Origin of the sequence: Streptomyces sp. NPDC046939, from assembly GCF_040644575.1 — a bacterium.
GTDB lineage: Bacteria > Actinomycetota > Actinomycetes > Streptomycetales > Streptomycetaceae > Streptomyces.
Genome location: NZ_JBEYWV010000010.1, coordinates 172287 through 227097, shown reverse-complemented (window position 1 = coordinate 227097; position 54811 = coordinate 172287). Strand labels below are relative to the sequence as shown.

The window sequence follows — 54811 nt, the reverse complement described above, 5'->3', positions numbered from 1 at the left end:
CTCTCCCGATCGGGTGGGCGCGCTGTCCCCCGCGCCCCTGAGATGCGCACTCCGTGCGCCATCTCAGGGGCGCGCCGTCGGGGAAGGCGCGGCGCAGCCGCATGCCTTCAGGGGCGCGGGGAACGGCGCGAGCAACCACGACGAAACCGGCACCCGCCGAATCAACCGCCCGCCGCACGGCGCCCCGCCAGGGGCGCGGGGAACGGCGCGCTCAGCCACGACGAGACCCGCACCCGCCGACCCGCCCCCGGCCGGACGGCCTAGCGCACGTCGACCGGCCCGTCGTCACCCCCGCCGGGCGCCCCCAGGTACCGCTCGATCCCGTCCCCGGGCACCGCCGACCCGCCCAGGTTCTTGCGGACCGAGTCCAGGATCGTCAGGCCCTGGCCGACCAGACCCGCCGCGATCTCGCCGAGCCCATCCGCCCCGTTCAGCACATTCACGTTCGCCCCGGCGAGCCCCGCGGACGCCTCCTTCACGATCTGCGGCAACTGGTCGATCAGCATCCTGTCCAGAGCCACCCGGTCGAAGCTGGCCGCGGCCTCCGCCTGGATCTTCATCCGCTCGGCCTCCGCCAGGGCGAGGACCCGGATCCGCTCCGCGTCCGCCTCCGCCGGCTTCACGATCTCGGCGACGAGCTGCTTCTCCCGCAGTTCGGCCTGTTTCAGCGCCAGCTCGGTCTGGGCCGCCAGGACTTCCTGCTGCGCACGCGCGAGCGCCAGCGGCCCCGCCTGGTCGGCGTGGGCCTTGGCCCGGTCGACCTCCGCGCTGTACTCGGCCTGCACGATCGCGGTCTGCCGCGCGTACTCGGCCTGCTTGCGGGCGGCGGCCTGTTCCGCCTCGGCGGCGGCCTGCGTGGCCTGGGCCTGGGCGATCTGCGCGGCTCGCTGGATGTTGGCCTTGTGCGGGCGTGACATCGCCTCGATGTAGCCGGTCTGGCCGTCGTCGATGGACTGGATCTGGAGCGAGTCGACGTGCAGCCCGATCTTCGCCATCTCGGCCTTGGACGTGTCGAGGACCTCCGTCGCCAGTTTCTGCCGTTCGGTGACGATCTCCTCGACGGTCATGGAGCCGATGATGGAGCGGAGGTGTCCGGCGAAGATCCGCCCGGTGAGGACGGACATCTGTTCCTGGTCGGAGAGGAACCGCTGGCCCGCGTTGACGATGGACTCGTGGTCGTTGCCGACCTTGAACGCGATGACGGCGCGCACGGTGAGGGCGATGCCCTGCCGGGTCACGCACTTCTCCACGACCTCCGACTCGCTCATGGCGAGGGAGAGGAAGCGGGTCTTGCGGAAGATGGGGAGGACGAATTTTCCGTGCCCGGTGACGACGCGGAACGGCGCTCCCCCAAGTCCCCGCCTGCCGCCCGAGATCAGCATCGCCTCGTCGGGTGCGGGAACGCGATATCCGAACATCCCTGGTGTCTCCTTAGCGGGCGCCGCCGTCGCCGCCGAGCGGCGGTTCGGAGAGGGGATCGCTCCAGGCCATGACGGTCACCCTGCGGTGGCCGAGGGACTCGACGACCAGCACGGTCGTGTCGCGGATCAGCGGTTCCTCGGAGTACGCGATGAACGTCTCCGTGCCGCCCCTGACCCGTACGAGTACCTCGCCGGGACCGTCGGCCCCTCGGGTGCCGACGAGCAGCTTTCCCGTACAGCCGACCACAGCCTCGTCCGGCGCCATCGGCGGCCGCCCCCCTTGTCGTTCGAGCTCAGGTGAGCCCTTGGAGGCCAGACCCTACGCCTGCGGACCGGCCCTCACCATCCACGCGCGGCAAAGATCCGGAGCTCTTCAGGGGGCCGCCGCGTACGCGACCGGATCGCTTCCCGGGACGGCTTCCGCCCGCCCGAGTTTCACCAGTCGGCGCAAGTGTGCCTCGGCCTCGGAGACGGCGATGTTGCGGGAGGCGTAGGGGATGTCGGCCCAGGGCCGGTTCCATTCCATGCGTGCGGCGAGCTGCCAGGGGGTGAGCGGCGCGGACAGCAGCCCGAGCAGGCCGGTGAGCCGGGCCTCGTGGTGGGCGAGCAGTTCCCGCACCCGTGCGGGCGCGTCGGTGAACGGGTGCTGGTGCGCGGGGAGCACCTCCGCCGGGGCGAGCCGCCCGACGCGTTCGAGGGAGTCGAGGTAGTCGCCGAGCGGGTCGGTCGAGCCTTCCTCGACGGACGGGTCCTCGTAGAGGCCGATGTGGGGGCTGATGCCGGGCAGCAGGTGGTCGCCGGAGAAGAGGCGGCCGTTGCCCGCGAGGCCGCAGGGGTGGGTCTCCTCCAGGTGCAGGCAGACGTGGCCCGGGGTGTGGCCGGGCGTCCAGAGGGCGCGGAGGCGGCGGCCGGGCAGGTCGAGGAGGTCGCCGGGGGTGATGGCGCGGTCGGGCAGGGCGGCGTCGAGGCCGGGCAGGCGGCGCGGCCGGCCCGCCTCGGCGGCGGCGGTCAGCGGTGCCACATGTGACGCGGGCGCTCCCGCGGCGAGCAGCTTCGCGGCCATGTACGCGTACCAGCGGGCGGGCGGGCTCTCGCGGGTGCGGCGCACGACGGCCGCGTCCGCCTCGTGCATGGCGATCCACGCGCCGGACGCCTCGCGGACCTTGGCGGACAGGCCGTGGTGGTCGGGGTGGTGGTGGGTGACGAGGACGCCGGTCAGTTCGGTGACGGTGGTGCCGCACGCGGTGAGGCCCTCCGTCAGCGCGGTCCAGGACGCCGGGTCGTCCCAGCCGGTGTCGATGAGGACGGGGCCCGTGTCGGTGTCGATGAGGTGGACGAGGGTGTGGCCGAGCGGGTTGTCGGGGATCGGCACGCGGATGCTGTGCACGCCTCCGCCGTGGTCGGTCACGCGCGTCGCCCGGGTCGTCCCTGTCGGTTCTGTCATCGCGGGGTGCCTCTCCGCCGTCAGGTGTGCTCGTCGCCGCACCGAACTGCCGCCACTGTAGACGAACTTGTAGAACTTGTTTCATTGGTTGCCCCGGGCGGCCTGCTCGGCAGGGCTCCCCGTCTTCCGCCGCCCAAATAGAACTGGTATCAGTTCTGATGCAGCGTCAGAAAAGCCTGCACCGGGAACCCCTCCGAAGCGGAAGCGGTGGTCGCGATGGCCGAACTCATCGAGCACGGACAGCTCTTCATCGGCGGGGAGTGGACCGACCCCCTCGGCAAGGACGTCATCGAGGTCGTCTCCCCGCACACCGGCGAGGTCTTCGGGCGGGTGCCGCACGCCGCGCCCGCCGACGTGGACCGCGCCGTCGCCGCCGCCCGCCGCGCCTTCGACGAGGGGCCCTGGCCGCGCATGAGCCTGGAGGAGCGGGTCGCCGTCGTGACGCGCATCAAGGACGCCATCGCCGCACGCCACGAGGAGATCGCCAAGGTCATCTCGCAGGAGAACGGGTCTCCCTACGCGTGGTCCGTCCTCGCCCAGGCGCTCGGGGCGATGATGGTCTGGGACTGCGCGATCGGCGTCGCGCGCGCCTTCACCTACGAGGAGACCCGTGACGGCGCCCTCGGCAAGCTGCTCGTGCGGCGGGAGCCGGTCGGGGTCGTCGCCGCCGTCGTGCCGTGGAACGTGCCGCAGTTCGTGGCCGCCGCCAAGCTCGCGCCCGCGCTCCTCGCCGGCTGCACGGTCGTCCTGAAGCCGTCGCCCGAGTCGCCGCTCGACGCCTACATCCTCGGTGAGATCGCGCGCGAGGCCGGGCTGCCGGAAGGCGTGCTGTCGATCCTGCCCGCCGACCGCGAGGTCAGCGAGTACCTCGTCGGGCATCCGGGGATCGACAAGATCTCCTTCACCGGGTCCGTCGCCGCGGGCAAGCGGGTCATGGAGGTCGCCTCGCGTCATCTGACGCGCGTGACCCTGGAGCTGGGGGGCAAGTCCGCCGCCGTCGTGCTGCCCGACGCCGACGTCGAGTCGACCGTCGCCGGGGTCGTGCCCGCCGCCTGGATGAACAACGGGCAGGCGTGCGTCGCCCAGACCCGCATCCTGCTGCCGCGCTCGCGCTACGACGAGTTCGCCGAGGCGTTCACCGCCGCCGCCTCCGCGCTCGTCGTCGGCGATCCGCTCGACCCCGCGACCCAGGTCGGGCCGCTCGTCGCCCGGCGCCAGCAGCGCCGCAACCTCGACTACATCCGCATCGGACAGGAAGAGGGCGCCAAGGTCCTCACCGGTGGGGGAGCGCCCACCGCCGCCGGGCTCGAACGCGGCTGGTACGTCGAGCCGACCCTCTTCGGCGACGTCCACAACGGGATGCGCATCGCCCGCGAGGAGATCTTCGGACCCGTCATCTGCCTCCTGCCGTACGGGGACGAGGCCGAAGCCGTGAAGATCGCCAACGACTCCGACTACGGGCTCAGCGGCAGCGTGTGGACCGCCGACACCGGGCGCGGCCTCGCCGTCGCGCGGCAGGTGCGCACGGGCACGTACAACGTGAACACCTTCAGCCTCGACATGCTCGGACCCTTCGGCGGCTACAAGAACAGCGGCCTGGGGCGGGAGTTCGGGCCCGAGGGCTACGGCGCCTACCTGGAGCACAAGATGATCCACCTGCCCGCCGGATACGCACCCGAGGAGCGCTGAGCATGGGTGACCGCTGGCGCGTGGAGGTCGACCGGGGCGTCTGCATCGGCTCCGGCATGTGTGTGCACCACGCGCCCGGCGCCTTCCGCCTCGACACGGCCCGCCAGTCCCACCCCGAGCGGACCGAGACCGACGCCGACGAGGACGTCCTTGCGGCGGCGGAAGGCTGCCCCGTCGAGGCCATCATGATCACGATGGCGGACGACGGGGAGCCGGTGTTCCCGCCCGAGGAATGAAATACCGGAAATGACCTGGGCACGCGACCGTCGAATATGCGTACGGTAGATATCGAACGGGGCGAACATTACTTGCCCCGTGCGTTCCGCATGGTTATCTGATGACGTCTGTGACTGTCCGCCCTCCTTGGCCGCATGCGAATCTCGTTGCCGTCCGAAGACGAGATGCGGAGGAGGGCGGACCACGCCATGGACAAGCGGTACGAGGTTTACGCCCTGGCCGACCCGCATTTCTACGAGACGCCCGAGCGGCTCGCCGCCGACGGGAAAGCGCGGGCCCTGCCCGAGTTCGGGACGGCGCGCAGGCCGGTGCCCGACGGATGGCGCTCCGACACCAACGGTGAGTGGCTCAACCTCACCCCGCTCGCCGCCGACGGCACCCCCCGCCAGGGACCGAAGCAGGGCTGGAAGATCCACGCGTCCGCCACGCGGGAGAACGCGGAGAAGATCGCCTCGACCGTCTGGGACTATTGCATACCGCGCGGCATTCCGTTCAAATTCGTGCCGGCGCCGCATCTGCTGCACCTGAGGAACGCCAAATACGCGAGCCGCGACACAAGCGGGAAGTTCGTCACCGTCTATCCGGCCGACGACGAACAGTGCCACCGGATATTGGAGGAGCTGGACGAACTCCTTCGCGGCCTCGAAGGGCCCTATATTCTGACCGATCTGCGCTGGGGCGACGGTCCGCTTTATGTACGCTACGGCGCCTTCGCCCGCCGTATGGTCGTCAATGAGCGCGGGACGCTCGTCACGGCCGTCGAGGACGGCGAGGGCCGCCTCGTGCCCGACAACAGAGAGCCCGCGTTCCACGTCCCCGACTGGGTGCCCCTGCCCGCCTTCCTCAAACCTCACGCCGACGCGCGCAACGCGCAGACCGTCGCCGATCTTCCGTACCGCTTCGAGAAGGCCCTGCACTTCTCCAACGGAGGCGGCGTCTACCGGGGCACCGACACCCGCGACGGCCGCAAGGTCGTCCTCAAGGAGGGCCGCCCGCACGCCGGCCTGGCCGCCGACGGGGCCGACGCCATCGCCCGCCTGGAGCGCGAGAAGGCCGCCCTGGAACGCCTCTCCGGGCTCGGTGTCGCCCCCGAGGTGCGGGACTGGTTCCTCATCGGCGACCACCGCTTCCTCGTCATGGACTACGTGGAGGGGCGCGCGCTCAACGCGTTCTTCGCCGAACGGCACCCGCTGCTCTGCTCCGACCCCGACCCGGACGCGATCGCCGCGTACGCGGACTGGGTGCTGCGGATCAACGCCGCCGTCGAGAAGGCCGTCGCCGCCGTCCACGAGCGCGGCATCGTCTTCAACGACCTGCACCTGTTCAACATCATGGTCGACCCCGACGAACAGGGCGTCACCCTCATCGACTTCGAGGCCGCGACCCGCGTCGAGGAGGACGGCGGCCAGATGCTGGCCCACCCCGGCTTCTGGGCGCCCCTGGACCGCAGCGGCACCGACATCGACCGCTACGCCCTCGCCTGTCTGCGGATCGCGCTCTTCCTGCCGGTCACCTCCCTGTTCGTGGTGGACCGGTCCAAGGCCGCGCACCTGGCGGAGATCATCGCGGCGGAGTTCCCCACCGTTCCCCGGGAGTTCCTCGACGAGGCCGTCGCCGAGATCACCCGCGGGAGCGCGGACGCGCCGCCGGTCACGGGGAGGGGAGCGACCGGCGCCGCCCCGCGCGTCGAGCCCGGCGACTGGCCCGCCGCCCGCGACTCCATGGCCGCCGCCATCCTCGCCTCGGCCACCCCCGACCGCGACGACCGGCTCTTCCCCGGCGACGTCGCCCAGTTCGCCACCGGCGGCGGACTCGGACTCGCCCACGGCGCGGCCGGCGTCCTCCTCGCCCTCGACCAGACCGGCGCCGCCCGCCACGAGCAGGGCGAGCAGTGGCTCCTCGACCACACCGACCCGGTGCCGCCCGGCACCGCGCTCGGCCTCTACGACGGCATCGCCGGGATCGCCTACGCCATGGAGCGCATGGGGCACCGGCAGCGCGCCCTCGACCTCGTCGACCGGCTGCTCGGCGAGAAGTGGCAACGCCTGTCCACGGGCCTGAACGGCGGACTGGCCGGCGTCGGCCTGGTCCTCGACCACCTCGCCCGCGCCACCGGCGAGAGCACCCTCGCCGACCGGGCCAGGGAGGCGGCCGGGATCGTCGCCGAGCGGATCGTCCACGTACGCGACACGGACAGGACCCCGGACTCCAAGCGGCAGGCCGGGCTGATGCGCGGCCTGTCCGGGCCCGCCCTGTTCCTGCTGCGGCTGTACGAGCACACCGGCGACCCCGAGCACCTCGCACTCGCGGGCACGGCGCTCGAACTGGACCTCGACCGGTGCCGTACCTCCTCCGACGGCGGGCTCCACGTCGACGAGGGCTGGCGCACCATGCCCTACCTGGCCGACGGCAGCGCCGGGGTCGGGATGGTCCTCGACGACTATCTGCGGGCCGCACCGGACGCGGATCTCGGCGGCCGTGACGCCGAGCAGGTCCGCGCGTCCGTCATCACGGCCGCGACCTCCCGCTTCTACGTCCAGCCCGGCCTGTTCGAGGGCCGCGCCGGAATGATCCTGCACCTCGCCCGCACCACGGCGCCCGGCGCCACGGACGCGCGGATCGCCGCGCAGATCGACGCACTCGGCTGGCTGTCGATGCCGTACAAGGGCGAACTCGCCTTCCCCGGGCACCAGATGATGCGCCTCTCCATGGACCTCGCCAGCGGCACCGCGGGATGCCTGCTCGCCCTCGGCGCGGCCATGGAACCGGAACGCGGCGTCCACCTGCCGTTCCTGCCGCCCCTGCGGCGGCCCCAGAGCCGGCTCCGGCACCGTCCGGAGTCGTGACACAACCGCACAGCACCACCCCGTCCCCACAAGATGAAGACGACGAAAGGGAAGACCATGGCACTTCTCGACCTGCAGAGCCTCGAAGCCGAAGAGACCACCGGTGGCGGTGGCGGCGGCAGCAACGTGAGCCTGCTCGCCTGCGACAAGCACAGCTCCAACAGCACCCTCCTTTGTCTGTGACGGTTCGTCCGCCGCGGTGAAGGTCCGTCAGGACTGATGGGACGCACGTCCCTCGGTCCTGACGACGGCGGGGCCGCCCCTGGTGGACGGCCCCGTCCTCTTCCCTGCCCCCCGCCACCACGGATGCGAGGCTCCATGAAGGCGTCCGGCGACGCGCTCCTGCGCTCCGCGACCCGGTACAGCGCGGGCCGGTGCCTGGCCCTGTGCCTGCTGACCGTCGCCTCCTCGGGCGCGGGCCTGCTCCTCCCGTACGTCCTCGGGCGCACCCTGGACGCCCTGTTCGCCGCCCACACGACGCCAGCGAAGGACGGCGCCGCCCAGCACTGGCTGGTGATCTGCGGTGTCCTGCTCGGCGGCCTCATGCTCATCGGCGCCTGCGAGGACGTCCTCACCGGCACCACCAACGCCCGCACCACCGCCTGGCTGCGCCACCGCCTCCTCGGCCACGTCCTCGCCGTCGGGCCCGGCGCCACCGCCCGCTTCCCGGCCGGTGACCTTCTCGCCCGGCTCGTCGGCTCCACCGCGCAGGCCGGGCCCGTCCCCGCGACCGTGGCCGCGCTCGCCGCCACCGTCCTCACGCCCGTCGGCGCGCTCGTGGCCCTCGGCCTCACCGACCCCTGGCTCGTCGCCGCGTTCCTCGCCGGGGCGCCCGCGCTCGCCCTGCTGCTCCGCTCCTTCGCGCGCGCCTCCTCCGACTGCGTCACCGCCTACCAGAACGCGCAGGGCGACATCGCGACCCGGCTCACCGAGGCGATCGGCGGGGCCCGCACCATCGCCGCCGCGCACACGGCCGACCGCGAGACCGCCCGGGTGCTCTCGCCCTTGCCCCGACTCCGTTCGCAGGGGGAGCGGTTGTGGCAGGTGCAGGGGCGCGCCAACGCCGGCGCGGTCGCGCTCGCGCCGCTGCTCCAGATCGCCGTCGTCGCCACCGCGGGGCTGCTCCTCCTCCACGACCGGCTCTCCGTCGGCGAACTGCTCGCCGCCTCGCGCTACGCCGCTCTCGCCACCGGCGTCGGCATGCTCGTCGGCGACATCGCCGCCCTGGTCCGCACCCGCGCCGCCGGACAGCGGCTCGGGGACGTCCTGGAGCAGCCCGCGCCCCGGTACGGGGACGCCCGCCTCCCACCCGGCGGCGGACGGCTCGAACTGCGCTCCGTCACCGTCCGCCGCGACGGCCGGACCGTCCTCGACCGGCTCGACCTCACCGTCCCGGCGGGGGAGACCCTCGCCGTGGTCGGCGTCTCCGGCGCGGGCAAGTCCACGCTCGCCGCCGTCGCGGGCCGCCTCACCGACCCCGACGAGGGCACCGTCCTGCTCGACGGGGTGCCGCTCACCGAACTGAGCCGCGCCGAACTGCGCGCCGCCGTCGGCTACGCCTTCGAGCGGCCCACCCTCCTCGGCGACACCCTCGCCGACACGATCGCCCTCGGGCCCGGACCCCGTACGGCGGCGGACGAGCGGATCGTCCGCGCCGCCGAGGCCGCCCACGCCGACGCCTTCGTCCGCCGGCTGCCCGACGGGTACGCCACCGCCTGCGCCGACGCGCCCCTCTCCGGCGGCGAGGCCCAACGCCTCGGCCTGGCACGGGCGTTCGCGCACGGCGGGCGGCTGCTCGTCCTCGACGACGCGCTCTCCAGCCTCGACATGATCACCGAACGGGAGATCGCCGCCGCGCTGCTGCGCCACGCGCCCGGCACCACCCGCCTCGTCGTCGCCCACCGCGCGACGACCGCCGCCCGCGCCACCACCGTGGCCTGGCTCGACGGCGGCCGCGTCCGCGCCCTCGGCCCGCACACGCGGCTGTGGCGGGACCCGGCGTACCGGGCCGTCTTCGCCGGGGCCGGGGAGGCGGCGGCGTGACCGGGGCCGCCCCGCGCCCGGGAACGTACCGGCGCGGCCTGCGCTTCCTGCTCCGGCGCCGGGCCACGGTCGCCCGGCTGGCCCTCTGGTCGGTCCTGGAGACCGGGCAGACGTTCCTGCTGGGCTGGGCCCTCGCCCGCGCGCTCGACGAGGGGTTCCTCGCCGGGCGCCAGGACACCGGCCTGCTCTGGCTCGGCGTGGCCGTGCTCGGCGTCGCCGCGGGCGCCCTCGGCACCGCGAAGGTGTACGGGGCGGTGGCCGGGCTCGTCGAGCCGTTGCGGGACCTGCTCGTGCGCCGCGTCGTCGAGCGCGGCGTCCGAGACGGCGACGGGGCGGCCGTCTCACGCCTCACCCAGCAGGTGGAGATCGCCCGCGACACCTTCGCCGGGCTGATCATGATCTCCCGCTCCTTCGTCTTCACCGCCGCGGGCGCGCTCGTCGGCCTGTTCTCGCTCGCGCCGGTGCTGCTGCTCGTGGTCGCGCCGCCGCTGGTGGCGGGCGTCGCCCTGTTCCTCGCCACGCTGCGGCCGCTCGCGCGCGGGCAGGAGACGTTCCTGATCGCCGACGAGAGCGTCTCGGCGCGGCTCGCCGTCGTCTGCGCGGGGCTCAGGGACGTCACCGCGGCGGGCGCCGAGGAACCGACGGCGCGGGCCGCGGGCGCCCTCGTCGACCGCGAGTACCGGGCTGCCCGCACCCTCGCCCGGTGGGCCGTCCCGCGCGCCCTCGCCCTCGGCATCGGCGCCCAGGTGCCGCTGTTCCTGCTCCTGGTCACGGCGCCGTGGACGCTCGACCGTGGCGTCACCCCGGGCGCCCTGGTCGGCGCCCTCGCCTACGTGGGCCAGTCCCTCGCGCCCGCCCTGCAGAGCCTCGTCCACGGCCTCGGCGCGGGCGGCTCACGCCTGGCCGTGGTCCTGCGCAGGCTCACCGCCGAGACACAGCGACAGGAGCCACCCGTGCGGGAGCCGTACCGTCCGGCCTGCGACCCGGCCGCGCCCGCCCTGCGCGTGTCCGCGCTCACCTTCGCCTACGGGCCCGGCGCCGCCCCCGTCGTCGACCGCCTCGACCTGACCGTCCCGCGCGGCGGCCACCTCGCCGTCGTCGGCCCCAGCGGCATCGGCAAGTCCACCCTCGCCGGGCTCGCCGCCGGGCTGCTCGTCCCCGGGGCCGGTGAGATCCACGTGTGCGGACTGCCCGCCCGCTCCCCGCAGGCCGCCGCCGCGCGCGTCCTCATCCCGCAGGAGGCGTACGTCTTCGGCGGCACCCTGCGCGACAACCTCGGCTACCTGCGCCCCGACCCGGTGCCCGACGACGAACTGGCCGCCGCCGCGGCCCTGATCGGCCTCGACGCGCTGCTCGCCCGGCTCGGCGGGCTCGACGCCCCGCTCGACCCGGCCGCGCTGTCCGCGGGGGAGCGCCAGCTCGTCGCGCTCACCCGCGCCTATCTGTCGCCCGCGCCGCTCGCCCTGCTCGACGAGGCGACCTGCCACCTCGACCCGGCGGCGGAGGAGCGCGCCGAGCGGGCGTTCGCGGCGCGGCCCGGCGGGACCCTGGTGGTGGTCGCCCACCGGATCAGCTCCGCCCACCGGGCCGACCGCGTCCTGGTGATGGACGGCCCCCGCACCGTCAGCGGGGACCATGAGGAACTGCTGCTGCGTTCGCCGCTCTACCGCGACCTGGCCGGCGCGTGGGGAGCGCCGGAGCCGTCGTCACAGCCAGCCTTCGCCCTGGGATATCCGTATCGCGTCGATCCTGTTGCGGGCGCCGATCTTGCGGGTGATGGCGGCCATGTAGTTGCGCACCGTGCCGTTGGACAGGTGCAGCCGGCGCGCGATCTCGGAGACCGGAGCGCCCTCGGCCGCGAGGGACAGCACCCCTAACTCTCTTCTGGTTAAGGGGTTCTGAGCGGCTCTCAGAAAGCCGAACCCCAGCGCGTCGTCCACGAACCGCTGTCCCTTGGCGACCTGCCGGATACCGGTCAGAAGCTGTTCCACGGGCCCGTCCTTGTCCACGAAGCCGAGCGCCTGGGCCTCCATGGCCCGGCGCAGAGGTCCAGGTTTGCTCTTGCTCGCCAGCACCACGAGCGCGCACCGCAACTCCGCCAGCGGCGGTGTCCCGTACGACGCGTCGCAGTCCAGGTCCGCCACGCATATCTGCGGCGCCAGCGCGCCCACCCGGACGCCCGCCGTACGCCAAGGTGTGTCATGCACTTCCAAATCTGGTTCCCTGCCGAGCCGTTCGGCCAGTGCCGAACGCATCAGACAGGAATCGTGCACAAGAAGTACCCGGATCACGCTGCCCCCTCTTAAACCGTCCGCGCCCGTCCCCAGCGCTTGAACAATTCAACCGACGGGTTCCCCGTCAGGGGCGGGCGGAACTGTCATCGGCCACAAATAGCTCAGCGGTGGCCGGGATCGGTCAGGTCGATGAGCCGGCACACCGTCTCGATGTCGATCCTGACCTGGGCGATGGAGGCCCGCCCCGACAGCCACGTGATGAGCGCCGAGTGCCAGGTGTGCTCGATGACACGGACGGCGGAGAGTTGCGCGGGCGTCGGATCGTCCAGCTCCATCGCGTCCAGGATGATCGCCGTGGTCTGCCGGGAGACCTGGTCGACCTCCGGGCTGACGCTGCGGTCCGCGAAGGTCAGCGCCCGGACCATCGCGTCCGCCAGGTGCGGCTCGCGCTGCAGGGCACGGAAGGCGCGCATCAGCGTCTCGGCGACGCGCTCGGCGGGGGAGTCCGAGGACGGCGGACGCTTGCGCAGCGTGGTGTGCATGTGCTGCAACTGGTCCTGCATGGTGGCGACCAGCAGATGGACCTTGCTGGGGAAGTAGCGGTACAGCGTGCCGAGGGCGACCTGCGAGACCTCGGCGACCTCGCGCATCTGCACCGCGTCGAAGCCGCCGCGCGCCGCGAGCTGGGCGCTCGCGTGCAGGATGCGGCGGCGCCGCGCCTCCTGCCGCTCGGTGAGCGCGGGGGCGCCCTGCGCGGAGCCTGTGCCGTCCGGAGCTGTCATCAGTTCGCTTCCGTGTCCCGTGGTCCGGCCGTGGCGTGAATCACCCGATCCGCCGGTCACAGCCTCGCTACCTGCCGGTAGATTCGATGCTCATTGAACGATCAAGTCTGAAACTTGTTCTAGATTAGCGTCCCCACGTAGTGTCCAGTGTCCACGGGCAAGCAGGGAGAAGGGTGGCCTGGAGTGACCGCGGAGTCGTTGCGCATCGCTCTGCTCACGTACAAGGGCAACCCGTTCTGCGGGGGCCAGGGCGTGTACGTGCGGCACCTCTCGCGTGAGCTGGCCCGGCTCGGGCACCGCGTGGAGGTGATCGGCGCCCAGCCCTACCCCGTACTGGACGAGGTCCTCGACGGCACGGGCCCCGGCGGGCTCTCCCTCACCGAGCTGCCCAGCCTCGACCTGTACCGCAGCCCCGACCCGTTCCGCACGCCGAAGCGCGAGGAGTACCGGGACTGGATCGACGCCGCCGAGGTCGCCACCATGTGGACCGGCGGCTTCCCCGAACCGCTCACGTTCTCCCTGCGCGCCCGCCGCCACCTGCGGGCCAGGCGCGGCCAGTTCGACGTCGTCCACGACAACCAGACCCTCGGCTACGGGCTCCTCGGCGGCCCCGACGCGCTCGGCGCCCCGCTCGTCACCACCATCCACCACCCCATCACCGTCGACCGGCAGCTCGAACTGGACGCCGCCGAGAACTGGAAGCGGCGGATGTCCGTGCGCCGCTGGTACGCGTTCACCCGCATGCAGAAGCGCGTCGCGCGCCGCCTGCCGTCCGTGCTGACCGTCTCCGGCACCTCGCGCGACGAGATCGTGCAGCACCTGGGCGTCGAGGAGAAACGCATCAGCGTCGTCCACATCGGCGCCGACACCGACCTGTTCTCGCCCGACCCGGCCGTGCCCGAGGTGCCCGGCCGGATCGTGACGACCTCCAGCGCCGACGTCCCGCTCAAGGGCCTCGTCTTCCTCGTCGAGGGGCTCGCCAAGGTCCGCGCCGAACAGCCCGACGCCCACCTCGTCGTCGTCGGCAAGCGCGCCGAGGACGGACCCGTCGCCCAGGCCATCGAGCGGTACGGGCTCGAAGGCGCCGTCCGCTTCGTCAAGGGCATCAGCGACCAGGAGCTCGTCGACCTCGTCCGCTCCGCGCAGGTCGCGTGCGTGCCCTCCCTCTACGAGGGGTTCTCGCTGCCCGCCGCCGAGGCCATGGCCACCGGCACCCCGCTCGTCGCCACCACCGGCGGCGCCATCCCCGAGGTCGCGGGCCCCGACGGCGAGACCTGCCTCGCGGTGCCCACCGGGGACGCCGGCGCGCTCGCCGCCGCCCTCATCCGGCTCCTCGGCGACGAGCCCCTCCGGCTCCGCCTCGGCGCCGCCGGCCGCGCCCGGGTCCTCGCCCGCTTCACCTGGGCGCGGGCCGCGCAAGGCACGGCCGAGCTGTACCGCGCGGCCATCGAAGGGGCGGCACCCGGCACCTCCGTACGCCCCCACCAGCCAACTCCGCAGGAAATCTCTCCGGAAACCTCTCAGGAAAGCAGGGCCACGTGCTGACCGTCGACTTCACCCGTTTCCCGCTCGCCGCGGGTGATCGCGTCCTCGACCTCGGCTGCGGAGCGGGACGGCACGCCTTCGAGTGCTACCGGCGCGGAGCCCAGGTCGTCGCCCTCGACCGGAACGCGGAGGAGATCGCCGAGGTCGCCAAGTGGTTCGCCGCGATGAAGGAGGCCGGTGAGGCCCCCGCGGGCGCGACGGCCACCGCCATGGAGGGCGACGCGCTGCAACTGCCCTTCCCCGACGAGTCGTTCGACGTCGTCATCATCAGCGAGGTCATGGAGCACATCCCCGACGACAAGGGCGTGCTCGCCGAGATGGTCCGCGTCCTCAAGCCCGGCGGCCGCATCGCCGTCACCGTGCCGCGCTACGGCCCCGAGAAGGTCTGCTGGGCGCTGTCCGACGAATACCACGAGGTCGAGGGCGGCCACATCCGCATCTACAAGGCCGACGAACTCCTCGGCAGGATGCGGGAAGCGGGCCTCAAGCCGTACGGCACGCACCACGCCCACGCGCTGCACTCCCCGTACTGGTGGCTGAAGTGCGCCTTCGGCGTCGACAACGACAAGGCGCTGCCCGTCAAGGCGTACCACAAGCTCCTGGTCTGGGACATCATGAAGAAGCCCGCCCTGACCCGGGTCGCCGAGCAGCTCCTCAACCCCGTCGTCGGCAAGAGCTTCGTCGCCTACGCCACCAAGCCGCACCTGCCGAAGGACAGCGGGGCCGCTGCGTGAGCAGTCCGGAACGGACCGAACTCCTCGTCCTCGACGGCGTCCTGACGGCAGATCAGGCGGCCCGGACGGTGCGCGGCATCCTGGACATCCAGCGCCCGGACGGGGCCATACCGTGGTTCCGCCGTCACCACCTCGACCCCTGGGACCACACCGAGGCCGCCATGGCGCTCGACGTCGCCGGGGAGCACGAAGCCGCCGAACGCGCCTACGACTGGCTCGCCCGCCACCAGAACGAGGACGGCTCCTGGTACGCCGCCTACCACGACGGCGACCCCCACGACGTCACCGACCACGGCCGCGAGACCAACTTCGTCGCGTACGTGGCCGTCGGCGTCTGGCACCACTACCTCTCCACCGGCGACGACGGCTTCCTGGACCGCATGTGGCCCACCGTGTACGCGGCGATGGAGTTCGTGCTGCGGCTGCAACAGCCCGGGGGCCAGATCGGCTGGAAGCGGGAGCCGGACGGCACACCGGTCGACGACGCGCTCCTCACCGGCAGCTCCTCCATCCACCACGCCCTGCGCTGCGCCCTCGCCATCGCCGAACAGCGCGAGGAGCCGCAGCCCGACTGGGAGCTGGCCGTCGGCGCCCTGCGCCATGCCATCCGGCGCCACCCCGAGCGGTTCCTCGACAAGGACCGCTACTCCATGGACTGGTACTACCCCGTGCTCGGCGGCGCCCTGCGCGGCGCCGAGGCGAAGGCGCGCATCGAAGCGGGCTGGGACCGTTTCGTGGTCCCCGGCCTCGGGGTGCGCTGCGTCGTCCCGAACCCGTGGGTCACCGGAGGTGAGAGCGCCGAACTGGCCCTCGCGCTGTGGGCGACCGGCGAGTCCGACCGCGCGCTGACGATCCTCCAGGACATCCAGCACCTGCGCGATCCGCACTCCGGCCTCTACTGGACCGGCTACGTCTTCGAGGACCGGGCCGTCTGGCCCGAAGAACTGACGACGTGGACAGCGGGCTCGGTCCTCCTGGCGGTAGCGGCCCTGGGCGGCGACGAGGCAACCTGCCACATCTTCAACCCGGAGTCCCTCCCATCAGGCATGGACCCGAACTGCTGCGCCTAGCCCTCCGGGGGGCGGGTGGGGCCCGGGGCTGCGGCGCGTCCGGGCCCCGGCCCTGCCGTGGCCCGGCGGCGCGCCGGACCCAGCGAACACAGCAGCCCCTTGCGGAGCCGGACCGGACTTCAGCGCCCAGGGCGGAACCGGCTTCGCCACGCACACGTCACCGTCCCCGCCGCTCCTGCGGGGCCCGCTGAAAGAACGCCGGTCAGCGGGCCGTGCCGGCGTCCCTGCCGACGCGGCCGACGCGCGCCGACGCGCGGCCGGGGTGGGGCGTCCCGGGCTGTCGGCGCCCGGGGGCCGCGCCGCACCGTCTCCCGCATGTTCCGCGCCAGCACCCGCGGCTTCGTGCCGCCGGGGGCGGGTGGCGGGTCCCGCCACCCGTGCTCGGCGGTCGCGTCACGGCAGCCCGCGCCTACGCGTACCAAGTCATACCGCGCGGTCCCAGATGACCGGGTGCGCGGCGGAGCCGGTCAGCGGCGGAGTTGGTTGGCCACGAAGTGGCCGATCGCCAGGTAGACGACCGCCGCCAGGCCGTAGCCCGCGACCACGCGCGCCCACGCGGCGTCGAAGGTGAACAGGTCGTGGGACCAGCCGGCGAGCCAGTTCGCCGCGTCGTGGACCCACTGGACAAGGTCGTTGCCCCGGTTCGCGTCCAGCAGATACATCAGGATCCACAGGACGAGAATGACCGCCAGGATGTCTGCAATGATCATGACAACCCGGCCTGCTTCGCTTGAGCCTCTGTAACGCCGATTCACAGACATGACCTCCGGATGCCCCGGATTCCGCCGCAGAACCAGGGCGCCGCCACGGACGGGCTCGCCCGGGTGGCGCAGTGATCGGACCCGGGCGAGGCTGCCAGGAGTGCAGTCCGAGGCCCGGAGGTAACCGTGGTGCCCAGCTTCCCCCTACCCCTGCGCCGCCTGCTCGTGGCGGTGCTCCTGTGCGGCGCCATGCTGGCCGGCACCACCGCGTGCGGCGGCGGCGACGACAAGGACACGAAGGCCGGTACGTCGGCCAGCCCCAGCGCCTCGACCACGGCCCAGAAGCAGAAGCTCGCCAAGACCCGGTTCGTCGCGAACGCCGGCATCGCGGCGGGCGCCACCTACCAGTGGATCGTGAAGCCGTGGAAGGCGGGCAAGTTCAAGAAGGGCGCGGACGGCCGCAAGGTCGCCCTGGTGAAGGCGGGCCTCGCGGGCGCGCTCACCTACAACCGGCTGAAGGCGGCGAAGAAGAACGCCGAGGGCGACCCGAAGCTCTCCAAGGCCATCGCCCCGCTCACCTCGGGCATCGACGCGCTCAAGGACCTGCCGGGCAAGCTGCGCAAGGGCGAGGGCACCGACTCGGTCGCCTCGTCCTTCGACGACATCATCAACAAGGTGAAGGGCGCGGGGAACGACGCGGGCGCCGAGGTCAAGAACAAGGTCCCGTCCACCTCGGAGCTCCGCAACGCCGGTTAGCGACCCCTACGCGTTGAGCTCGGCCAGCGTGCGCAGGGTCTCCGGGTCCGGTGACAGGACGAGCAGGTCCGTCACCGGGCCCTTGCGCCACAGCTCCAGGCGTTCGGCGATCCGCCCGCGCGGCCCGACCAGCGAGATCTCGTCGGCGAACGCGTCCGGCACCGCCAGCACCGCCTCCTCCCGCCGCCCCTCGGCGAAGAGTTCCTGGATGCGCCGGGCCTCGGCCTCGTACCCCATCCGCGCCATGAGGTCGGCGTGGAAGTTGCGGGTGCTGTGCCCCATGCCGCCGATGTAGAACCCGAGCATGGCCTTGACGGGGAGCAGCCCCTCGGCGACGTCGTCGCAGAGCTTCGCCCGTGCCATCGGCGCGACCATGAATCCCTCGGGCAGATCGGCCCCGGTCAGCGCCGCCCCGTACGCGTCGGTCCTCGTCGGCGACCAGTACAGCGGCAGCCAGCCGTCCGCGATCCGCGTCGTCTGCGCGACGTTCTTCGGCCCTTCGGCACCGAGCAGCACCGGCAGACCGGCGCGGAGCGGATGCGTGATCGGCTTCAGCGCCTTGCCCAGGCCGGTGCCGTCCTCGCCCCGGTAGGGCAGCGGGTGGAAGCGCCCGTCGTTCGCGACGGGGCCCTCGCGCCGCAGCACTTGCCGGACGACGTCCACGTACTCGCGCGTCGCGGTCAGCGGCGACCGAGGGAACGGCCGCCCGTACCAGCCCTCCACCACCTGCGGCCCGGACAGCCCGAGGCCGAGCATCATCCGGCCGCCCGAGAGGTGGTCCAGGGTCAGCGTGTGCATGGCGGTGGTGGTGGGGGAGCGGGCCGCCATCTGCGCGATGGCGGTTCCGAGGCGGATGCGGCTGGTGTGCGCGGCGATCCAGGTCAGCGGCGTGAACGCGTCGCTGCCCCATGACTCGGAGGTCCACACCGAGTCGTACCCGAGACGCTCCGCCCGGCGTACGAGGTCGAGGTGGCCGGGGTCGGGCCCGCGCCCCCAGTAGCCGAGTGCGAGTCCGAGCCGCATGCGCTCCCCTCCCGTGACCTGACGGCCGGTCAGCCGGGCCGTCCGTCGGGCGAGCGTACGCGAAAGGCCCCTCGCCCGGAAGAAGACGGGCGAGGGGCCTTGTCGGGCGCTGACGGGATCAGCCGCGCTGGATCCCGGTCGTGTCCTGGAGGACGCCGCGACGGCCGTCCTGCGTCTGCGCGACGAGGCCGGGGCCCCGCTGCTCGACGGCCAAGTACCAGGTTCCCGGCGCCAGTTCGGCGATCGGGGTCGGCGAGCCGTCCTCCGCGTACAGCGGACGCGGTACCGGCACGGCGAACCAGAACGGGGAGAAGTCCCCGGCGGGCTGCCCGCCGGACTGCGGCGCCGGAGCGGCGGCCTGCTGCGGCTGGCCCGGCTGCCCGCCGAAGGGCTGCCCGCCACCGGACGGGCCCGGACCCGGCTGGCCGGGCTGCGCGCCGTACGGCTGGCCCGGACCGGGCTGGCCGTGCTGGGCGCCCGGGTAGCCGTAACCGCCCTGCGGCTGACCGCCGTAGGGCTGCGGCTGCTGCGGGCGCGGGGCGCCGACGAGGCTCGCCTTGAGGGCCGGGACCAGCGGCGTCGCGACCGCGGCGGCGGCCATGACCAGCGTGGCGATCAGGGAGAGGATGAGGCCGATGCCGCGGTCCGGGCCGTCCCCGAGGGCGCCGCCGAGGTTGTTGTAGCCGCCGGCCGGGTCGAAGATGTTGCCGAGCGCGGCCCAGGCGGCCAGCACCGTGCAGGCGACACCGAACTGACCGAGGTCGAGCCCCGCCACCTTGAGGGGCTGCGGCCTGCCGTGGCTGAGCACGACGAGCGCCGCGCCGATGATTCCGGCGAGGACCACGCTGAACAGGAGCGGGCCGCTCTCCCAGGAGTTCGGGAAGTCGAAGCCGCCGGCATTGTCGGCCGTGTAGATATCGAGGAACGAGGCGATGAACAGCAACACCGCTGCTCCGATCACCACGCCGTCGCCTCGAGTGAGGGAGCGGATATTCACTTCAGGTCCTTCGGTCAGTCGTCACGTCATCGTCAGGAGGCGGCGCCAAGCGCGGGGGTGGCCCCTCATCGTACGGAGGACACTATCGTCCACGTCCCGGAGGTGTCTGCCGAGATCCACACGGGGGTGTCTACCCCCGCAGGAAACTCACGATTCCCTCGGAGAGCCCCTGTGCCGCCTTCTGCCGCCACGCGTCGGAGGTGAGCCGCGCCGCGTCCTGCGCGTCCCGCATGTTGCCGCACTCGATGAACACCTTCGGCACGGTCGACAGATTGAGTCCGCCCAGGTCGGAGCGGGTGTCGAGGCCGGTTCCGCCGCCGACGTAGTTGGACGGGGGCTCCCCTGTGACCTGGAGGAACTTGCCCGCGACGCGTTCGCCGAGGTCGCGTGAGGAGGCGACGATCGGACGGGTGTCGGCGCTGCCCGCGTGCACGGACGCGGGAAGGATCACATGGAAGCCGCGGTTGCCCGCGCCGGAGCCGTCCGCGTGCACGGAGATCGCGGCGTCCGCCTTCGCCTGGTTGCCGATGGCGGCGCGCTCGGTGACGCAGGGGCCCCACGGCCGGTCGCCGTTCTGGGTCAACTTCACCGTGGCGCCCTGCTCTTGCAGGAGCGTGCGCAGGCGGCGCGCGACGTCGAGGGTGAACTGGGCCTCGGTGTAACCGGCGTTGGTGGAGGTGCCGGTGGTGTCGCACTCCTTGGACCCGTTGCCGACGTTCACCTGGCGATTGATATCGGCCGGGTGCCGAAAGTTACCCGGATTGTGACCCGGGTCGATGACGACGACCTTGCCCGCGAGCGGCCCGGAGCCGCCACCGGCCGGCTTCGACGGGGTCTTCGGGGTCTTCGGCGTCGCCGGGGCGGACGGGGAGGCGGGGGAGGGGGCCTTCGACGGGGAGCCGTCCGGCTGCTTCGCGTCGGCCGCGCCGGACGATCCGGCGGGCGACGGGGCGGACGTGACGGACCGGCTCGGCGCGGGGAGCACCTTCGCCTGGTCACCGCCACCGCCCACGGCCTGGGCGACCACCCAGATCGCGCCCGCCGCGACGGCGACGGCCGCCGCGCTGATCAGCAGCGGCCGGGTGCGCGTCCCGCGCGGTCTGCGACCGGGGCCGCCCGGGGCGTTGTTGTAGAAATCATCGAAGCCATCGGGGTCCGGACCTTCGTACGACACGGGGCGAGCCTAACCGGGCCCTCAGCTCCCCGCGCCCGTTCGGCGCAGGACGCGCAGCGAGTCGCACTCCGAGACCTCGGTGAACGCCCCGGACTGAAGTGCCCGCAGGTACACGCGGTACGGGGCCTGGCCCGTCCACTCGTCGTGCTTGACGGGGAAGACGTCGTGGATGACGAGCAGGCCGCCCTCGGCGACATGCGGCGCCCAGCCCTCGTAGTCGGCGTTCGCGTGCTCGTCGGTGTGGCCGCCGTCGATGAAGACGAGCCCGAGCGGCCCGCCCCACACGCGCGCCACCTGCGGCGACCGGCCGACCAGGGCCACCACGTGCTCCTCCAGGCCCGCCGCGTGCAGGGTCCGCCGGAAGGTGGGCAGCGTGTCCATCAGCCCGACCACCGGGTCGACCGTCTCCGGGTCGTGGAAGTCCCAGCCCGGCTGCTGCTCCTCGCTGCCGCGGTGGTGGTCGACGGTGAGCGCCGTCACCCCGGCGGCGCGGGCCGCGTCCGCGAGCAGGATCGTGGACCGCCCGCAGTAGGTCCCCACTTCCAGCAACGGCAGCCCGAGCCCCGCCGCCTCCACCGCCGCCGCGTACAGCGCGAGCCCCTCACGGAGCGGCATGAACCCCTTGGCCCGCTCGAAGGCGGCGAGGACATCGGCGTGCGGGGTGGGGCTCGTGGTGGTCATGCCCTGCATGCTGCCATGAGGGTTCCCGGCTTCGGGTGGCCGGTGCCGCGCGCGAACGCGCGGCACCGGCTGAACCACAGTCCCGGCTCAGACCTGCTCGGCCACCGCGTCCAGCGCGAGGTCGACACGGACCGCCCGCTTCTCCCCGTGGTGCGTCGCCGACGACGCGCGCGGCGCGTGCCCGTGGGCCGTCACCGCGAGGACGTACGAGCCACCCTCGGGGACGTCCAGGGCGTAGTGGCCCTCCGCGTCGGTGAGGGCGGCGCCCGCCTGGCGGCCTCGGCGGTCGATCAGGGTGACCTTGGCGTGGGCGACGGGGAGGCCCGCCGGGTCGAGGACCTGGCCGCGGAAGTGCGAGGAGGCGGCTTGCTCGGCGTGGGCCAGGTTGGCGTCCTCCTCGCTGCTCGCGCGGAGCTGGACGTGCTGGCGGACGCTCGCCGCGCGCCGGCCGGGCAGGAACAGGGCGAGCAGGACGCCGACCGCGACCGCGCCGGTGGCGATCAGGAACGAGACGCGGAAGCCGTGCAGCGTCGGGACCGCGACCCCGCCCACGTGGTTCGCCGTGTTGGCCAGGACCATGCCGATCACGGCCGAGGACACCGACGTGCCGATGGAGCGCATCAGGGTGTTGAGGCCGTTCGCCGCGCCCGTCTCGGAGGCGTCCACCGCGCCGATGATCAGCGCGGGCAGCGAGGAGTAGGCGAGGCCGATGCCCGCGCCGACGACGACCGAGATGACGATGGTCTGCCAGGCGGCGTTCATCAGGCCGAGCCCGGCCCCGTAGCCGATCGCGATGATCAGCATGCCGAGGATGAGGGTGACCTTGGGCCCGAAGCGGGCGGAGAGGCGGGCGTAGACGGGGGCCGTGAACATCATGGTCAGGCCGAGCGGCGCCACGCACAGGCCCGCGACGACCATGGACTGGCCGAGGCCGTAGCCGGTGGCCGAGGGCAGTTGCAGCAGTTGCGGCAGGACCAGGGAGATCGCGTAGAAGGCGACACCCACCATGATCGAGGCGAGGTTGGTGAGCAGCACCTCGCGGCGGGCGGTGGTGCGCAGGTCGACCAGCGGGGCCTTCAGGCGCAGCTCCATCGCGCCCCAGGCGAGGAGCACGACGACCGCGGCGGCGAACAGGCCGAGGGTGAGGCCGCTGGACCAGCCCCAGTCGCTGCCCTTGGTGATCGGCAGGAGGAAGAGGACCAGGCCGAGCGAGAGCCCGAGCGCGCCCGCGATGTCGAACGTGCCCTGCGCCCGCAGCGGGCTCTCGGGTACGAGGAGCAGCGTCGCGATGATCGAGACGACGCCCAGGCCCGCCGCGAGGAAGAACAGCGCGTGCCAGTCGGCGTGCTGCGCGACGAGCGCGGCGAGCGGCAGCGCGAGGCCGCCGCCGACGCCGATGGAGGACGACATCAGCGCCATGGCCGAGCCGAGCTTCTCCGGCGGCAGCATGTCCCGCATCAGGCCGATGCCGAGCGGAATGGCGCCCATGGCGAAGCCCTGGAGGGCGCGGCCGACGATCATCACCACGAGCTGGTCGGTGAAACCGCAGATCAGGGAGCCGACGACCATGACGGCGAGGCTGGTGAGCAGCATCCTGCGCTTGCCCGCGAGGTCGCCGAGCCGGCCCATGATCGGGGTGGAGACGGCGCCGGCGAGCAGGGTCGCGGTCATGACCCAGGTGGCGTTGGTGGGGGCGGTGCTCAGCAGCGCGGGCAGGTCCTTGATCACCGGCACCAGCAGCGTCTGCATGACGGCGACGACGATGCCGGAGAAGGCGAGGACGGGGACGACTCCGCCTGTTCGGCGTGGTGCGGTCGTCGACTGGGACATTAAGGGGGCCTCCGGAGGCGGGGTTCGGGTCGCGGACGACGGGTGGCGGGGCCGCGCGCACAGCATCGTGCGGACGACTTGCGGCCAGCTTGCGTGTAGCTCGAACCTGTTTCCTCGGGCGACTATTCCGATGATCGTCGTACGAGGCCGAACCTTGACCTGTTGTTTACACGCGGGGCCACACTGTTCACCTGCCGGACCCCGCCGTCCACCGCCCCTGTCACCTGACGCCGCGTCAACTGGCGGCTCAGTGGCCGCCCGACGGCATGTCGCAGCCCGTGCTGTCCGGGTAGCCGCCGAACGCGTCCGCCTCCACCCCGGCCCGGGACAGCGAGCCCTCCACGCAGACCGGCGCGTCGTCGACGGTGACGAGGAAGCCGACGCCGCCCCCGTCCGCGTACGACCGCACGGCATCCTCGGGGAAGCCGAGCCGGGTCAGCGCCGCGCGCGTGCTGGGCTCCTTCAGGTCGCCGCGCTCGCGCAGCGGCTCAAGGGCCCGGCGGATGCGGGTGACGGCCGCGAGCCCCTCGCAGCGCCTCTCGCCGTGCAGCGCGAACGGCACCCGGAACCCGTGGTTCTCGGCGTAGTGATCACCGGGCTGGGTGGTCGGCGTCCCGCCGGACGGCGCGGACGCCGCCGGGGACGGCTCCTCGCCGGGGCAGCGGTGGTCCTTCGGCGTGGGCGGCGTCGAGATCGCCGTGGGCGTCGGATGCGTACGGCGGTACGCGTCGGCGGCGCTCTCCCCGCCCCGCTGATCACCGCAGCCCGCCGCGAGAGCGGCAAGCACCACGGCCGACAGCGCGGCCCTCCTGAACGTCATGCGTCCCCCGTCCCCTATACCCCGTCGCGCGCCGACGGGCAGCGTGATCCTAACCACCCGGTCGGTACGGTGCCGTGCCCTGGACCGGCCCGCCCCGCTGACGGAAGGTGGACGGGTCAGGCCAGTCGGCACAGTCACCGCAGTCACTGAGGAGCCCGAGCCCCATGCCGTTCCCCGCCCTCGACCCCGTCGACCCGCTGAACCTCGAAGCCCTCCTCACCGACGAGGAGCGGGCCGTGCGCGACACCGTGCGTCAGTTCCTCGACGACAAGGTCGAACCGCACATCGCGGACTGGTTCGAGTCCGGCGAACTGCCCGACCTTCCCGGGCTCGCCCGCGAGTTCGGCACGATGGGCCTCCTCGGCATGCACCTGGAGGGGTACGGCTGCGCCGGGATGTCGGCCCGCGCCTACGGCATCGCCTGCCGCGAGCTGGAGGCCACCGACTCCGGGCTGCGCTCCTTCGTCTCCGTGCAGGGCTCCCTCGCCATGTTCGCCCTCCACCGCTTCGGCTCCGAGGAGCAGAAGCGGGAGTGGCTGCCGCGCATGGCCGCGGGCGAGGCCATCGGCTGCTTCGGCCTCACCGAGCCCGACCACGGCTCCGACCCGGCGTCCATGACGACGCGGGCCCGGCGCGACGGCGGGGACTGGGTGCTCGACGGCCGCAAGATGTGGATCACCAACGGTTCCGTGGCGGCGGTCGCCGTCGTCTGGGCGCAGACCGAGGACGGCGTACGCGGCTTCGTCGTCCCCACCGACACCCCCGGCTTCTCGGCGCCGCCCATCAAGCACAAGATGTCGCTGCGCGCGTCGGTCACCAGCGAACTCGTCCTGGACGGCGTACGCCTCCCCGCCTCCGCCCAGCTCCCGGACGCGCGCGGCGTCGGCGCCCCGCTGACCTGCCTGAACGAAGCCCGCTACGGCATCGTCTGGGGTGTCACCGGCGCCGCCCGCTCCGCCTGGCAGGCGGCCCGCGACTACGCGCTCCAGCGCGAGCAGTTCGGCAAGCCGATCGCGGGCTTCCAGCTCACCCAGCAGAAGCTCGTCGACATGGCGCTCGAACTCCACAAGGCGACCCTGACCGCGCTCCACCTCTCGGCCCTGAAGGACTCGGACTCGGGGGTCCACCCGGCGCAGATCAGCTTCGGCAAGCTGAACAACGTGCGCGAGGCCATCGAGATCTGCCGCACCGCCCGCACGATCCTCGGCGCCAACGGCATCTCCCTCGAATACCCGGTGATCCGCCACGCCAACAACCTCGAATCCGTCCTGACCTACGAGGGCACGACCGAGATGCACACCCTCGCCCTCGGCCAGGCCCTGACGGGCCACGCGGCCTTCCGCTGACCCCCGCTCACCGCGCGGGACGCCACTCCTCGGCGAGGACGGCCATCAGCACCTCGTCCCGCCACACCCCGTCCCGCAGCTCGACCTGGCGGCGCACGCCCTCCCGGACGAAGCCGGCCTTCCCGTAGACGTGCAGCGCCCGCTCGTTGTCCGCGTACGCCGCCAGCTCGATGCGGTGCAGGCCGAGCGCCTCGATCCCGTGGCCGACGATCAGCCGGACCGCCTCGGTGCCGAGCCCCCGGCCGCGCCCGCGCGGGCCGATCAGCGTGCGGAACGTGCAGCGGCGGTGCTCCGGCACCCAGTCGTACAGCACGACCTCACCGACCAGCTCGCCGCTGACCCGGTCGGTCACGGCCAGATCGAGCCGGTCCGCCTGCGCGGAGCGCGACCCGTACCAGGAACGCAGGTGCTCACGGCTGAACGGGGCCGGGTCGCCGCCCGTGAACCACAGCAGCTCGGGGTCTTTACGGCGAGCCTTAGGTCCCGGGGCGTATGGCTTTGGGCCCATGGGGGGTGCAACGAAATCCGGATGTACGGGGTTCGGTGCGCCTGCGACCATGACACGTATGCCGAGAACCTCCCCCGACGTACGCACCGACACCGGCGCCGACATATCCGCCCGCAGACCCGCCCCGCCCGCCTGGCTCGTCGTGGCCGTGGCGTGTGCCGGGCAGTTCCTCGTCGTCCTCGACGTGTCCGTCGTCAACGTCGCCCTGCCGTCCATGCGCACCGACCTCGGGATGAGCGCGGGCGGTCTGCAATGGGTGGTGAACGCCTACTCGATCGCGTTCGCCGGGTTCATGCTGCTCGGCGGACGCGCGGGGGACCTCTTCGGGCGCAAGCGCATGTTCCTCGTCGGCCTCGGCCTGTTCACCCTCGCCTCCCTCGCGGGCGGCATCGCCCAGGACGACTGGCAGCTCCTCGCGGCGCGCGCCGTGCAGGGCCTCGGCGCCGCCGTGCTCGCCCCGTCCACCCTCACCATCCTCACCTCCGCCGTCCCCGAGGGCGCGGCACGGGCCCGCGCCATCGCGACCTGGACCGCCGTCGGCGCGGGCGGCGGCGCGGCGGGCGGCCTCGTCGGCGGCGTCCTCACCGAGGGCCTGAACTGGCGCTGGGTCCTCCTCATCAACGTGCCGCTCGGCGCCGTCGTCCTCGCGGCCGCCGCCCGCTGGATCCGCGAGTCCAAGGCCGGTGGCGAACGCCGCCTCGACCTGCCCGGCGCGGTCCTCGTCACCGCGGGCACGGCCCTCCTCGCGTACGGCATCGTGCAGACGGAGGCGGAGGGCTGGGGCGCCCCCTCCACGCTGGTCCCGCTCGGCGTCGCGCTCGCGCTGATCGCCGCCTTCCTGCTCGTCGAGGCCCGTACGAGGCTTCCGCTGATGCCGCTCGGCCTGTTCCGGGTGCGGTCCGTGGCCGCCGCCAACGCGGCGATGTTCGTCTGCGGCATGGGCAGCTTCGCCATGTGGTTCTTCATGACCCTCTACGCCCAGAACGTCCTCGGCTACACCCCCATCGAGGCGGGCCTCGCCCTCGTGCCCAGCTCCCTCGCGGTCGTCGCCGGGTCGAAGATCGCGCCCCGCCTGATGCCACGGTTCGGGGCGCGGAACGTGGCCGTCGCCGGTGTCCTCGTCACCGCCGCCGGGTTCGCCTGGCAGTCGACCATGACCGCGGACGGCACGTACGTCCTGACGATCATGCTGCCCGGGATCGTGATGATGGCCGGGGCCGGGTTCGCGATGACGCCGCTCGCCTCCTTGGCGACGTCCGGGGCGGCGCCGGGGGACGCCGGGCTCGTCTCCGGGCTCATCAACACGAGCCGGACGCTGGGCGGGGCGCTGGGGCTGGCGATCCTCTCCACGGTCGCGACGAGTCGCTCCGCGGGTTCGGCGGATCCCTCTGCGCTGGCCCGCGGCTATGCGGGGGCGTTCCTCTGGGGGGCGGGGATCCTGGTCGTCGCGGTGGTGGTGCTGCTGGGGTTCATGCCGCGGGAGCGCGCCGTGGCCGAGTAGGGGGCGTTGCCGGGTGCCGCGCCGTCGTGGCTGGTCGCGCAGTTCCCCGCGCCCCTGGGGGCTTGCGGCTCCGCCGCAGCCCCATGGGCGCCCCCTGAAATGGCGCACGAAGTGCGCATTTCAGGGGCGCGGGGAACTGCGCGACCAGCCACCTACAACCCGCACCCGGCGCTACACCCACCCCTGCTGCCGCGCCTCCCGAAGCGCCTCCGTCCGGTTCCGCGTCCCGGTCTTCCCGATGGCCGAGGACAGATAGTTCCGCACGGTCGACTCGGAGAGACACAACTTCCCGGCGATGTCGGAGACGGTCGCCCCGTCGGCGGACGCGCGCAGCACATCCCCTTCCCGCGCCGTCAGCGGATTGGGCCCGGCGCTGAGCGCCGCCGCCGCGAGCGCGGGGTCGATCACGGTCTCCCCCCGGAGGACGGCGCGGATGGATTCCGCCAGCTCCTCGACGGGCCCGTCCTTGACGAGGAACCCGGCCGCACCGGCCTCCATGGCCCGCCGCAGATACCCGGGCCGCCCGAACGTCGTGAGGATCAGCACCCGGCAGTCCGGTACCTGTTCGCGCAGCTGGGCCGCCGCGTCGAGCCCGCTGAGGCCGGGCAGTTCGATGTCGAGGAGGGCCACGTCGGGGCGGCATTCGAGGGCTTTGCCGACGATGAGGTCACCGGCGGAGACCTGTGCGACGACCTCCATGTCCGCTTCGAGTCCGAGCAGCAGCGCGAGGGCGCCCCGCATCATCTGCTGGTCCTCGGCGAGGAGCAGACGCACGTTCTTGGCGGGCCGGTGGTCCTGCGGCATTTCCGTCACGGGGGCAGATTACGTGGCCGGGCCGCGTCCGGCGGCCGGGACGGCCGGGGCCGACGCGGCGCCCGGCGCCGGTTCGGGTTCCCCGGTGGGGAGTTCGGCCCGCACCACGAATCCGCCGCGCGCGCCGGGCCCCGCTTCGAGGGAGCCGCCCGCCGTGGCGAGCCGCTCGGTGAGCCCTTTGAGACCGGTCCCGCCGGTCCCGCCGGTCCCGCCGGTCCCGGGCTCGGCGGCCGCACCGCTCCCCACCCCGTCGTCGGCGACCCGCAGCCGTACTTTCTCCGCCGCGCCCTCGACGGAGATCGTGCAGGTCGTGGCCGCGCTGTGCCGGACCGCGTTGGTGACGGCCTCGCGCACGACCCAGCCGAGCAGCGCCTCGGTCTGGGCGGACAGCGGCGGCCCCGACTGGCGGACGACCGGTTCGATGCCGGCGGCGGTGAGCGCGGAGCGGGCCCGGTCGAGTTCGGTGGCGAGGCTGCCCTCGCGGTACCCGGTGACGGCCTCGCGGATCTCGGTGAGCGCCTGGCGGCCGACCGCCTCGATGTCGGTGACCTGTTCCAGGGCGGCGTCGATGCTGTGCGGCGCGAGCCGCCGCGCCGCCTCCGACTTCACGACGATCACCGAGAGGGTGTGCCCGAGCAGGTCGTGCAGGTCGCGGGAGAAGCGCAGCCGTTCCTTCTCCACGGCGCGCCGCGCCAGCTCCTCGCGGGCGGCGCGGAGTTCACGTACGGCTTCGGACAGGGAGAGGATCGCGGCGGTCACCATCATGGAGAGGAACGTGCCGTAGACGACGGCGACCGCGTCCCAGCCCTCCTTGGACCCGGCGACGATCCCGGCCAGCGCGCTCAGCGCGAGCCCCGCCCTGCCGAGGTGCGGGCCGCGCAGGACGGCGCCCGCGGCGAGCCCGAGCAGCGGGAAGAAGGCCAGCCAGGTGCCGCCGAAGCCGAGGACGAGTGCGCAGGTCAGCACGGTCATCAGGCCGAGTGCGACGCGGGTGGAGACCGCTGTGCGGCTCTCCTTGTGGAACGCGCGGAAGACGACGTACACGTACAGGGAGTTGAAGGCGAGCAGGCCGAGGCCGCCGAGCCACGGGTTGCCGGTCTTGCCCTGGACGATGTTGGAGAACGCGCCGAGGCCGAGGAGCAGCCAGGGCAGGAGCGTGAAGCCGGTCGGCGGGGGGCCCAGCTCCTCGGCCGGGCGGCCGTGTTCACCGCGCGCCCGGCGTTCGGCCTTCACGCGCGCGTGCTCGGCCTTCCATTCGGTCTGCACCGCGCGCAGCTCGTGGAACTGCCCGTTGACCTTGGACCACCAGGACATCCGCGTCACTCTCCGTCGTTCCCCGTACGCCCGCTCAGGCGGTCCGCGCCGACCTGCGGTACGACACCACAGCGTACGAACCGAACGTCAGCAGCCAGCCGAGGAGCACGGCGAGCGCGGCGAGGGAGGGCGCGTGTCCGTCGGCGACGGCCCGGCCGAGCTGGGCGAAGCGGTTGGTGGGGGTGAAGGCGGAGACGTGCCGCAGCCAGCCGGGGAACAGCTCGACGGGGAACCACAGGCCGCCGAGGACGGCGAGGCCGAGGTAGCAGAGCATGTTGATGCCGCCCATGGCCTGGGAGGTGAGGCGGTAGCCGTTGCCGAGGCCGAGCAGGGTGAAGGGCAGCGAGCCCGCCCACAGCAGCAGCGCGATGACCGGCCACTTCCAGGCGTCCATGCGTACGCCGTTGACGAGGGCGCCCGCGAGGAGCACCGCCGTGATCGCGGGCAGCACGGTCACCGCGCCGGTCAGGGCCCGGCCGATGACGCCCTGGCGCGGGGTCATCGGGGTGATCCGCAGTTGCCGCAGCCAGCCGATCGCCTTGTCCTCGGCGACCCCGGCGCCCGTGTTGAGGGCGGCGCCGAGGGCCCCGTAGGCCGCCATGCCGACCATCGACGCGGTCTTCCAGGCGCCCGCGTCCGCGCCGATGTTGGTGAACAGGAGGTACATCAGGACGGGCATCGCGATCGTGCCGACGACGAACTTGCCGTCGCGCAGGGTGCGCCGTACTTCGAGCCGCAGGTAGTCCCACATCACACACGCTCCAGGTCGCGGGGGTCCGCGGTCAGCGCCATGAAGGCGTCGTCGAGGGAGGCCGGGGCGACCTCCAGGTTCCGTACGGCGTCCAGCGCGGCCAGGGCCATGACGGTCGCGTCCGAGTCGTCGGTACGCAGCCGGGCGCGGTCGCCGCGGATCTCGACGGAGAGCACGCCCGGCAGCAGGGCGAGCCCTTCGGAGCCGCGTCCCGCGAGGTCGAAGGAGACGAGGCTGCCGCCGCCCGCCCGGCGCAGGTGCTCCCCGCTGCCGTCGGCGACGACGCGGCCGCGGTCGATGACGACGATCCGGTCGGCGTTGGCGTCGGCCTCCTCCAGGTAGTGCGTGGAGAACAGGACCGTGTGCCCGCGCCGCGTGAAGGCTCGCATCGACGTCCAGAAGGCGTGCCGCGCCTCCACGTCGAGGGCGGCGGTCGGTTCGTCGAGCACGATCAGGGAGGGGTTTCCGGCGAGCGCCACGGCGAACCGGACGCGCTGCGTCTGCCCGCCTGAGAGCTTGTCGACGCGCCTGCCCGCCAGCTCCTCGATCCCGGCGAGGCGCAGCGCCTCGGCGACGGCCATCGGCGCCGGGTAGCGCCGGGCCACGAACCCGACCAGCTCGCCGACGGTGACCCGGGGCACCGCCCGGCCCTCCTGGAGCATGGCGCCGACCCGTCCGGCCCGTACGGAGAGCCGGGGCGCGGCGCCGAACAGCTCGATACGGCCCTCCTCCGGCTCGTCCAGGCCGAGCAGGAGGGAGATGGCGGTGGACTTGCCCGCCCCGTTGCGGCCGAGCAGCGCCACCGTCTCACCGGCCGCTATCTCCAGATCGAGCCCGTCGACCGCGCGCACGTCCCCGAACGTCCTGACGGCCCCCGTGAAGGAGACGGCCGTCCCTGTTGCCCTCGTCGTCATGGGTACGACGCTACGGACGGGGGCCGGGGCGGCGGCAGATGCGCACGTCCGGACCTCGGCAGTACAAATGTCATCTGACGTGACGTCAGAAAGGGGTGGCGGCGCCCTTCCCAACCCCCCGGCCTCTTGGCTATACAGGAGGTCGCCGGGGCGGAATGGAACAGGTTCTAGAACCGGCCCGTGACGACCTCGGTGCGGCCGACGGTGCGGACGGCCGCACCGAGGTCTCGAAGCACGTCCGTGAGGAGCGCCCGCCCATGCCCATCGACGCCGTGAAGGCCCTCGCCGCCGAGGAGCGCACCACCGACATCACCTGGGACCACAAGGACGTCCAGCTCTACCACCTCGGCATCGGCGCGGGCATCCCCGCCACCGACCCCGCCGAACTCCGCTACACCCTGGAGTCCCGCCTCCACGTCCTGCCGAGCTTCGCGACGGTCGCGGGCGCCGGCATGGCGATGATGGGCGGTCTCGCCGCGCCCGGCATCGACGTGGACCTCGCGCACGTCCTGCACGGCGGCCAGACCATCGAGCTGCACCGTCCGATCCCGGTGAAGGGCGCGGCGCGCACGACCGCCCGCGTGGCCGCCGTGTACGACAAGGTGAAGGCCGCCGTCGTCGTCCTGCGCACCGAGGCCGTCGACGCCGACGGCCCGCTGTGGACCAGCGACGCGCAGGTCTTCATCCGCGGCGAGGGCGGCTTCGGCGGCGAGCGCGGCCCCTCCGGCCGCCTCCCGGACCCCGGCCGCGCGCCCGACCGCACCGTGGACCGCCCGATCCGCGAGGACCAGGCCCTCCTCTACCGCCTCTCCGGCGACTGGAACCCGCTCCACGCCGACCCCGCCTTCGCCGCGCGCGCCGGGTTCGACCGGCCGATCCTGCACGGCCTGTGCTCGTACGGCATGGCGCTCAAGGCGGTCGTCGACACCCTCCTCGACGGCGACGTCTCCCGTGTCACCCGCTACACCACCCGGTTCGCCGGTGTCGTCTTCCCCGGCGAGACGCTGCGCGTCCGCATGTGGCGAGAGCACGGCCGGGTCCGGGTCGAGGCGGTCGCGGTGGAGCGCGGCGAGGCCCCGGCCCTGGCCGACACCGTCGTCGACCACACCTGAACCGAACGAACGCATCGACCTCTGCGACGCGAAGGAGCCGCACCCCATGCGAGCAGCCGTTCTGCACGAGACGGGCCAGGACAAACTAGAGGTGCTCGACGACGTCGAGGCGGTCGGCTTCGGCCCCGGCAAGGTGCGGATCCGCATCCGGGCGACGGGCCTGTGCCACTCCGACCTCTCCGCCATGTCCGGCGTCCTGCCGCAGCCCGCGCCCTTCGTCCCCGGGCACGAGGGCGCAGGCGAGATCACCGACGTCGGCGACGGCGTGACCGGCCTCACCCCCGGCCAGCGCGTCCTCGTCTGCTGGCTGCCCGCCTGCGGCGCCTGCCCCGCCTGCAAGCGCGGCCAGACCCAGCTCTGCCTCGCCGGGTTCCTGAACGCGGGCACACCCAACTTCAAGCGCCCCGGCGGCGACGTGTTCGGCTTCGCGGGCACCGGCACCTTCGCCGAGGAGGTCGTGGTCGACGCGGGCTGCGCCGTGCCGATCCCCGACGACGTGCCCTTCGACATCGCCGCGCTCATCGGCTGCGGCGTCACCACCGGGCTCGGCGCCGCCATCAACACGGCCGACGTACAGGCCGGTTCGTCGGTCGCGGTCATCGGCTGCGGCGGTGTCGGCATCTCCGCGATCCAGGGCGCCCGGCTCAAGGGCGCCGCACAGATCGTCGCCGTCGACCCGGTGGCGTCGCGGCGCGAGGCGGCCCTGCGCTTCGGCGCGACGGAGGCGGTGGCCCCGGACGAACTGGCCGACGCCAAGCAGCGGCTCACCGAGGACGAGGGCTTCGACTACGTCTTCGAGGTCGTCGGGAAGTCGGCCACGGCCCGCACCGCGTACGAGACCACGCGGCGCGGCGGCACGCTCGTCGTCGTCGGCGCGGGCGCCATGGAGGACGTCCTCCAGCTCAACATGTTCGAGTTGTTCTTCGACGAGAAGCGGATTCTGCCCTCGATGTACGGCGGCGGAGACGTCCTGCGCTCCTACGAACGGGCCATGGCGCTGTGGCGCGCGGGCCGCATCGACCTGGAGTCCCTGATCACGCACAGGGTGCCGCTGGCAGAGATCAACGAGGCGTTGGACCAGATGCGCACGGGTGCAGCTTTGAGGACATGCATCGAGATGTGACTCCCCAGGGGCGCGACCAGCCACGACGGCGCCGCACTCGAAGTCGGACCGGTGAAGGGAAGCCCATGTCAACGCCGCTCAAGGGCCGCACGGCAATCGTCACAGGAGCGGGCCGCGGCCTGGGCCGCGCGGAGGCCCTGGAACTGGCCCGCCTCGGCGCGAACGTCGTCGTCAACGACTACGGCCGCCCGCACCGCGACGGCACCGGCGACGTGGACGCGGCCCCCGCCCACCGGGTGGCGGAAGAGATCCGAGGGCAGGGCGGCACAGCCACCGCCCACACAGGCGACGTGGCCGACCACGAACAGGCCGCACAACTGATCCAGGCAGCGATAGACACGTACGGTCGACTCGACATCCTGGTCAACAACGCCGGCATCCTCCGCGACCGCATGATCTTCTCGATGACCGAGGACGAGTGGGACTCCGTCATCCGCGTCCACCTCAAGGGGCACTACAACACGACCCACTTCGCGTCCCGCCACTGGCGCGAGCGCGCCAAGGCGAGCGGCGCGCCCGTCTTCGGCCGCATCGTGAACACGTCGTCGGAGGCGTTCCTCGCGGGCTCGGCGGGACAGCCGAACTACGCGGCGGCGAAGGGCGGCATCGTCGGCCTGACCACGTCGACGGCGCTGGCCCTCGCCAAGTACGGCGTCACCGCCAACGTCATCTGCCCCCGGGCCCGCACCCGGATGACGGAGGACGTCTTCGCCGGGTCCGCCGCACCCGGCGACGGCCTCGACCCGCTGGCCCCGGAGCACGTCGCCCCGCTCGTCGGCTACCTCGCCTCACCCGCCGCCGCGCACGTCAACGGCCAGCTCCTCGTCGTGCACGGCGGCATGGTCGCGATCGTCGAACGCCCGCGGGTGCGCGCGAAGTTCGACACCGCGAAGGAGGCGTTCACGTACGAGGAGCTGGACGCGCTGCTCACCCCGCACTACAGGGAGCGCCCGCCGGCGGAGACGTTCGCGGCGGCGGAGGTGCTGGCGCTCGGGCGGGACTGACGCGCTACGCCTGCGGCTCCTCGGCCCGGGGGCCCCGGTGGCGCCCGCGCGGCTCGGTCTGTTCGCTCGGCGCGGCGGGCGCGGAGGTCACCGTCCCCCGGTGCCGCCCGTGCCCAACCTGTTCGACGGAGGCTTCCGCCACCGCACCGTCCACACCCGCGTCCCTACCGTTGCTTTCCACCATCGGAAAACTCACCCCGTAAACCCGTACAAGATCGTTCAGTTGCGCCGGGCGAGTCTAACCTTTGGCCCTACGTCCACCGAGAGGTGCCTGCGCCAAGGGCACGGGGCGCGGAGCGGCAGGCGCAGGGGGCTCGCTCGGCGCCCGCTCCTCGGGTGCCGCGGGCTCCGGCGCGGGCAGCCGGGCGAGGCCGCAGGGCACGTCGTCGGTGGCGTACGGGAGCGCCAGCTCGCCCGACCGCGACCAGAACCCGGACCCCGTCAACCAGCCGCGCGGCGCCGGGAATTGGTGCAGCCTGCCCTCGGCGGGGCGCCACACCCCGAGCCAGGGCGAACCCTGCGCACCGGCGGCCCCGTCGACGCGCAGCGCCACCGCGCACCCCTCCGGCGTGAGCGTCTGCCCCGGCTGCACCGCGAACGGCGTCAGCGTGCACCCGGCGGGCCGCAGCGCGCGCGGGAAGCGGACCGGCAGCGTACTGCCCAGCACGCCCCAGCCGAGCCGGGGCCGCCCCGCCTCCACCGCGTCGGAACGGACCAGGATCAGACCGCTGTCCGGGTCGGCGAGGAGCAGCCGGTCCTCGCTCTCCTCGGTGATCTGCAACAGCGGCGAGACCTCGCCGCCCCGCTCCAGGTCCACCGCCACCGTCTTCACCGGGCCGCCGCCGGGCTCCTCCCGGTCGAGCGCGAGCAGCCGCCCCGCGGGATCGAGCCACACGCCGCCCGAGCATCTGCCCCTCACCTCGGCCACATGCTCCGGGCCGAAGGCGCCGCCCGCCACCAGCCACACGTCGGTCGTCTCCTCGCGCCGGGAGACGGCGTAGGCGCGCCGCCCGTCCGGGGCCGGCGGCAGCAGCGTCAGCTCCTCGCACTCGACGGCCCCGAGCGGCACCTCGCCCGTCGCGGGCCCCGTCGGATAGAGGAGGAAGAACAGGTGACGGCCGTCGGCCCGGCGCTGGATGAGGACCCGGCCGTCGGTCAGCGGCAGCACGGCGGTCCCGGGCTCCTCCGGCTGATGGGCGGGGAGCGGCACCGCGTACGGCTCGGGGCCGTCGAGGGTCCAGCGCTCGGGGTACCACGCCCCGGGGCTCCCGCCGTCGTGCGCGAGCCGGGCCGCGTACGTCGCGTCCGCGGTGATCACGCAAGGGGGCCGCGGCGGCTGCGGTCGCGTCCGTGCCGCGGGCTCAGTGGCCAAGGCCGTCATGGGATCCGTCGCCTCCGACTGTCCTGGTCCGCCAGTGCTTGCTCGGTGCCCCGCCCCGCTGCCCCACCCCGTTCACCTGCACAGCCGAAGCTAGTTTTCGCATCTGCCTCCGGGGTCCGCCCGGCCCGGCGCTTCACACCAAAGGGTGGCCGTGGCCGGAATCGGCTGTAGGGAAGTACTTGGTGTGCTCACGAACCGGGCAGGGGGGTGCCGCGCGGCGCAGGTAACCTGTCTGCGTGCCCCGTCTGTCTGAAGTAACCGCCGCGCTCGACGCCCTCTGGCCCCCCGCTCTCGCCGAGGGCTGGGACGCGGTCGGCACGGTCGCCGGTGACCCGGACGCCGAGGTCGGCCGGGTCCTGTTCGCCGTCGACCCGGTCCAGGAGATCGCCGACGAGGCGGTGAAGCTCGGCGCGGACCTGCTGGTCACGCACCACCCGCTGTATCTGCGCGGGACGACGACGGTCGCGGCCGACACCTTCAAGGGCAAGGTCGTCCACACCCTGATCAGACACGACGTGGCCCTGCACGTCGCGCACACCAACGCCGACAAGGCCGACCCCGGCGTCTCCGACGCGCTCGCCGGAGCGCTCGACGTCCGGATCGTCCGCCCCCTCGTGCCCGACCCCACGGACCCCACCGGCCGCCGCGGCCTCGGCCGGGTCTGCGAACTCGACCACCCGCTCACCCTGCGCGAGCTGGCGGCCCGCGCCGCCGAGCGGCTCCCCGCCACCGCGCAGGGCATCCGCGCGGCGGGCGACCCGGACGCCACGATCCGCACGCTCGCCGTCTCCGGCGGCAGCGGCGACAGCCTCTTCGACGCCGTGCGCGCCGCCGGCGTCGACGCCTTCCTCACCGCCGACCTGCGCCACCACCCGGTGAGCGAGGCCCGCGAACACTCACCTCTCGCGCTGCTCGACGCCGCGCACTGGGCCACCGAGTGGCCCTGGTGCGAACAGGCCGCCGCCCAGCTCGACGAGGTCTCCGACCGCGAGGGATGGGGCCTGCGCGTCCACGTCTCCCGTACGGTCACCGACCCCTGGACCGCCCACGCGGCGTCCCACCGCGAACCCCTGACTACTTTTGGAGCCCCCAACTGAACGCCGCGCCCGCCGACCAGATCCGCCTCCTCGACGTCCAGGAACTGGACGTCCGCCTCCAGCAGCTCCGGCACAAGAAGAAGTCGCTGCCCGAGCACGCCGAGATCGAGTCGCTCACCAAGGACCTCGCGCAACTGCGTGACCTGCACGTCGCCGCGACCACCGAGGAGAGCGACTGCTCCCGCGAGCAGACCAAGGCCGAGCAGGACGTCGACCAGGTCCGCCAGCGCGCCACCCGCGACCAGCAGCGCCTGGACTCCGGCGCGGTCACCTCGCCGAAGGACCTGGAGAACCTCCAGCGCGAGATCGCCTCCCTCGCCAAGCGCCAGGGCGACCTGGAGGACGTCGTCCTGGAGGTCATGGAGCGCCGCGAGTCCGCGCAGGAGCGCGTGAACGAGCTGTCCGAGCGCCTCGCCGCCGTCCAGGCCAAGGTCGACGACGCGACGGCCCGCCGCGACCAGGCCGCCGCCCAGCTCGACACCGAGATCGCCGCGGTCACCAAGGAGCGCGAGGTCGTCGCCGGTTCGATCCCCGCCGACCTCCTCAAGCTCTACGACAAGCTCCGCGAGAAGGAGGGCGGCGTCGGCGCGGCCAAGCTGTTCCAGCGCCGCTGCGAGGGCTGCCGCCTGGAGCTCAACATCACCGAGCTGAACGAGGTGCGCGCCGCCGCCCCCGACACCGTCGTCCGCTGCGAGAACTGCCGCCGCATCCTGGTCCGTACGGCGGAGTCGGGCCTCTGACCGGTACGAAGGCCGTGACCGCGCGAGCCGGGGGGCCTGACATGAGCCCCCCGGCCACGCTCGTGCTGCTGCGCCACGGCGAGACGGCGCTGACCCCCGAGAAGCGGTTCTCCGGGAGCGGCTTCCTCAGGGGCGTCGGCACCGATCCGGAGCTGTCGGCGACGGGCCGCGACCAGGCGGCGCGCGTCGCGGCGGAGCTGGCGGCGCGGGGCCAGGTCGAAGCGGTCGTCTCGTCGCCGCTCACGCGCTGCCGCGAGACGGCTCAGGTCGTCGCCGACCGGCTCGGCCTCGACGGCGTCGCGATCGACGACGACCTACGCGAGACCGACTTCGGGGCGTGGGAAGGGCTCACGTTCAAGGAGGTCAGGGAGCGCCACCCGGCCGACATGAACGCCTGGCTCGCCTCACCGGACGCCGCCCCCAGCGGCGGCGGCGAGAGCTTCGCGGCGGTCGCCGAGCGGGTCGCGGCGGTCCGCGACCGCCTGACCGCCGCGCACCGGGGCCGTACGGTCCTCGTCGTCAGCCACGTCACGCCCGTCAAGACACTCGTGCGGCTCGCGCTCGGCGCCCCGCCCGAGGCGTTGTTCCGCATGGAGCTGTCGGCGGCGTCCCTGACGACGATCGCGTACTACGCCGACGGGAACGCGAGCGTGCGCGCGGTCAACGAGACCGCGCACCTGTTCACCGGGCGGTGAGCTTCCCGATGCGCTTCCCGGTCAGCTTCTCTAGGCCGTGAGGGCGCTCGCCTCGCGGGCCAGCTTCTCGACCCGGCCCCAGTCCTTGGCGGCGATCGCGTCGTTCGGGAGCATCCACGTGCCGCCCACGCAGCCGACGTTCCTCAGCGCCAGATAGGTGGGGGCGTTCGCGGGCGAGACCCCGCCGGTCGGACAGAACCGGGCCTGCGGCAGCGGCCCGGCGAGCGCCTTCAGATAGGGGACGCCACCGGCCGCCTCGGCGGGGAAGAACTTCATCTCGCGCACCCCGCGCTCCAGGAGCGCCACGACCTCCGAGGCGGTGGAGACGCCCGGCAGGAACGGGACGCCCGCCCCCTTCATCGCGTCGAGCAGCGTGTCCGTCCACCCCGGGCTGACCAGGAACTCCGCGCCCGCGTCCACCGAGTCGGCGACGTTCGCGGGGGAGATCACGGTGCCCGCGCCGACGACCGCGCCCTCGACCTCGGCGGCCATCGCGCTGATCGCGTCGAGCGCGGCGGGCGTGCGCAGGGTCACCTCGATCGCGGGCAGCCCGCCCGCGACGAGCGCCCGCGCGAGCGGCACCGCGTCGCTGACGTCCTCCACGACGACGACGGGAACGACGGGGGCGAGATCGAGCACAGAGGAGGTCATGACCTCATCCTGCCCGGATGAAACATCCTGCGCAAAGCCCGTTGCGCAGGATGCAATGGGCAAGGGATCGGGGGGCTCAGTGCACTTCGTCGACGAGCACGTCCAGGCTCCAGGCGCGCCCGCCCTTGGCAGGCGCCTCCACCTCCACCTCGTACGACAGCTCCCGCAACGCCTCCACCAGCTCCGCCGGGGACGCGGGAGCGACGCCCGAGGTCAGCAGCGAGCGCACGATGCGCCCCTTGGTCGCCTTGTTGAAGTGGCTGACGACCTTGCGGGTCGGCGCGTGCAGCACCCGCACCGTCGCCGTCCGCTCCGCGACCTCGCCCTTCGGCTTCCACGCGGCCGCGTACGCCGCCGACCGCAGATCGAGCACGAGCCCGTCCCCGGCGGCCTCGGGCAGCACCTCGGCCATGGGCGCCCGCCAGTACGCGCCGAGCGCGCCGAGCCCGGGCAGCTTCACCCCCATCGAGCATCGGTAGGACGGAATCCGGTCGGTCACGCGCACGGCGCCCCACAGCCCGGAGAAGACGAGGAGGCTGCGCGCGGCCCGCTTCTTCGCGGCGGCGTCGAGGGAGGCGAGCCCGAGGGCGTCGTAGAGGACACCGGTGTAGATCTCCCCGGCGGGCCGGGCGCCGGCGGTGCGCAGCCCGGCGTTTTTGGCGACCTCGCCGCGCAGCCCTTCGCTGAGCCCGAGGACGTGCCGTGCCTTCTCCTCGTCCGCGGAGCACAGCTCGACCAGCTCGTCGAGGACGGCCGCCCGCGCCGGAGCGAGCCCCTGCAACGACAACGACTCCGGCTTCAGCGGGGCGCCCCGCCCCGAGGCGGCCTTCCCCTCGGACGGCGGCAGCAAGACGAGCACGGGCGATCTCCTTCGTACGACGGGCAGGGGTGCGGCCCCGCGCCAGGTTAGTCGGCGACGGGCGACGGCTCGGCCCGCGCCCGCGTCAGCCGCTCCTCCAGGACGCGGGCCAGCCGCTCCGGCTCCTCCGCGTGCAGCCGCACCACGACGACGTCCCTGGGCCGCCCGAGAAGGGTGTGATGCCGCACCGGCTCGCGCAGCTCCAGCGTGAGACTGGTCTGCGACGCGACGTCGAGATGCAGCTCGCCCTCGGCCTGGGTGTGCGTGAACCGGTTCTCGCGGCGCACACGCGCGATCCGCTCCAGCGGTATCCGCAGATCGACGTGGGCCCCGCGCCGCACCCGCACCATGTCGCCGGTGACGACGTGCGGCCGCGTCACGGCCGCCGCGTGCAGCCCGAGCACCATGAGCACGGTGTAGACGTCCAGGAAGAACACGACCCGGTGGATCGCGGGTTCGTCCCGCAGCAGCGCCCACATCCCGAACGTCTCCACGACGCACACGAAGGCGAACGCGTACATCATCGAGGCCTGCCCCTTGGCGTACGGGAACGGGTCGGCCCCCGCCGGGACCCCGTGCCGTCGCCGCGCCACCCACAGCCCGAGGCTCCCGAACACCCGCGCCTCGTGCCCGACGAGCCGACGAGCGGTGGGCGGCAGAACGTCCTTGACGGCGCCGCCCCCACCGCGCCGGAACACAAGGAGAAGCAACAGACCCTCGACGACGACCACGAGAACGACGGCGGCCTCCACGTACGCGGGCGGCCGCACCCCGACGACGAGGGAGAAGGCCAGCCCCAGCTCAACGGCGAGCACGACGCAGGCCAGCGCCCGCACCACCCGCTTCACCGCGCCTCACCCCGCTCGGCGGCGAGCCGCATCGCGAGCCGTACGGCCTCGGCCTGGGCGGGGGAGAAGTCGGCGAGGACCGACTCGAGGAACCCCTGCTGCGCGGGCGTGTCCGCGCTGGGCAGCTCCGGGGGCAGGCAGGCGACCAGCGCCCGCGCGGCCTCCGCGACGCGGGGATCGCCGGGCGGGGCGTCGGCGAGGGCGTCGAGCCGGGCGTACACGTCGCGGACCGCCTCCATGGCGTCCGGGTCGGTGAGGGTGGGACGCAGGGCCGCCATCAGCTGGTCGCGGAGTTCGGGCGGCGCGGTGGTGTCGATCAGGGTCAGCATCTCGCGGTCCTTGGCGGCCGTCGGCGACGCGTCGGCCAGCTCCCCGACCTCCCCCAGCAGGGCGGCGAGCTCGGGCGAGACGGGCCCCTCGGGAAGCAGCCGCCCGCGCTCGGCGTCGTCGAGAAGCGCCCGCAACCGGGCGCGCCGCCGGTGGATCGCGGCCTCCTCCCGCGCCAGATCGGCGTCCAGCTCCGCCAGCACCTCGACCAGCTCCCGCCCGGCGTCGTCCGCGAGCACGTCCCGCACCTCGGCGAGCCCGAGCCCCAACTCGGTGAGCCGCCGGATCCGGGCCAGCTCGACGGCGTGCCGGAGCCCGTAGTCGCGATAGCCGTTGCCCAGCCGCCCGGGCTCCGGCAGCAGGCCGAGATGGTGGTAGTGCCGGATGGCACGCGTGGTGACACCGACGACGGCGGCGAGCTCCCCGATCCTCATGGGCTCAGTAGAAACGTTGACGCGGCGGCAGGGTCAAGGCGGAACCGCCGGTGATCCGTGCCGGGTATCATGGCGGGCACGGCAGACGAGCCGGGCGGACGGCCGCGTGGGATCCCTTTCGGACCCCCCGAGGAACGTCCGGGCTCCACAGGGCAAGGTGGTGGCTAACGGCCACCCGGGGTGACCCGCGGGACAGTGCCACAGAAAACAGACCGCCAGGGACCTCGGTCCCCGGTAAGGGTGAAACGGTGGTGTAAGAGACCACCAGCGCCTGAGGTGACTCAGGCGGCTAGGTAAACCCCACCTGGAGCAAGGTCAAGAGGGAACGCCTCTCCGGAGACGTTCCTGCGCGGACGATCGAGGGCTGCCCGCCCGAGTCCGCGGGTAGACCGCACGAGGCCGGTGGCAACACCGGCCCTAGATGGATGGCCGTCTCCCCGGCCACCGCGAGGTGACCGGGCGACAGAACCCGGCGTACAGCCCGACTCGTCTGCCGCTCAGGTGCCCTGACAATTGTCCCTTGTCCATCGTTGGTAGTCTGCGCCGCATGGTTTGACGTGCCGCCAGGGCGAGCCGGGCCGCACGGGCAGCGCGAGGGCCGTGCGCCGGACGTCGAGGGGGAGCGAAGACGCCGTGGAACCGTTGAGGAACGACGACCCCGTGCAGATCGGCGGCTACACGCTGCGGGGGCGCATCGGCTCCGGCGGCATGGGCCGGGTCTATCTCGGGGAGTCGCCGGCCGGCCAGCAGGTCGCCGTCAAGGTCATCAAGTCCTCCGTCCTGGACTCCGAGACCCGCAGCAGGTTCGTGCTCGAGGTGGAGAACCTCAGAAAGGTCTTCGGCCCGCGCGTCGCCGCCTTCGCCGGTGCCGACCCGCTCGCCGAGCGGCCCTGGCTGGCCGTCGACTACGTTCCCGGCCCCGACCTCCTGCGTCACGTCCGTGACCACGGCCCTCTCGCGCTGGTGGAGACCGCTAGCCTCGGCGCACTGCTCGCCGAGGGACTCACCTCCGTCCACCAGGCGCAGCTCCTGCACCGGGACCTCAAACCGCAGAACATCCTGCTCGGGCCGGACGGTCCGAAGGTGATCGACTTCGGACTGGCCGTCCTCGCGGAACGCCGCACGACCCTGACCGCGACCGGAGTCGTGGTCGGGAGCGTGCTGTGCATGCCGCCGGAGCAGGCCGAGGGCAGCCACCATCTGACCTCGGCGGCGGACGTCTACGCCCTGGGTGTCGTGCTGCTCTTCGCAGCCACCGGCCACTACCCCTACGACGGTGACAATTGGCTCACGGTCGCGGCGCGCATCGGCGACCCGGACCAGGCTCCGGACCTGACGGGTCTGCCCGCACAACTGGTGCCCGTCGTATCGTCAATGCTTGCGTTCGAGCCGGCCGACCGGCCCTCCCTCCAAGAGGTGACCGCCGCACTGGTATCAGTCCTCACCGGCTCGGGTGTCAACGCACGGCAGGCACGGCAGCGCCTGATCACGGCGACCGCTCCGCACGCCGACGGCCGGGTCGTACCTCCTCCGGGGCCGATCGCCGACTACGTCCCCACGGTCGTGGATATGCCGGCGCCCCCGCCTGAGGAGCAGGCAGACGCGTCGGACGCGGCCGTCGAGAAGAACACGCCCGCCCCCGCCGCGCGTCCAGCGCCCCCGGCCCGCCCCCGCCGCGGTCGCACCCCGGACGTCGCCACCGCCCATGCTGTCGCCGAGGCCCTGCGCTCCGCCTACGCTCGGGACGCTCCCTTCGCTCCCGTCCGCGCGGGGAGCCGCTGACGGGCGCACCCGCCCCTTCTCGCGCCCACTTCCCGCAGCGACCTGCACGGACACCGCGCGCCATGGAAGACTTGCGCGGTATTCGCCCCCTTCGGGCGGCGACAGAGGCAGTGTGCGCAGGACGCGGAGGCAGCAGAGTGACCCACCAGCCGGACGTCTCGGAGTCCAGGTTCCCGCCGGGGGCCCAGATCCTCGTACGGGACGAGGAGTGGCTGGTCAAAAACGTGACGCCGAGCCGGGACGGCGCCAAGATCGAGGCGGTGGGCGTCTCGGAGTTCGTCCGAGACGAACCGGCTGTCTTCTTCACGGAGATCGAGCGCCTGGCCGGCGACGGGGTCAAGCTCCTCGACCCCGAGGACACCGAGCTGGTCGAGGACCCGACCGACCACTTCCGCCGCAGCCGCCTCTTTCTGGAGGCCCTGCTGCGCAAGACCCCGCTCCCGCAGACCGAGCGCGGTCTTGCCCTCGCCGACCGCTTCCTCGTCGACCCCCTCAGCTACCAGCAGCGCCCCGCCGAACTGGCCCTCTCCCTCGCCAACCTGCGACCCCGCCTGCTCATCGCCGACGTCGTGGGCCTCGGCAAGACCCTGGAGATCGGTCTCACCCTGGCCGAGCTGATCCGACGCGGCCGCGGCGAGCGGATCCTCGTCGTCACCCCGCAGCACGTCCTGGAGCAGTTCCAGCACGAGCTGTGGACCCGTTTCTCCATCCCCCTGATCCGCCTCGACTCGGTCGGCATCCAGCGCATCCAGCGCGAGATCCCGGCCGGCCGCAACCCGTTCACGCACTACAAGCGGGTCATCGTCTCCGTCGACACCTTGAAGAACATCGGGCAGTACCGTCACCACTTGGAGAAGATCCACTGGGACGCGGTCGTCATCGACGAGTCCCACAACCTCATCAACCGAGGCAGCCAGCGCAACGCCCTCGCCCGGGTCCTCGCCCCCAACACCGACGCCCTGCTGCTGGCCAGCGCCACCCCGCACAACGGCGACGGCAAGTCCTTCGCCGAGCTGATCAGCCTGCTCGACCCGGCGGCGATCGCCGACCCGAACGACTACGACGCCGAGAACGACCTCGGCCACCTCTTCATCCGCCGTACGAAGGTGCACCCCGAGGTCCGCGACCAGATCGGCAAGGAGTGGGCCGACCGCGATCCCACCGTCTCCGTGCCGTGCACGGCGACCGACGCCGAGGAGCGCATATTCGCGGAGCTCACCGAGCACTGGATTCCGGCCCCTGACACCTCCACCGATTTCGGCGCCGCGCCGTCCGGCCGTACGGCCCTCACCGAGGACCGCCTCTTCCCGTACACGCTCCTCAAGGCCTTCCTCTCCTCGCACCGGGCGCTCGCCAAGACCGTCACGACCCGCGCGAAGAACCTGAAGGACAAGGCGGCGAAGACGGCGCCCGGCACCCCCGCCGCCGCTCGCCTCGCCACCGAACTCGCCGCGCTGGACCGTCTGTCCGCGCTTGTCTCCGCGATCGGGGAGGCCGGAACTCCAGGGGACTCCGCCAAGCTGGACGCCCTCGTGGAGCAGCTGACCGACATCGGCGTGCGGCCCGGCTCCGCTACCCGGGTCGTGGTCTTTTCCGAGCGCGTCGAGACGCTGAAGTGGCTCGCGAAGGTCGTCCCCGCCCGCCTCGGCTTCACCGACGAGCAGGCGAAAGAGGCCGTGAAGGTCATGCACGGCGGCCTGTCGGACAAGGAGCAGATGGAGGTCGTGGAGGCATTCGGCCTGGCCCACCACCCCGTCCGCATCCTCTTCACCGGTGACGTCGCCTCCGAGGGCGTCAACCTGCACCGCCAGTGCCACGACCTCGTGCACTACGACATCCCCTGGTCGCTGATCCGCATCGAGCAGCGCAACGGCCGTATCGACCGCTACGGCCAGAAGCACAACCCCCGCTTCCGCGCGCTGATCCTGCATTCCGCCACCGAGGGCGTCAAGGACGACCGCACGGTCGCCGAGAAGCTCCTCCGGCGCGAGGAGGAGGCCTACCGGCTCGACGGCACCGCGGAGGCGGTCACCGGCCTGTACCGGGCGGAGGAGGAGGAACGGCGGCTGATCAAGGACCTCCTCGCCGGCCGCACGGTCGAGGAATCTCTCGAAGCCTCGCCCACCCCCGGCGACCCGCTGACGGCCCTGTTCTCTCAGCCGTCCGTGCTGCCGGAGCACCGACCGGTACCCAAAGCCCAGGTCCCGTCCCTGTTCGGCGGCGATACGGAGGCGTTCGTACGGGCGGCCCTCGACGAGGTCTACGACGAACGCCCGCATGACGCCCTCGACCTCTCCGAGCACCAGCACACCGGCCCGCGCGGCGAACCGGCCCGCTACCTCAGCCTGTCCACGGCGAAGGCGCCCGACCTGCTCCACCGCCTCGATGTCCTGCCCCCCGACTATCTGCGGAACCAGAAGCTGAAGGAACGGCTCCTGGTCACCTTCGACCGTGGTCTCGGACAGCACAGCCTGGACGAGGCCCGGGGCAAGTCGGGCTCAAGCTGGCCCGCCATCGGCTACCTCACCGACATCCACCCCCTGGTGGAATGGCTGGTCGACAAGGTCCTCGTCCAACTGGGCCGCCAGCAAGCGCCCGTGCTGCTCACTCCGGGTGCGACCGGCCCGACCTTCCTCGTGCAGGGGATCTACTCCAACAAGCTCGGCCGTCCCACGGTCGTGGAGTGGATGGCGGTACGAGGTCTGCCGGACGCCCCCGAGGTGGTACCGATGCCGGACGCCCTGACCGAGGCCGGTGTCGGACCCGACATGGCCAACCCGGCCCCGCCCGGTGACCTGCCCGAACTCCAGCGGCTCGTCCCGGCCGCCGTCGCTGCGGCCCGCGAGCACCTGGAGGAGCGCAAGGACGCCTGGACCCGGCAGATCAGCGCCCAGCTCGACGACTACCGCGCACGCCTGGGCCGCTGGCAGCAGCAGTCCCTGCTGCCCGGCCGGGTCGTTGAGGACACCATCCGCCACCAGACGGAACTGGCCGACAAGCTCACCGCCACCGGCCGCCCGCTGCTGCGCGTCCTGGCCGTCCTCGACCGCGCCTGACCCACCCTTCTCGAAACCACCCGCAGAACCATCCGCAGAAACGGTCCTCGACGTGACGTACGACTCCCTGGTCAACCACGGCGACTACTTCTCCGCCCACTACCTCGCCGAGGTCCTCCCCAAGGATCTCAAGGCGAAGGACGGTCTGCTCGCCCGCTGGGCCGAGCACGAGGCCGAGGAGAACAAGAAGCCGGTGGACGAGCCGCGCGTCCTCACCCCCCGCCAGGGCCTGAGGGCTTTGCGCACCCCGTACTTCGCGGACCGCGCCTTCCTCGCCGAGCGCGCCCAGGCCGAGGGGGACGCCCCCGAGGAGGAGTCCGGCTGGCGCACCCACGACGACGTCCGCTGGACCAAGACGGTCGCCGATCTTCACGACCGCGTCCTGCGCGCCCTCGGCTACACCCCCGCCCCGGCCACCCTCACCGTCGAACGCGCGGGCCGCACCCACGACATCGAGGTCGCCCACGCCGAACCCGGCCTGGTCGCGATCGCCTGCGGCTGGGCCGCCGAACCGGACGCCGCCCGCGACCCCGCAGGGCCCGGCCGTCTCCTGCACCCGGTCGACCTCCAGCAGGGCGAGCCGATCACCGACGCCGACGCCCTGGTCCGCTTCCTCTTCGCCGCCGACGAACCGCCCCGCTACATCCTGGTCCTGGTCGGCGGTGTCGTCGTCCTGGCCGACCGCACCGCCTGGAGCGAGGGCCGCTACCTCGCCGTCAGTCTCGACTCCGCCCTGGAACGCCGGGACGACCGCCCCGGCGGCGAACTCGACACCATCGCCGCCCTCTTCGGGGCGGACTCCCTCCGCGTCCCGGAGACCGGCGGCACCAACCCCCTCGACGACCTCGTCTCCAAGTCGGGCAAACATGCCGTCGGCGTTTCCACGGAACTCCGCGAAGGCCTGAAGGACTCCGTCGAGCTGATCGCCCAGGCCGTGCTGAAGCGACTCGCCGAGCAGGGGGTCACCGCGGCCCACCTCGACGACCCGCAGCATCTGGCCCGCCGCCTGACCCGGGAATCGCTGCGTTACCTCTACCGCATCCTCTTCCTGCTGTACGCCGAAGCACGTCCGGAGCTGGGCATCCTCCCGTCGGACTACCCGGAGTACGGGGCGGGCTACGGCCTTCAGCGCCTGGGCGACCTGGCGGTCCGCGACCTGGTCGGCCCCACGGCGCGGGACGGTTTCCACCTCTACCAGTCGATCGACCTGCTCACCCGTATGGTCAACAAGGGCCACCGCCCGTACGGCACCGAGGACGAGGACCGGGCGGTGGCCGAGGCGGACCGCGCGGCGGAAGAGGCCGAGGCAGCCGAGGTCGCAGCGGCGGGGGAGGACCTCACGGAGGCCCAACTCGCGCTGCGGGCACGCCGTTTCGAGCGCGCCCGTCGGGCCCGTCGCAGCGAGGACGTCGGCCTGCGCTTCGAACCACTGCGCTCCGACCTGTTCGAGCCCGACGCGATCCACCTGATCGGCTCCAAGGTCTCCAACCCGCAGTACGACGAGGACGACCTGTCCGCCGGACCGGAATTCTTCGACACCCGGCTGCGCAACGCCACCCTTCACAAGGTGCTGCGCCGCCTGATGCTCACCAAGGGGCGCAAGGGCGAGCGCGGCGGCTTCATCTCCTACGCCCAGCTCGGCATCAACCAGCTCGGCGCCGTGTACGAGGGCCTGATGTCGTACACCGGATTCATCGCCAAGGACAGACTCTTCGAGGTCGCCAAGGGCGGTGACCCGTCCAAGGGCAGCTGGATGATCCCCGAGGCCCGGACCAACGACTATCCGAGCGAGGTGTTCGTCCAGCGTGAGAACGAAGAGACCGGTCTGACGGAACGGGCCGAGTACCCGCCGGGGTCTTTCGTCTACCGTCTCGCCGGCCGCGACCGCGAGAACACGGCGTCTTACTACACGCCCGAGTCCCTGACCCAGGTCACCGTCGAACTGGCCCTCAAGCACCGTCTGAACGACGACACTTCCGCGCGCGAGCTGCTGGAGTGGAAGATCTGCGAGCCCGCGCTCGGCTCGGGAGCCTTCCTCAACGCGGCCATCGACCAGGTGGCCGTCGAGTACCTGAAGCGGCGACAGGCCGAGACGGGTGTGCCCCTCGACCCCGACCAGCGGGCGGTGGAACTCCAGAAGGTCAAGGCGTACGTCGCCCTGCACAACGCGTACGGCGTCGACCTCAACGCCACGGCGGTGGAGCTGGCGGAGGTGTCCCTGTGGTTGAACACCATGCATCCAGGAATGCAGGCCCCCTGGTTCGGCCTGCACCTGCGGCGTGGCAACTCGCTGATCGGCGCGGGTCGCAAGATCTACGACAAGGACGCGCTGGGCAAGGGCAAGTGGCTGTCCAAGAAGGACACGCTGGCTCCGAAGGATCTGCCCTTCAGGGATGGCGAATTGCCCGAAGGCGCGGTCCATCACTTTCTGCTGCCCGCACTGGGGTGGGGTGCGGTCGTCGGTGACGCCAAGTCCAAGAAGATCGCCGAAGAGCTGGACAAGGCAGCCGTCCAGCGGATGGAGAAGTGGCGGTCGGGTGTGCAGCGCGCACCGAAGACGGTCACGCAGCGGCGCCGGCTCCAGGGGGTCGCGCGGCGGGCCGAGTTCCTGTGGAAGCTGGTCATCGAGCGGTTGCGCCAGTCGGAGAAGGAGATCTCACGCGAGATCGACGTCTGGGGCGCGGACTGGATCGAGCACCCGGAGCACGCGGTGCCGAAGGAGGTCGTGTACGGCGACCTCACCCGACCGGGCACGCCGTACTGGCGGCTCAAGACCGTCATGGACGTGTGGTGCGCGCTGTGGTTCTGGCCGCTGGACCGGGTGGCGGAACTGGACGGTTCGGGGATCGGAGGAGTTGAGTCACACGACGCCGGGGACGAGGACCGGGCGGCCGAGGAGGTGGCCGTCGAGGGGTCGGACGGGCCCGCGCCCGGCGACCAGATCTGGGTGAAGGACGGCCTGTTCGACGACGGGCTTCCGCAGCAGTTGGAGATGGGGGACGCCTCCGCGATGGGGACGGGCGAGGACGCCGGTTCCGGTGGGGGTGCGGCGGGATCAGGGCAGAAGAAGCCCGCGCGGAAGAAGACGGCGGTGAAGGACAAGAAGCGGCGCGAGGTCATTCCGCTGGCCACGCTGGACGACTGGATCGACTTCCTGGAGTGCGCGCTCGGGTCGAAGGACGTGCCGGCGGGTTCGCTGGTGGCCGACTTCGAGAACCTGGACGCGCTGCGGGACTTTGAGGTCAACCTCGACGGGTTCATGGGGATGGACTCGCCGTTCCGCCTCAAGGCGCGCTTCCCGTGGTTGGACACGGTGGAGGACGTGGCCGGGAGCGAGGACCGGGATGACGCCGGGGCCGATGGGGGGATGGGGTTCTTCCATTGGGAGTTGCAGTTCGCCCATGTGTTTGCGGGGGAGGCCGGGGGGTTCGACTTGCAGGTGGGGAATCCGCCGTGGGTTCGGCCCCGGTGGGAGGAGGACGTGCTGCTCGCCGAGTTCGAGCCGTGGTTCGTCCTCCAGGAGAAGCCGGCCAAGGCGGAGAAGGACCGGCGGCGGGCCGAGCTGACGGAGCGGGACGAGGTCGGGTCCTACCTGTCGGCCGAACTCGCTGCCAATACAGGCGTTGTAGCCATGCTCGGGTCGCCGGTCGCGTATCCGTTGCTCACGGGGACACAGCCTGACCTGTATCGGGCGTTCATGTGTCAGACGTGGTCGCATGCGGGGCGGGCGGGCACGGTCGGGCTCGTTCACCCCGACTCGCACTTCAGCGGCGACAAGGAGGCGCGACTCCGGGAGGCCGCGTACAAGCGGCTGCGGGTGCACGGCGACTTCGTCAACGCGGGTAACCGCTTCTTTCCGCCGCCGGTCGGGCGGTCCAGCCACTTCGGCGTGCACGTCTACGGGCCCGAGGGGGAGATCGGCTTCGATCATCTGTCCTGGCTGTTCTCGGTGGATGCGCTACGGCTGTCCGCCCAGCACGACGGCTCGGGGCCGGACCCGGGTGTGCGGTACGGGGACACGTGGGATGAGCGGCCACATAAGAAGCGGATCATCCGGGTGCATCGGGCGACGCTGGAACAGTGGCAGCGGCTGACCGGCGACGAGGGGCAACCGGTGGAGCAGGCGCGGTTGTTGTCGCCGGTGAGTGTGGCGGAGGGCGAGGCGATCAAGGCGTTGGCGGACTATCCGCTGAGGCTGGGGGCGCTGAACCCGCAGATTTCGTCGGGCTTCCACGAGAGCGGTGCCAAGAAGGAAGGCCTCATCGACTACAACCTCCCGAAGGAAGACGGCTCGGTATTCCGACCCGGGAAGTGGGAGGACGTCGTTCTCAAGGGACCCCAATTCGGGCTTGCCAATCCGCTGTTCAAGCAGCCGAGCCAGGGCGGCGGCGAGGTGCTCGGCCTCAACCATCTGGTGATGGCCGACGACGCAGTGCCGGAGACGGAGTATGTGCGCGTCGCGACTCCGGAGAAGTACGCCGAGAAGCAGGATCAGTGGCTCGATAAGGCCGGACTGGCGGGGCTGCGGGCGTCGGAGGAGGAGGCGACCGAGGCGAGGCGGGTGTTGGCGGAGGCCAGAGGGGTGCCAGAGGACGAGATCGGGGACGACGATGTCGATCGGTACTTTGTGGGACGGTCGACTCGGGCGTACACGGCGTTTTACCGGGTGGCGTGGCGTCGTCAGATCGCGCCTGATACAGAGCGTGCGCTGTATGCGGCATTGATCCCGCCGGGGGCCGCGCACATCCACATGGTGCATAGCCTTGCCATGGGCGATTGTCGGCTGACGGCGTTGGTGGCGGGTTTCTGGTCAGGCCTACCCGTCGACTACTTCTTGCGTACAACTGGGCGAGGCGACCTTCAAGTGGCCAACGCCAAGGTATTGCCTGCACCGGAACCGCATCATCCCTTGGCGTCCGCGCTGCTGTTGCGCACACTGCGTCTCAACTGCTTGACATCGGCCTACTCGGATCTCTGGTCCGACCTTTACGATCCAACTTGGCCTGCATACGAGCCATGGGCATGCGCATGGCCGCAGCTCCAGCCGCTCCATGAGGTCGGTCCCGACTGGACTCGTGCAACGCCTCTCCGGACCGAACGCGCCCGACGCGCAGCCTTGGTCGAGCTGGACGCCTTGGTGGCTGTATGGCTAGGCGTGGATGCCGACTCGCTGGTTGCCATGTACAAAGCCCGCTTCCCGATCATGCAGGACTTCGACGCCGTGACCTGGTTCGACGCCAACGAGCGCCGTATCGCGGGCAACCGCTACACCTACGGCCACGGCCAGACCAAGGACCACTACGCACAGCTCCGCGCCCACCTGGATGGCGAACGCGAGGACCCGCCGGACGGCTACACGCCCCCCTTCTACAAGGCGAATCGCGAGGCCGAGATGCGAGAGGCGCATGCCTACTTCTCGGGGCGACTCCAGGAGGCCATCGACCGGGGCGCGTGGACTCCGCCGTCCACCTGACCGGGATACGCCGACGCCCCGCGCCCGGTACGGAACCGGACGCGGGGCGTCAACACGTCGTACGTCAGTGATCGGCGGCGTACGAGAGGAAGGCGGCCCACTGCTGGGCGCTGAAGGCGAGCCGGGGACTCTGCACGCGCTTCGAGTCCCGTACGTGGATGGTGCCGCGGGCGGAAGCGACCTCGACGCAGGCAGCTCCGTCGGGATTACTGTGGCTGCTCTTGAACCACTCCAGTTCGGTGCCGTCACCGGCCGAGGGCTTCAGGCTCATGTCTCTCCAAGCAGTTTCTCGATGTAGGCCAGCGACTCCCGTGGGGCCAGGGCCTGAGCTCGGATGATCCCATAGCGCAGTTCAAGGATCTGGATCTCCCGGCGATCCGAGATCAGTCGGCTGACAAGCTGGATGTCGCTGTGCCCGACGGTGGCGCCCTTTTTCAGCCGCAGCAGATGGAAAGGGCCGTCGAGACCGGCGTTGTCCTCGCTGTTGATAGGCAACACCTGGATCTCCACGTTCCGCATCTGCCCGACTTCCAGCAGGCGTTCGAGCTGTCGGCGCAGCACCATCTTGCCTCCGACCGGCCGACGCAGGGCAGCCTCATCATGCACGAAGTTGAAGGCCCGGTTCATGCCGTTTCCGTCGACGATCCCTTGCCGCGCCAGCCGCGCAGCGACCAGCCGCTCCACCTCCTCTTCGGAGAACGCAGGCCGCCGCGATCCGAACACAGTCTTCAGGTACTCCTCCGTCTGCAAGAGCCCGTTCACGACGGAGTTGTCATAGGCGCAGATCTCAACCGCCTCCCCCTCCAACTTCGCCAGATCCCGCACCTTCTTCGGGTACCGGGCCTCCTCGACATCCTTCTTCAGCCCTGTGATCAGCCCACCCGCGTCGAGCACCTCATCGGTCGCCTCCAGGAACGTCGGGCTCGGCGCCCGCCGCCCCCGCTCCACCGAGGAGACCTGCTCCTCGCTGTACCCGATCGCCGCACCCAACTCGACCTGCTTGAGCCCTTTCCGCTCGCGGCACGTCTTGATGACCCGCCCCACCGTCCGTAGTACAGCCGCCGACTCCTCGTCATCCGCGCCGTACGTCTCCATCCCGTCGCCCTGCGACTCCCGCCCCGTCACGCCCACGCCCGTGCACCTCCGTGTGCCGCCCGTACCCAACTCCGCGCCGACGCACGACGTAACGCCACCCCGCCCGGACAGAGCCGGACAGCACCCGGACAGTGACGCTACGTACCGCCGTCGTCACTGGTCAGCGTAGAGTCGCGCGACCACGCTGAGTGACATGAACGCCGATATTGCCCCCACGAGGGCACCGCAGGCCGCCTCCGCCCGCCACTTCACGATCCGTCTGTCGGCCACTCCCAGGGGCGCCCGCCTCGCCCGCCACCTCGCGGCCGAGCAACTCGACAGGTGGGGCTGCCCCTATGACACCGACGCCCATCACACGGTGACTCTGCTCGTGGCCGAACTCGCCACGAACGCCGCCCAACACGGTCGGGTGGGCGGTCGTGACTTCCGTCTCCGCCTCACCCTCCACCCGGCGAACCCGGCGCTCCGAATCGAGGTAACCGATCCCCGGCCCGATCGTCGCCCACCGGCCCCCGGTGACCTCCCGGCACCGTCCCGGGAGTCGGACTCCGGCCGGGGTCTCTTCCTCGTCGAGGCCCTGTCCACCCACTGGGGAACGGTCGCCGACGACCCGTACACCAAGACGGTCTGGTGCGAAGTCGCCCTGCCCTGACTGTCAGTGGCGTCTGCGACGCTGCCGTGCATGACGTGGACGGCATTCAAGGAGCTTTCCTTCTACTGGACTTCCTGGACCCTGTTCGAGGCTCTCTGGATCGGGCTGCTGTGGGCTTCACGCAGCCGCGTGCCGGGGCGGGCCGTGTACTGGTTCCGACCGGCGAGACGCGTCCGGCGCCGGGCGTGCAAGAGGCGCGTCGACACGCTTTTGGGCAAGTTGGAGCAGCGGCGGGTACCGGTGCCGGACCGGCCGGACAAAGCGCAGCTCGTCGACCGATGGCACAGGATCGTCGCCGGCCGATGTGCCTCCGTGCCCTTCCAGGTGGTTCCCGTCCTCATCGCCATCGGGCCTCTCCTGCCGCTGAGGCCGGGACCCGACGGCACCCCGGTCGCCGCGCTGTGGATGGCCGCCGCCATCGCGGCGTATTGCACCGTGTCCATCGCTCTCATGGCCGCCGACGAACGGGCCGTGGCCGTCTCCGACCCGGCGGGGCCGGTGACGACGCAGGCGGCGCTGTTCCTTGAGGAGCTGTTGGAGGAGTCGACGGCGAGACGGTCCCAGGAATCGGCTCTCGATGCCCATGGCAAGGCCTTCCGCCGACTGTGCCGGGCCCTGCGCACCCAGGCCCGCCATCTGACACGCGAACAGCCGTCCGCCGTGCGCGAGCGGATCCGCGAGGACACGGAACGGCTGATCGCGGCGCTAACGCGGGAGAACGAGCGCTACCTGTTCTCCGAGGGGCCGGACCGGGAGGCGGCCGTGGAAGGACTGGCCCGGCTCGTCTCCAGCGCGCTTCAGCACAGCTGCCGTCCCCGTGACGGCCGTGACAGCCCTGTCGTCGTCGGCGCGCACCTGCTGGCGGACGCGCCGTCCCCGGACGGCACGGCGGGCCTGTCGGAGGAGCCACTGCGGAACCGTCTGCGACGCTGGACCGGGGGGCTCGCGGCGGCTGCGTGCCTGTTCGGCGGGGCGGTCGTCCTGCCTGGCGGAGGAGTCGCCACGGACGTGCTCGTCCTCGCGGGCCTGTTCAGCGTCGCGGCCGTCTTCCCACAGCTACGGGCGGTTCTGGGCCGTGCCATGGCGGCGCTCTCCGGCTCGGCCCAGGAGCGCGTCGCGGAACCGGCTGCGGCTGCCGACGACCGGTCGGCACAGCGTCCGGAATCGGCATCCGCACGCGCCGCCTGCCCCAACTGCGCTGACCGATCGGGCGTCACCGGAGGATCACCGACGGTAGGGTGAGGCGACGAGGATCCGGCGCGACACGAGGGCGAGGGCGACGAGACACGATGGCCGGGCTGGAGGACA

The 54811-nt window shown here is 72.3% G+C and carries 47 protein-coding genes, 1 other RNA gene and 2 pseudogenes (1 of these 50 running past the window's edge); 25 read left to right on the top strand and 25 right to left on the bottom strand.

Annotated features, from left to right (window positions below; translation table 11 throughout):
* Positions 1-260 precede the first annotated feature (260 nt).
* The 3 genes from ABZ877_RS14065 to ABZ877_RS14055 form a co-directional block, all read right to left on the bottom strand.
* Positions 261-1418 (bottom strand): SPFH domain-containing protein, encoded by a 1158-nt coding sequence (locus tag ABZ877_RS14065; protein WP_361069459.1) that lies wholly within the window; start codon positions 1416-1418, stop codon positions 261-263.
* A gap of 13 nt (positions 1419-1431) precedes the next feature.
* Positions 1432-1686 (bottom strand): hypothetical protein, encoded by a 255-nt coding sequence (locus ABZ877_RS14060; RefSeq protein WP_361069456.1) that lies wholly within the window; start codon positions 1684-1686, stop codon positions 1432-1434.
* Positions 1687-1794: 108 nt separating this feature from the next.
* Complete coding sequence (locus tag ABZ877_RS14055; protein WP_361069453.1) at positions 1795-2865, bottom strand: MBL fold metallo-hydrolase; 1071 nt, start codon at positions 2863-2865, stop codon at positions 1795-1797.
* Between the two features lie 216 nt (positions 2866-3081).
* Here ABZ877_RS14055 and ABZ877_RS14050 point away from each other — a divergent pair, with 216 nt between their 5' ends.
* The 6 genes from ABZ877_RS14050 to ABZ877_RS14025 all read left to right on the top strand — a co-directional run bounded on the left by ABZ877_RS14050 (position 3082) and on the right by ABZ877_RS14025 (position 11557).
* The gene (locus ABZ877_RS14050; RefSeq protein ID WP_361069450.1) at positions 3082-4554 is read left to right on the top strand and encodes an aldehyde dehydrogenase; all 1473 of its coding nucleotides are present in this window, start codon (positions 3082-3084) and stop codon (positions 4552-4554) included.
* A 2-nt stretch (positions 4555-4556) separates the two neighbouring features.
* On the top strand, positions 4557-4790 hold the full coding sequence (locus tag ABZ877_RS14045; protein ID WP_361069447.1) for a ferredoxin: 234 nt from the start codon (positions 4557-4559) through the stop codon (positions 4788-4790).
* Between the two features lie 189 nt (positions 4791-4979).
* Positions 4980-7637, top strand: a complete 2658-nt coding sequence (lanKC, locus tag ABZ877_RS14040) for a class III lanthionine synthetase LanKC (protein WP_361069445.1) — start codon at positions 4980-4982, stop codon at positions 7635-7637.
* 57 nt (positions 7638-7694) lie between these two features.
* The gene (locus ABZ877_RS14035) at positions 7695-7820 is read left to right on the top strand and encodes a SapB/AmfS family lanthipeptide (RefSeq protein ID WP_361069442.1); all 126 of its coding nucleotides are present in this window, start codon (positions 7695-7697) and stop codon (positions 7818-7820) included.
* A 135-nt stretch (positions 7821-7955) separates the two neighbouring features.
* Positions 7956-9680: an ABC transporter ATP-binding protein gene (locus tag ABZ877_RS14030; protein ID WP_361069439.1), complete on the top strand. Its 1725-nt coding sequence runs from the start codon at positions 7956-7958 to the stop codon at positions 9678-9680.
* On the top strand, positions 9677-11557 hold the full coding sequence (locus tag ABZ877_RS14025) for an ABC transporter ATP-binding protein (protein ID WP_361069437.1): 1881 nt from the start codon (positions 9677-9679) through the stop codon (positions 11555-11557). The genes ABZ877_RS14030 and ABZ877_RS14025 overlap by 4 nt, the downstream gene beginning before the upstream one ends.
* Here the strand turns inward: ABZ877_RS14025 and ABZ877_RS14020 are convergent.
* Both ABZ877_RS14020 and ABZ877_RS14015 read right to left on the bottom strand, forming a co-directional pair.
* Positions 11471-11713, bottom strand: a pseudogene (locus ABZ877_RS14020) (LuxR C-terminal-related transcriptional regulator); the annotation flags it as partial. The gene ABZ877_RS14025 and the pseudogene ABZ877_RS14020 overlap by 87 nt on opposite strands.
* A 362-nt stretch (positions 11714-12075) precedes the next feature.
* Positions 12076-12696 (bottom strand): TetR family transcriptional regulator, encoded by a 621-nt coding sequence (locus ABZ877_RS14015; protein WP_361069434.1) that lies wholly within the window; start codon positions 12694-12696, stop codon positions 12076-12078.
* Positions 12697-12879: 183 nt separating this feature from the next.
* Here ABZ877_RS14015 and ABZ877_RS14010 point away from each other — a divergent pair, with 183 nt between their 5' ends.
* From ABZ877_RS14010 to ABZ877_RS14000, 3 genes are read left to right on the top strand one after another with little or no spacing between them, the layout of a single operon-like run.
* Positions 12880-14241, top strand: coding sequence for a glycosyltransferase family 4 protein (locus ABZ877_RS14010; RefSeq protein ID WP_361069431.1), 1362 nt, complete (start codon positions 12880-12882; stop codon positions 14239-14241).
* Complete coding sequence (locus ABZ877_RS14005) at positions 14235-14975, top strand: class I SAM-dependent methyltransferase (protein WP_361069428.1); 741 nt, start codon at positions 14235-14237, stop codon at positions 14973-14975. The genes ABZ877_RS14010 and ABZ877_RS14005 overlap by 7 nt, the downstream gene beginning before the upstream one ends.
* Complete coding sequence (locus ABZ877_RS14000) at positions 14972-16045, top strand: prenyltransferase/squalene oxidase repeat-containing protein (RefSeq protein WP_361069425.1); 1074 nt, start codon at positions 14972-14974, stop codon at positions 16043-16045. Before ABZ877_RS14005 ends, ABZ877_RS14000 begins: the two co-directional genes overlap by 4 nt.
* A gap of 467 nt (positions 16046-16512) precedes the next feature.
* Here the strand turns inward: ABZ877_RS14000 and ABZ877_RS13995 are convergent, their stop codons facing one another.
* Entirely contained in the window at positions 16513-16755 is a 243-nt protein-coding gene (locus ABZ877_RS13995) for a hypothetical protein (protein ID WP_361069423.1), read from the bottom strand.
* Between the two features lie 180 nt (positions 16756-16935).
* Here ABZ877_RS13995 and ABZ877_RS13990 point away from each other — a divergent pair, with 180 nt between their 5' ends.
* Complete coding sequence (locus tag ABZ877_RS13990) at positions 16936-17502, top strand: hypothetical protein (protein ID WP_361069420.1); 567 nt, start codon at positions 16936-16938, stop codon at positions 17500-17502.
* 6 nt (positions 17503-17508) lie between these two features.
* Here ABZ877_RS13990 and ABZ877_RS13985 read toward each other — a convergent pair whose 3' ends face one another.
* From ABZ877_RS13985 to ABZ877_RS13960, 6 genes are all read right to left on the bottom strand, one after another.
* A complete protein-coding gene (locus tag ABZ877_RS13985; protein ID WP_361069417.1) occupies positions 17509-18525 on the bottom strand; it encodes an LLM class F420-dependent oxidoreductase in 1017 nt (338 codons plus the stop codon).
* Between the two features lie 118 nt (positions 18526-18643).
* Positions 18644-19522, bottom strand: a complete 879-nt coding sequence (locus ABZ877_RS13980) for a hypothetical protein (protein ID WP_361069414.1) — start codon at positions 19520-19522, stop codon at positions 18644-18646.
* A gap of 130 nt (positions 19523-19652) precedes the next feature.
* A complete protein-coding gene (locus ABZ877_RS13975) occupies positions 19653-20597 on the bottom strand; it encodes an N-acetylmuramoyl-L-alanine amidase (protein WP_361069487.1) in 945 nt (314 codons plus the stop codon).
* 120 nt (positions 20598-20717) lie between these two features.
* Positions 20718-21386, bottom strand: a complete 669-nt coding sequence (locus ABZ877_RS13970) for a class I SAM-dependent methyltransferase (RefSeq protein WP_361069411.1) — start codon at positions 21384-21386, stop codon at positions 20718-20720.
* Positions 21387-21464: 78 nt separating this feature from the next.
* Complete coding sequence (locus ABZ877_RS13965; RefSeq protein ID WP_361069408.1) at positions 21465-23207, bottom strand: MFS transporter; 1743 nt, start codon at positions 23205-23207, stop codon at positions 21465-21467.
* 247 nt (positions 23208-23454) lie between these two features.
* Complete coding sequence (locus tag ABZ877_RS13960; RefSeq protein ID WP_361069405.1) at positions 23455-24027, bottom strand: hypothetical protein; 573 nt, start codon at positions 24025-24027, stop codon at positions 23455-23457.
* Between the two features lie 164 nt (positions 24028-24191).
* On the opposite strand from ABZ877_RS13960, the gene ABZ877_RS13955 reads away from it, so the two are divergent.
* Positions 24192-25373, top strand: a complete 1182-nt coding sequence (locus tag ABZ877_RS13955; protein ID WP_361069402.1) for an acyl-CoA dehydrogenase family protein — start codon at positions 24192-24194, stop codon at positions 25371-25373.
* Positions 25374-25380: 7 nt separating this feature from the next.
* Here the strand turns inward: ABZ877_RS13955 and ABZ877_RS13950 are convergent, their stop codons facing one another.
* Positions 25381-25881 (bottom strand): GNAT family protein, encoded by a 501-nt coding sequence (locus tag ABZ877_RS13950; RefSeq protein ID WP_361069399.1) that lies wholly within the window; start codon positions 25879-25881, stop codon positions 25381-25383.
* A 58-nt stretch (positions 25882-25939) separates the two neighbouring features.
* Between ABZ877_RS13950 and ABZ877_RS13945 the strand changes: the two genes are divergently transcribed.
* Complete coding sequence (locus tag ABZ877_RS13945; protein ID WP_361069396.1) at positions 25940-27382, top strand: MFS transporter; 1443 nt, start codon at positions 25940-25942, stop codon at positions 27380-27382.
* A 171-nt stretch (positions 27383-27553) separates the two neighbouring features.
* On the opposite strand, the gene ABZ877_RS13940 is transcribed toward ABZ877_RS13945, so the two are convergent.
* Genes ABZ877_RS13940 through ABZ877_RS13925 form a run of 4 tightly spaced genes read right to left on the bottom strand, consistent with a single transcriptional unit; the run spans position 27554 to position 31174 of the window.
* Positions 27554-28186: a response regulator transcription factor gene (locus ABZ877_RS13940; protein WP_361069485.1), complete on the bottom strand. Its 633-nt coding sequence runs from the start codon at positions 28184-28186 to the stop codon at positions 27554-27556.
* Positions 28187-28204: 18 nt separating this feature from the next.
* Entirely contained in the window at positions 28205-29509 is a 1305-nt protein-coding gene (locus tag ABZ877_RS13935) for a histidine kinase (protein ID WP_361069393.1), read from the bottom strand.
* Between the two features lie 34 nt (positions 29510-29543).
* On the bottom strand, positions 29544-30260 hold the full coding sequence (locus tag ABZ877_RS13930; protein WP_361069482.1) for an ABC transporter permease: 717 nt from the start codon (positions 30258-30260) through the stop codon (positions 29544-29546).
* Positions 30260-31174 carry an ABC transporter ATP-binding protein gene (locus tag ABZ877_RS13925; RefSeq protein ID WP_361069391.1) on the bottom strand — a complete coding sequence of 305 codons (915 nt, stop codon included), beginning with the start codon at positions 31172-31174 and terminating at the stop codon, positions 30260-30262. Before ABZ877_RS13925 ends, ABZ877_RS13930 begins: the two co-directional genes overlap by 1 nt.
* A gap of 257 nt (positions 31175-31431) precedes the next feature.
* Here ABZ877_RS13925 and ABZ877_RS13920 point away from each other — a divergent pair, with 257 nt between their 5' ends.
* The 3 genes from ABZ877_RS13920 to ABZ877_RS13910 all read left to right on the top strand — a co-directional run bounded on the left by ABZ877_RS13920 (position 31432) and on the right by ABZ877_RS13910 (position 34413).
* Complete coding sequence (locus tag ABZ877_RS13920) at positions 31432-32286, top strand: MaoC/PaaZ C-terminal domain-containing protein (RefSeq protein WP_361069479.1); 855 nt, start codon at positions 31432-31434, stop codon at positions 32284-32286.
* 46 nt (positions 32287-32332) lie between these two features.
* Entirely contained in the window at positions 32333-33409 is a 1077-nt protein-coding gene (locus ABZ877_RS13915) for a Zn-dependent alcohol dehydrogenase (RefSeq protein ID WP_361069388.1), read from the top strand.
* A 65-nt stretch (positions 33410-33474) separates the two neighbouring features.
* A complete protein-coding gene (locus ABZ877_RS13910) occupies positions 33475-34413 on the top strand; it encodes a 3-oxoacyl-ACP reductase (RefSeq protein WP_361069385.1) in 939 nt (312 codons plus the stop codon).
* A 4-nt stretch (positions 34414-34417) separates the two neighbouring features.
* Here ABZ877_RS13910 and ABZ877_RS13905 read toward each other — a convergent pair whose 3' ends face one another.
* Positions 34418-34597: a hypothetical protein gene (locus tag ABZ877_RS13905; protein ID WP_361069382.1), complete on the bottom strand. Its 180-nt coding sequence runs from the start codon at positions 34595-34597 to the stop codon at positions 34418-34420.
* Between the two features lie 54 nt (positions 34598-34651).
* Complete coding sequence (locus ABZ877_RS13900; RefSeq protein WP_361069379.1) at positions 34652-35794, bottom strand: hypothetical protein; 1143 nt, start codon at positions 35792-35794, stop codon at positions 34652-34654.
* A gap of 236 nt (positions 35795-36030) precedes the next feature.
* Here ABZ877_RS13900 and ABZ877_RS13895 point away from each other — a divergent pair, with 236 nt between their 5' ends.
* From ABZ877_RS13895 to ABZ877_RS13885, 3 genes and pseudogenes are all read left to right on the top strand, one after another.
* Positions 36031-36891 carry a Nif3-like dinuclear metal center hexameric protein gene (locus ABZ877_RS13895; RefSeq protein ID WP_361069376.1) on the top strand — a complete coding sequence of 287 codons (861 nt, stop codon included), beginning with the start codon at positions 36031-36033 and terminating at the stop codon, positions 36889-36891.
* Positions 36888-37631, top strand: a complete 744-nt coding sequence (locus ABZ877_RS13890; RefSeq protein WP_361069476.1) for a C4-type zinc ribbon domain-containing protein — start codon at positions 36888-36890, stop codon at positions 37629-37631. The genes ABZ877_RS13895 and ABZ877_RS13890 overlap by 4 nt, the downstream gene beginning before the upstream one ends.
* A gap of 35 nt (positions 37632-37666) precedes the next feature.
* Positions 37667-38326, top strand: a pseudogene (locus tag ABZ877_RS13885) (histidine phosphatase family protein); the annotation flags it as partial.
* Positions 38327-38356: 30 nt separating this feature from the next.
* Here the strand turns inward: ABZ877_RS13885 and eda are convergent.
* From eda to ABZ877_RS13865, 4 genes are all read right to left on the bottom strand, one after another.
* The gene (gene eda, locus ABZ877_RS13880) at positions 38357-38977 is read right to left on the bottom strand and encodes a bifunctional 4-hydroxy-2-oxoglutarate aldolase/2-dehydro-3-deoxy-phosphogluconate aldolase (RefSeq protein ID WP_361069374.1); all 621 of its coding nucleotides are present in this window, start codon (positions 38975-38977) and stop codon (positions 38357-38359) included.
* Positions 38978-39053: 76 nt separating this feature from the next.
* Positions 39054-39836, bottom strand: coding sequence for a peroxide stress protein YaaA (yaaA, locus tag ABZ877_RS13875; RefSeq protein ID WP_361069371.1), 783 nt, complete (start codon positions 39834-39836; stop codon positions 39054-39056).
* Positions 39837-39883: 47 nt separating this feature from the next.
* Positions 39884-40684, bottom strand: a complete 801-nt coding sequence (locus tag ABZ877_RS13870; RefSeq protein WP_361069369.1) for a hypothetical protein — start codon at positions 40682-40684, stop codon at positions 39884-39886.
* A complete protein-coding gene (locus ABZ877_RS13865) occupies positions 40681-41445 on the bottom strand; it encodes a MerR family transcriptional regulator (protein WP_361069366.1) in 765 nt (254 codons plus the stop codon). The genes ABZ877_RS13870 and ABZ877_RS13865 overlap by 4 nt, the downstream gene beginning before the upstream one ends.
* 86 nt (positions 41446-41531) lie before the next feature.
* Between ABZ877_RS13865 and rnpB the strand changes: the two genes are divergently transcribed.
* The 4 genes from rnpB to ABZ877_RS13845 all read left to right on the top strand — a co-directional run bounded on the left by rnpB (position 41532) and on the right by ABZ877_RS13845 (position 51756).
* An RNA gene (rnpB, locus tag ABZ877_RS13860) (RNase P RNA component class A) lies at positions 41532-41938 on the top strand.
* A 140-nt stretch (positions 41939-42078) separates the two neighbouring features.
* Complete coding sequence (locus tag ABZ877_RS13855; RefSeq protein ID WP_361069364.1) at positions 42079-43227, top strand: serine/threonine-protein kinase; 1149 nt, start codon at positions 42079-42081, stop codon at positions 43225-43227.
* Between the two features lie 137 nt (positions 43228-43364).
* Entirely contained in the window at positions 43365-46283 is a 2919-nt protein-coding gene (locus tag ABZ877_RS13850; protein WP_361069361.1) for an SNF2-related protein, read from the top strand.
* Positions 46284-46335: 52 nt separating this feature from the next.
* A complete protein-coding gene (locus tag ABZ877_RS13845; RefSeq protein ID WP_361069358.1) occupies positions 46336-51756 on the top strand; it encodes a hypothetical protein in 5421 nt (1806 codons plus the stop codon).
* A 64-nt stretch (positions 51757-51820) separates the two neighbouring features.
* Here ABZ877_RS13845 and ABZ877_RS13840 read toward each other — a convergent pair whose 3' ends face one another.
* Positions 51821-52027, bottom strand: coding sequence for a DUF397 domain-containing protein (locus tag ABZ877_RS13840; RefSeq protein ID WP_361069356.1), 207 nt, complete (start codon positions 52025-52027; stop codon positions 51821-51823).
* Positions 52024-52851 carry a helix-turn-helix transcriptional regulator gene (locus tag ABZ877_RS13835; RefSeq protein ID WP_361069473.1) on the bottom strand — a complete coding sequence of 276 codons (828 nt, stop codon included), beginning with the start codon at positions 52849-52851 and terminating at the stop codon, positions 52024-52026. The genes ABZ877_RS13840 and ABZ877_RS13835 overlap by 4 nt, the downstream gene beginning before the upstream one ends.
* 193 nt (positions 52852-53044) lie before the next feature.
* Between ABZ877_RS13835 and ABZ877_RS13830 the strand changes: the two genes are divergently transcribed.
* The 3 genes in view from ABZ877_RS13830 to ABZ877_RS13820 are tightly spaced (at most 47 nt apart) and all read left to right on the top strand, a layout consistent with a single transcriptional unit that may run on beyond the window.
* Positions 53045-53503, top strand: coding sequence for an ATP-binding protein (locus ABZ877_RS13830; RefSeq protein WP_361069353.1), 459 nt, complete (start codon positions 53045-53047; stop codon positions 53501-53503).
* A gap of 30 nt (positions 53504-53533) precedes the next feature.
* Positions 53534-54745 carry a hypothetical protein gene (locus ABZ877_RS13825; protein WP_361069350.1) on the top strand — a complete coding sequence of 404 codons (1212 nt, stop codon included), beginning with the start codon at positions 53534-53536 and terminating at the stop codon, positions 54743-54745.
* A 47-nt stretch (positions 54746-54792) separates the two neighbouring features.
* On the top strand, positions 54793-54811 hold the start of the coding sequence (locus ABZ877_RS13820) for a DUF262 domain-containing protein (protein WP_361069347.1). The gene runs 1220 nt beyond the window's last position; only the first 19 of its 1239 coding nucleotides appear in the window; the start codon lies at positions 54793-54795; its stop codon lies off the right edge, out of view.

Coding starts and splice junctions, on each gene's coding strand:
- ABZ877_RS13865 (WP_361069366.1), bottom strand. CDS start 41,445: ATGAGGATCGGGGAGCTCGCCGCCGTCGTCGGTGTCACCACGCGTGCC.
- ABZ877_RS13995 (WP_361069423.1), bottom strand. CDS start 16,755: ATGATCATTGCAGACATCCTGGCGGTCATTCTCGTCCTGTGGATCCTG.
- ABZ877_RS13935 (WP_361069393.1), bottom strand. CDS start 29,509: ATGTCCTGGTGGTCCAAGGTCAACGGGCAGTTCCACGAGCTGCGCGCG.
- ABZ877_RS14055 (WP_361069453.1), bottom strand. CDS start 2,865: ATGACAGAACCGACAGGGACGACCCGGGCGACGCGCGTGACCGACCAC.
- ABZ877_RS13835 (WP_361069473.1), bottom strand. CDS start 52,851: ATGGAGACGTACGGCGCGGATGACGAGGAGTCGGCGGCTGTACTACGG.
- lanKC (WP_361069445.1), top strand. CDS start 4,980: ATGGACAAGCGGTACGAGGTTTACGCCCTGGCCGACCCGCATTTCTAC.
- ABZ877_RS13915 (WP_361069388.1), top strand. CDS start 32,333: ATGCGAGCAGCCGTTCTGCACGAGACGGGCCAGGACAAACTAGAGGTG.
- ABZ877_RS14060 (WP_361069456.1), bottom strand. CDS start 1,686: ATGGCGCCGGACGAGGCTGTGGTCGGCTGTACGGGAAAGCTGCTCGTC.
- ABZ877_RS13965 (WP_361069408.1), bottom strand. CDS start 23,207: ATGTCCCAGTCGACGACCGCACCACGCCGAACAGGCGGAGTCGTCCCC.
- ABZ877_RS13905 (WP_361069382.1), bottom strand. CDS start 34,597: ATGGTGGAAAGCAACGGTAGGGACGCGGGTGTGGACGGTGCGGTGGCG.
- ABZ877_RS14050 (WP_361069450.1), top strand. CDS start 3,082: ATGGCCGAACTCATCGAGCACGGACAGCTCTTCATCGGCGGGGAGTGG.
- ABZ877_RS13925 (WP_361069391.1), bottom strand. CDS start 31,174: ATGACGACGAGGGCAACAGGGACGGCCGTCTCCTTCACGGGGGCCGTC.
- ABZ877_RS14045 (WP_361069447.1), top strand. CDS start 4,557: ATGGGTGACCGCTGGCGCGTGGAGGTCGACCGGGGCGTCTGCATCGGC.
- ABZ877_RS13960 (WP_361069405.1), bottom strand. CDS start 24,027: ATGACGTTCAGGAGGGCCGCGCTGTCGGCCGTGGTGCTTGCCGCTCTC.
- ABZ877_RS13955 (WP_361069402.1), top strand. CDS start 24,192: ATGCCGTTCCCCGCCCTCGACCCCGTCGACCCGCTGAACCTCGAAGCC.
- eda (WP_361069374.1), bottom strand. CDS start 38,977: ATGACCTCCTCTGTGCTCGATCTCGCCCCCGTCGTTCCCGTCGTCGTC.
- ABZ877_RS13945 (WP_361069396.1), top strand. CDS start 25,940: ATGCCGAGAACCTCCCCCGACGTACGCACCGACACCGGCGCCGACATA.
- ABZ877_RS13920 (WP_361069479.1), top strand. CDS start 31,432: ATGCCCATCGACGCCGTGAAGGCCCTCGCCGCCGAGGAGCGCACCACC.
- ABZ877_RS13970 (WP_361069411.1), bottom strand. CDS start 21,386: ATGCAGGGCATGACCACCACGAGCCCCACCCCGCACGCCGATGTCCTC.
- ABZ877_RS13950 (WP_361069399.1), bottom strand. CDS start 25,881: ATGGGCCCAAAGCCATACGCCCCGGGACCTAAGGCTCGCCGTAAAGAC.
- ABZ877_RS13930 (WP_361069482.1), bottom strand. CDS start 30,260: ATGTGGGACTACCTGCGGCTCGAAGTACGGCGCACCCTGCGCGACGGC.
- ABZ877_RS13985 (WP_361069417.1), bottom strand. CDS start 18,525: ATGCGGCTCGGACTCGCACTCGGCTACTGGGGGCGCGGGCCCGACCCC.
- ABZ877_RS14015 (WP_361069434.1), bottom strand. CDS start 12,696: ATGACAGCTCCGGACGGCACAGGCTCCGCGCAGGGCGCCCCCGCGCTC.
- ABZ877_RS13900 (WP_361069379.1), bottom strand. CDS start 35,794: ATGACGGCCTTGGCCACTGAGCCCGCGGCACGGACGCGACCGCAGCCG.
- ABZ877_RS14030 (WP_361069439.1), top strand. CDS start 7,956: ATGAAGGCGTCCGGCGACGCGCTCCTGCGCTCCGCGACCCGGTACAGC.
- ABZ877_RS13910 (WP_361069385.1), top strand. CDS start 33,475: ATGTCAACGCCGCTCAAGGGCCGCACGGCAATCGTCACAGGAGCGGGC.
- ABZ877_RS13825 (WP_361069350.1), top strand. CDS start 53,534: ATGACGTGGACGGCATTCAAGGAGCTTTCCTTCTACTGGACTTCCTGG.
- ABZ877_RS13840 (WP_361069356.1), bottom strand. CDS start 52,027: ATGAGCCTGAAGCCCTCGGCCGGTGACGGCACCGAACTGGAGTGGTTC.
- ABZ877_RS13830 (WP_361069353.1), top strand. CDS start 53,045: ATGAACGCCGATATTGCCCCCACGAGGGCACCGCAGGCCGCCTCCGCC.
- ABZ877_RS13940 (WP_361069485.1), bottom strand. CDS start 28,186: ATGCCGCAGGACCACCGGCCCGCCAAGAACGTGCGTCTGCTCCTCGCC.
- ABZ877_RS14035 (WP_361069442.1), top strand. CDS start 7,695: ATGGCACTTCTCGACCTGCAGAGCCTCGAAGCCGAAGAGACCACCGGT.
- ABZ877_RS14065 (WP_361069459.1), bottom strand. CDS start 1,418: ATGTTCGGATATCGCGTTCCCGCACCCGACGAGGCGATGCTGATCTCG.